This window comes from Pseudooceanicola aestuariicola (assembly GCF_045763785.1).
Taxonomy (GTDB): Bacteria; Pseudomonadota; Alphaproteobacteria; order Rhodobacterales; family Rhodobacteraceae; genus Pseudooceanicola.
On the sequence record NZ_JBJGSF010000005.1, the window covers coordinates 1 to 57,671 of the forward strand.

40 protein-coding genes and 4 tRNA genes (1 of these 44 running past the window's edge) are annotated in these 57,671 nt (G+C 62.6%); 17 read left to right on the plus strand and 27 right to left on the minus strand.

What is annotated here, in order from left to right:
- Window position 1 precedes the first annotated feature (1 nt).
- Both ACI3GR_RS15955 and ACI3GR_RS15960 read right to left on the minus strand, forming a co-directional pair.
- Window positions 2-75: transfer RNA gene (locus tag ACI3GR_RS15955), tRNA-Asp, on the minus strand.
- Between the two features lie 153 nt (window positions 76-228).
- A tRNA-Asp gene (locus tag ACI3GR_RS15960) sits at window positions 229-305 on the minus strand.
- Window positions 306-552: 247 nt separating this feature from the next.
- On the opposite strand from ACI3GR_RS15960, the gene ACI3GR_RS15965 reads away from it, so the two are divergent.
- Entirely contained in the window at window positions 553-1,800 is a 1,248-nt protein-coding gene (locus tag ACI3GR_RS15965; protein ID WP_407495981.1) for a lytic murein transglycosylase, read from the plus strand.
- Between the two features lie 12 nt (window positions 1,801-1,812).
- On the opposite strand, the gene ACI3GR_RS15970 is transcribed toward ACI3GR_RS15965, so the two are convergent.
- Window positions 1,813-1,888, minus strand: a tRNA-Val gene (locus ACI3GR_RS15970).
- A 46-nt stretch (window positions 1,889-1,934) separates the two neighbouring features.
- On the opposite strand from ACI3GR_RS15970, the gene ACI3GR_RS15975 reads away from it, so the two are divergent.
- A complete protein-coding gene (locus ACI3GR_RS15975; RefSeq protein ID WP_407495983.1) occupies window positions 1,935-2,717 on the plus strand; it encodes an HAD-IIB family hydrolase in 783 nt (260 codons plus the stop codon).
- Window positions 2,718-2,729: 12 nt separating this feature from the next.
- A complete protein-coding gene (locus ACI3GR_RS15980) occupies window positions 2,730-3,950 on the plus strand; it encodes a glycosyltransferase family protein (RefSeq protein ID WP_407495984.1) in 1,221 nt (406 codons plus the stop codon).
- Between the two features lie 145 nt (window positions 3,951-4,095).
- On the opposite strand, the gene ACI3GR_RS15985 is transcribed toward ACI3GR_RS15980, so the two are convergent.
- Complete coding sequence (locus ACI3GR_RS15985) at window positions 4,096-5,841, minus strand: sugar phosphorylase (protein ID WP_407495985.1); 1,746 nt, start codon at window positions 5,839-5,841, stop codon at window positions 4,096-4,098.
- Window positions 5,842-6,225: 384 nt separating this feature from the next.
- On the opposite strand from ACI3GR_RS15985, the gene ACI3GR_RS15990 reads away from it, so the two are divergent.
- The 5 genes from ACI3GR_RS15990 to ACI3GR_RS16010 are packed head-to-tail and all read left to right on the plus strand — an operon-like array spanning window position 6,226 to window position 19,790.
- Window positions 6,226-14,082 (plus strand): Ig-like domain-containing protein, encoded by a 7,857-nt coding sequence (locus ACI3GR_RS15990; protein WP_407495986.1) that lies wholly within the window; start codon window positions 6,226-6,228, stop codon window positions 14,080-14,082.
- Window positions 14,083-14,100: 18 nt separating this feature from the next.
- Window positions 14,101-14,988: a SapC family protein gene (locus tag ACI3GR_RS15995; RefSeq protein ID WP_407495988.1), complete on the plus strand. Its 888-nt coding sequence runs from the start codon at window positions 14,101-14,103 to the stop codon at window positions 14,986-14,988.
- Complete coding sequence (locus ACI3GR_RS16000; protein ID WP_407495989.1) at window positions 14,978-16,381, plus strand: TolC family protein; 1,404 nt, start codon at window positions 14,978-14,980, stop codon at window positions 16,379-16,381. Before ACI3GR_RS15995 ends, ACI3GR_RS16000 begins: the two co-directional genes overlap by 11 nt.
- Window positions 16,378-18,489 carry a type I secretion system permease/ATPase gene (locus ACI3GR_RS16005; protein ID WP_407495991.1) on the plus strand — a complete coding sequence of 704 codons (2,112 nt, stop codon included), beginning with the start codon at window positions 16,378-16,380 and terminating at the stop codon, window positions 18,487-18,489. Before ACI3GR_RS16000 ends, ACI3GR_RS16005 begins: the two co-directional genes overlap by 4 nt.
- Entirely contained in the window at window positions 18,486-19,790 is a 1,305-nt protein-coding gene (locus ACI3GR_RS16010) for an HlyD family type I secretion periplasmic adaptor subunit (RefSeq protein ID WP_407495993.1), read from the plus strand. Before ACI3GR_RS16005 ends, ACI3GR_RS16010 begins: the two co-directional genes overlap by 4 nt.
- 119 nt (window positions 19,791-19,909) lie before the next feature.
- On the opposite strand, the gene ACI3GR_RS16015 is transcribed toward ACI3GR_RS16010, so the two are convergent.
- Both ACI3GR_RS16015 and ACI3GR_RS16020 read right to left on the minus strand, forming a co-directional pair.
- A tRNA-Val gene (locus ACI3GR_RS16015) sits at window positions 19,910-19,984 on the minus strand.
- Window positions 19,985-19,997: 13 nt separating this feature from the next.
- Window positions 19,998-20,447 (minus strand): HU family DNA-binding protein, encoded by a 450-nt coding sequence (locus ACI3GR_RS16020; RefSeq protein ID WP_407495995.1) that lies wholly within the window; start codon window positions 20,445-20,447, stop codon window positions 19,998-20,000.
- Between the two features lie 226 nt (window positions 20,448-20,673).
- Between ACI3GR_RS16020 and ACI3GR_RS16025 the strand changes: the two genes are divergently transcribed.
- On the plus strand, window positions 20,674-20,856 hold the full coding sequence (locus tag ACI3GR_RS16025; RefSeq protein ID WP_407495996.1) for a hypothetical protein: 183 nt from the start codon (window positions 20,674-20,676) through the stop codon (window positions 20,854-20,856).
- 77 nt (window positions 20,857-20,933) lie between these two features.
- Here the strand turns inward: ACI3GR_RS16025 and lon are convergent, their stop codons facing one another.
- The 8 genes from lon to ACI3GR_RS16065 all read right to left on the minus strand — a co-directional run bounded on the left by lon (window position 20,934) and on the right by ACI3GR_RS16065 (window position 30,597).
- A complete protein-coding gene (gene lon / locus ACI3GR_RS16030; protein ID WP_407495998.1) occupies window positions 20,934-23,348 on the minus strand; it encodes an endopeptidase La in 2,415 nt (804 codons plus the stop codon).
- 343 nt (window positions 23,349-23,691) lie between these two features.
- Entirely contained in the window at window positions 23,692-24,693 is a 1,002-nt protein-coding gene (locus ACI3GR_RS16035; protein ID WP_407495999.1) for an ABC transporter substrate-binding protein, read from the minus strand.
- 41 nt (window positions 24,694-24,734) lie between these two features.
- Window positions 24,735-25,580, minus strand: coding sequence for an ABC transporter permease (locus ACI3GR_RS16040; protein ID WP_407496246.1), 846 nt, complete (start codon window positions 25,578-25,580; stop codon window positions 24,735-24,737).
- Window positions 25,581-25,755: 175 nt separating this feature from the next.
- Window positions 25,756-26,673, minus strand: a complete 918-nt coding sequence (locus ACI3GR_RS16045) for an ABC transporter permease (protein WP_407496001.1) — start codon at window positions 26,671-26,673, stop codon at window positions 25,756-25,758.
- The gene (locus tag ACI3GR_RS16050) at window positions 26,670-26,930 is read right to left on the minus strand and encodes a hypothetical protein (protein ID WP_407496002.1); all 261 of its coding nucleotides are present in this window, start codon (window positions 26,928-26,930) and stop codon (window positions 26,670-26,672) included. The genes ACI3GR_RS16045 and ACI3GR_RS16050 overlap by 4 nt, the downstream gene beginning before the upstream one ends.
- A gap of 93 nt (window positions 26,931-27,023) precedes the next feature.
- Entirely contained in the window at window positions 27,024-27,806 is a 783-nt protein-coding gene (locus ACI3GR_RS16055) for an ABC transporter ATP-binding protein (RefSeq protein WP_407496004.1), read from the minus strand.
- The gene (gene hydA, locus ACI3GR_RS16060; protein ID WP_407496005.1) at window positions 27,807-29,267 is read right to left on the minus strand and encodes a dihydropyrimidinase; all 1,461 of its coding nucleotides are present in this window, start codon (window positions 29,265-29,267) and stop codon (window positions 27,807-27,809) included.
- A gap of 79 nt (window positions 29,268-29,346) precedes the next feature.
- Window positions 29,347-30,597, minus strand: a complete 1,251-nt coding sequence (locus tag ACI3GR_RS16065) for a Zn-dependent hydrolase (protein ID WP_407496007.1) — start codon at window positions 30,595-30,597, stop codon at window positions 29,347-29,349.
- Window positions 30,598-30,793: 196 nt separating this feature from the next.
- Between ACI3GR_RS16065 and ACI3GR_RS16070 the strand changes: the two genes are divergently transcribed.
- The gene (locus tag ACI3GR_RS16070) at window positions 30,794-31,411 is read left to right on the plus strand and encodes a TetR family transcriptional regulator C-terminal domain-containing protein (RefSeq protein WP_407496009.1); all 618 of its coding nucleotides are present in this window, start codon (window positions 30,794-30,796) and stop codon (window positions 31,409-31,411) included.
- Between the two features lie 104 nt (window positions 31,412-31,515).
- Window positions 31,516-32,727 carry an MFS transporter gene (locus ACI3GR_RS16075; protein WP_407496010.1) on the plus strand — a complete coding sequence of 404 codons (1,212 nt, stop codon included), beginning with the start codon at window positions 31,516-31,518 and terminating at the stop codon, window positions 32,725-32,727.
- 173 nt (window positions 32,728-32,900) lie between these two features.
- Here the strand turns inward: ACI3GR_RS16075 and preA are convergent, their stop codons facing one another.
- From preA to ACI3GR_RS16095, 4 genes are all read right to left on the minus strand, one after another.
- Window positions 32,901-34,205, minus strand: coding sequence for an NAD-dependent dihydropyrimidine dehydrogenase subunit PreA (preA, locus tag ACI3GR_RS16080; RefSeq protein WP_407496012.1), 1,305 nt, complete (start codon window positions 34,203-34,205; stop codon window positions 32,901-32,903).
- Window positions 34,206-34,259: 54 nt separating this feature from the next.
- Entirely contained in the window at window positions 34,260-35,600 is a 1,341-nt protein-coding gene (locus ACI3GR_RS16085; protein WP_407496013.1) for an NAD(P)-dependent oxidoreductase, read from the minus strand.
- Between the two features lie 253 nt (window positions 35,601-35,853).
- Window positions 35,854-36,168, minus strand: coding sequence for an H-NS histone family protein (locus tag ACI3GR_RS16090; protein WP_407496015.1), 315 nt, complete (start codon window positions 36,166-36,168; stop codon window positions 35,854-35,856).
- A 170-nt stretch (window positions 36,169-36,338) separates the two neighbouring features.
- A complete protein-coding gene (locus tag ACI3GR_RS16095; RefSeq protein WP_407496017.1) occupies window positions 36,339-38,507 on the minus strand; it encodes an anthranilate synthase component I in 2,169 nt (722 codons plus the stop codon).
- A 289-nt stretch (window positions 38,508-38,796) separates the two neighbouring features.
- On the opposite strand from ACI3GR_RS16095, the gene ACI3GR_RS16100 reads away from it, so the two are divergent.
- The 6 genes from ACI3GR_RS16100 (at window position 38,797) to ileS (ending at window position 46,664) form a co-directional block, all read left to right on the plus strand.
- A complete protein-coding gene (locus ACI3GR_RS16100; protein ID WP_407496019.1) occupies window positions 38,797-39,813 on the plus strand; it encodes a ketopantoate reductase family protein in 1,017 nt (338 codons plus the stop codon).
- Between the two features lie 261 nt (window positions 39,814-40,074).
- The gene (locus ACI3GR_RS16105; RefSeq protein WP_407496021.1) at window positions 40,075-41,502 is read left to right on the plus strand and encodes a YcjX family GTP-binding protein; all 1,428 of its coding nucleotides are present in this window, start codon (window positions 40,075-40,077) and stop codon (window positions 41,500-41,502) included.
- Window positions 41,499-41,969, plus strand: a complete 471-nt coding sequence (locus tag ACI3GR_RS16110) for a GNAT family N-acetyltransferase (RefSeq protein ID WP_407496023.1) — start codon at window positions 41,499-41,501, stop codon at window positions 41,967-41,969. Before ACI3GR_RS16105 ends, ACI3GR_RS16110 begins: the two co-directional genes overlap by 4 nt.
- Window positions 41,966-42,985, plus strand: coding sequence for a YcjF family protein (locus ACI3GR_RS16115; RefSeq protein WP_407496025.1), 1,020 nt, complete (start codon window positions 41,966-41,968; stop codon window positions 42,983-42,985). The genes ACI3GR_RS16110 and ACI3GR_RS16115 overlap by 4 nt, the downstream gene beginning before the upstream one ends.
- Complete coding sequence (locus ACI3GR_RS16120) at window positions 42,982-43,275, plus strand: hypothetical protein (RefSeq protein ID WP_407496026.1); 294 nt, start codon at window positions 42,982-42,984, stop codon at window positions 43,273-43,275. The genes ACI3GR_RS16115 and ACI3GR_RS16120 overlap by 4 nt, the downstream gene beginning before the upstream one ends.
- Window positions 43,276-43,751: 476 nt before the next feature.
- Entirely contained in the window at window positions 43,752-46,664 is a 2,913-nt protein-coding gene (ileS, locus tag ACI3GR_RS16125) for an isoleucine--tRNA ligase (protein ID WP_407496028.1), read from the plus strand.
- Window positions 46,665-46,844: 180 nt separating this feature from the next.
- Here the strand turns inward: ileS and ACI3GR_RS16130 are convergent, their stop codons facing one another.
- The 9 genes from ACI3GR_RS16130 to ACI3GR_RS16170 all read right to left on the minus strand — a co-directional run.
- Window positions 46,845-48,068, minus strand: coding sequence for an MFS transporter (locus tag ACI3GR_RS16130; RefSeq protein WP_407496030.1), 1,224 nt, complete (start codon window positions 48,066-48,068; stop codon window positions 46,845-46,847).
- Between the two features lie 92 nt (window positions 48,069-48,160).
- Window positions 48,161-49,453, minus strand: a complete 1,293-nt coding sequence (locus tag ACI3GR_RS16135) for a cobyrinic acid a,c-diamide synthase CobB (RefSeq protein WP_407496032.1) — start codon at window positions 49,451-49,453, stop codon at window positions 48,161-48,163.
- A gap of 4 nt (window positions 49,454-49,457) precedes the next feature.
- Window positions 49,458-50,318, minus strand: coding sequence for a uroporphyrinogen-III C-methyltransferase (cobA, locus tag ACI3GR_RS16140; RefSeq protein ID WP_407496033.1), 861 nt, complete (start codon window positions 50,316-50,318; stop codon window positions 49,458-49,460).
- Window positions 50,319-50,459: 141 nt separating this feature from the next.
- On the minus strand, window positions 50,460-51,230 hold the full coding sequence (truA, locus tag ACI3GR_RS16145; RefSeq protein ID WP_407496035.1) for a tRNA pseudouridine(38-40) synthase TruA: 771 nt from the start codon (window positions 51,228-51,230) through the stop codon (window positions 50,460-50,462).
- Window positions 51,231-51,399: 169 nt separating this feature from the next.
- Window positions 51,400-52,170 (minus strand): squalene/phytoene synthase family protein, encoded by a 771-nt coding sequence (locus ACI3GR_RS16150; protein ID WP_407496036.1) that lies wholly within the window; start codon window positions 52,168-52,170, stop codon window positions 51,400-51,402.
- Entirely contained in the window at window positions 52,163-53,140 is a 978-nt protein-coding gene (locus tag ACI3GR_RS16155; protein ID WP_407496038.1) for an alpha/beta hydrolase, read from the minus strand. The genes ACI3GR_RS16150 and ACI3GR_RS16155 overlap by 8 nt, the downstream gene beginning before the upstream one ends.
- Window positions 53,140-54,777 carry a citramalate synthase gene (gene cimA / locus ACI3GR_RS16160; protein WP_407496039.1) on the minus strand — a complete coding sequence of 546 codons (1,638 nt, stop codon included), beginning with the start codon at window positions 54,775-54,777 and terminating at the stop codon, window positions 53,140-53,142. Before cimA ends, ACI3GR_RS16155 begins: the two co-directional genes overlap by 1 nt.
- A gap of 451 nt (window positions 54,778-55,228) precedes the next feature.
- On the minus strand, window positions 55,229-56,620 hold the full coding sequence (gene cysS / locus ACI3GR_RS16165) for a cysteine--tRNA ligase (protein WP_407496041.1): 1,392 nt from the start codon (window positions 56,618-56,620) through the stop codon (window positions 55,229-55,231).
- Window positions 56,621-57,072: 452 nt separating this feature from the next.
- On the minus strand, window positions 57,073-57,671 hold the 3' portion of the coding sequence (locus ACI3GR_RS16170) for a metallophosphoesterase family protein (RefSeq protein ID WP_407496042.1). The gene runs 157 nt beyond the window's last position; 599 of the gene's 756 nt are visible here — the last part of the coding sequence; the start codon falls outside the window, past its right edge; it ends in the stop codon at window positions 57,073-57,075.

Consider the following 57,671-nt stretch of genomic DNA (forward strand, 5'->3'; position numbering starts at 1 on the left):
GCGCGGTTGACGGGGCTCGAACCCGCGACCCCCGGCGTGACAGGCCGGTACTCTAACCAACTGAGCTACAACCGCGCGTGAGGGGCGGGATAGGCCATGCCCCCCGACCCGTCAAGGGAAAATGCGGCAGCTTTTGTGTGTGGTGTCGGAACGCTGTGCGACGCCCTGAAACCAGAGGCCCATAAACGACCAAAGGCGCCCCGATGGGACGCCTTGGTATGACGGCAGTGGCGCGGTTGACGGGGCTCGAACCCGCGACCCCCGGCGTGACAGGCCGGTACTCTAACCAACTGAGCTACAACCGCGCAGCTGCCGTGGCGGGTGTATTAGGCGGGGCCGGGTTGGGCGTCAAGCGGGAAACTGGCGTTAAAGGGGGAAAAGTTTCCCCCTTTTGGCCGGGCACCGAAATCCCAGAACCAACCGCCCCCCGCGTACCGCCCCCCACCGCAACTTGCGCCAGTTTAACAGCCATGCGCGGGCAACCACCGATCCCCCTGCTTAACGGTAGCCATCCGCGCCGCTGCGCCTCTATGGTGTCTTTAACAAGCTAAAATGCCCGAGGCCCCCTTGCCCCTTCGTCTTTTCGTGATCCTAGCGCTTCTTTTCGCCACCCCAGTTGCCGCCCAGACCCGCGCCGCGACCGAGGCACAGTTCCGCCAATGGCTGGACCAGACCGTCTGGCCGCGTGCCAAATCCGCACGGGTCAGCCGCGCAACCTTTGATCGGGCGTTTCAGGGCGTCACGCTGAACTGGTCCCTGCCCGATCTGGCCCCGCCCGGATCGTCGGGCGTGCCGCAGAAACAGCGCCAGTCCGAATTCTCAAGCCCCGCCAGATACTTCAGCGCCGGTTCGGTGAACGCGGCAACATCGACCGGGCGTCAAATGGCGCGCCAGCACGCACAGGCGTTGGCCCGCGCTGAACAGAAAACCGGCGTCCCCGGGCGCATCATTCTTGGCATCTGGGGCCGTGAAAGCGGCTATGGCCGCGCAGCGATCCCCGAAAACGCCTTCCGCACGCTTGGCACGCTTGGCTTCATGGGCCGCCGGGCAGACTATTTCCGCGACGAATTGATCGCCGCGCTTCAGATTGCACAGGCCGGGCACGCGCCCTCGGCCGCGATGAAAAGCAGCTTTGCTGGGGCCTTGGGTCAGCCGCAGTTCATGCCCACAAGCTTTCTGAAATACGCCACTGACGGCAATGGCGACGGCCACGCCGATATCTGGCGATCCGAGGCTGATACCATCGCCTCGATCGCCAACTATCTGGCACAGCACGGCTGGGTGCCGGGCCGCGACTGGGGGTTCGAGGTCACAGTGCCTGCGTCGGTCTCCTGCTCTTTGGAAGGTCCGGATCAGGGCCGCCGGATCAGCGACTGGACCGCCATGGGGATCAAACGCGTCTCTGGCCGCCCTTTCCCGGATCACGAAGCCCGCGCTAAAGGCTTTCTGCTGATGCCCGCAGGCCGCCACGGCCCCGCCTTCATCGTCACGCCCAATTTCTACGTGCTGAAGGATTATAACATGAGCGACCTTTACGCGCTTTTCGTCGGGCACATCGGCGACCGGATTCAATACGGATCGGGCGACTTCACAGGCCGTTGGGGCGACGTGGGCCGCATGTACCGATCCGATGTTGCAAAGCTGCAGCGCGCCTTGGAACGAATGGGCCATGATGTCGGCGGCGCCGATGGCTTGCCCGGTTTCCGAACCCGTCGGTCCATCGGTCGCTGGCAAGAGGCCACGGGCCAAGCCGCCACATGTTTTCCCACACCTGCACTGGTGCGGGCGATTTCCAATTAATCAGAAGGGGAATGGTGGGTGATGAGAGACTCGAACTCCCGACATCTTCGGTGTAAACGAAGCGCTCTACCAACTGAGCTAATCACCCGTGAAGCGCCGATTAGCAAAAGAACAGCCCCCCTCGCAAGCCCAATATGACCAATCCTGACATTATCGTCTTTACCGACCTCGACGGCACCCTACTGGACCACCGTGATTACAGCTGGCAGGCAGCCGATCCGGCGCTGCAAATGATGCGGGACAAGGGCTGGCCGGTCATCCTTGCGTCGTCCAAAACCGCCGCCGAAATCGCGCCCCTTCGGGCCGAGGTCGGGTTTGATCACTGCCCCGCCATCGTCGAAAACGGCGCAGGCATCCTGCCCGCCGGTGCGTCCCCCGACAACAGCGCCGACGCCTATACCCGCCTGCGTGCGGCGCTGGACAGCCTCCCCGACCAGTTACGCCAGAAATTCAAAGGCTTCGGCGACATGAGTGACGCAGAGGTCGCGCAGATCACCGGCCTTCCCCTGCCCCAAGCCACACTTGCCCGCCAGCGCGCCTTTTCCGATCCGGGCCTCTTTGACGGGACCGAGGCCGAAGAAGACGCCTTCGTCGCCGCGCTGAGTGACCTGGGCCTGCACGCGCGACGCGGCGGACGCTTCCTGACCCTGTCCTGGGGCGGCACAAAGGCCGACCGCATGGACGACATCCTGAAAACCTACGGCCACCCCACCAGCATCGCGCTTGGCGACGCGCCCAACGATGTGGAAATGCTGGAAAAAGCCGATCACGGCGTGATCATTACCAATCCCGATGGCAAGCCGCTGCCGCAACTGCCCGGAGAATCCGCAGGCTGCATCCGCCGCAGCACAAAACCGGGACCAGCAGGTTGGAACGCCGAAGTCATCGCGCTACTGTCAAACTTAACGACCATTTAAAGGACAGACCCCGTGGCGGATTTTCATCAAAACGGCAATATCGCCACACTCCACAACCTGCGCACCCGCACCACCGATCAGATCACGCAGGAACTGCTAAGCTATTCGGCAAACAGAAAAATTTCTCTGATCCTGCCCTCGCTCTATTCCGAGCTTGAGGGCGACGCGCTGCCCAACATCCTGAAAGAGCTGTCAGAGGTTCCCTACCTCCACCGCATCGTCATCGGCCTCGACCGCGCGGACGAGGCGCAATATCGCCACGCCCGCGAGTTTTTCTCGGTCCTGCCGCAGAACCACGTGGTGATCTGGAACGACAGCCCCCGCATGAAACAGATCGAAGCGCGGCTGGAAGCACTGGGCCTTGCGCCCACCGAACCCGGCAAGGGCAAAAACGTCTGGGGCTGCCTTGGCTTCCTGCTGGCCTGCGCCGACAGCGACGTGGTCGCGATCCACGATTGTGACATCGTGACCTACGAAAAGGACATGCTGGCACGGTTGGTCTATCCGGTGGTGAACCCGAATTTTCCCTATCAGGTGGCCAAGGGCTATTACGCCCGCGTCGGCAACGGCAAGATCAACGGCCGCGTCGCCCGCATGCTGGTGTCGCCCCTGCTGATCGCAATGAAAAAGGTCATCGGAGACCGCGACTACATCGATTTCCTGCGCGCCTTCCGCTATTCGCTGTCCGGCGAATTCGCCATGCGCACCGCCATCCTGCCCGACTTGCGTATCCCCTCCGACTGGGGGCTGGAAATCGGCGTGCTGTCAGAGGCTTGGCGCAACCTTGCCCCGAAATCCGTCTGTCAGGTCGAAATCGCGGATCACTACGATCACAAACATCAGGATCTGTCCGAAGACGACAAATCCAAAGGCCTCAGCCGCATGTCCATCGACATCTGCAAGGCGGTCTTCCGCAAATTGGCCGCCGATGGCACCGTCTTCAACGAAGAGGTTTTCCGCACGCTCAAAGCGACCTACTACCGTTCGGCCCTCGACCTGCTGGAAGCCTATTACAACGACGCCATGATGAACGGCCTGACGGTGGACCGACACACCGAAGAAAAAACCGCCGAGCTTTTCGCCAACAACATCATGGAAGCCGGCCGCACCTTTTTGGAAAACCCCTCTGAAACGCCCTTCATTCCAACGTGGAACCGCGTCCACGCGGCCGACAATTCCTTAATGACGGATATGCTCAAAGCCGTGGCTGCAGATCTGAAGGATTACGCCTGACGGGGCTCTGCCCCCTTGAGCCTGCGGCTCAATTCCCCCGGGAATATTTAAAAGACCAAAGAACACATGGGCCGCGCCTGTACCTTCTTTGGTCCAATAAATATTCCTGGGGTCTGGGGCAAAGCCCCAGTCCGAACCATCCACCTTACGCGCGGTTGGTAATCCAGCGACATTGATAAGGCGCAAAGGCAATATGCCGCTCCGCCGGATCAATCGCCTCGCCCGAGATCAGATCGACCCAGTCTTCGCCCTCAATCAGGTTGATGGCAAAGGGATCGATTTCCAGCGCGTCAGCCGAGACATTGTGCAGTGCAAAGATCGACTGGTCGCGATCAAGGCTCTGACGCCACAGACCGAATATCCGCTGGTCCAATTGCAGCGTGAACTGCGTCGCATTGGGGTGGAAGGCGCGCTGACGACGGCGGATGTCGATGCGGCGCTTCATCTCTTCCAGCACGATATGCTGGTTCGTGCCGGGGTCGGCCAGAAGTGACTGTAACTGGCTGTAATCCCAGCGATGCCGATTGATCGCCCGGTTATGGCCGGACTTCTCTACCCCGTCGTGATCGTTGGGCGTCGCCAGCAGGGAATGGATGTAGAAGGCCGGGATGCCTTCCAGCGCCATGACCAACGTCTGAGAGGTCAGGAAGCGCGCGATCTGGTGGTCGTCTTCACCATCGAACGTGCCTTTCATCGCCTCGAACCATGTGATGTTCAGCTCGTAGGGCGACTCTCCGCCTCCCGGCAGCGCGCGCATGGAGACACGGCCCCCAAAGCTGCGGATCGTCTCGATCACTTTGGCCGTATCCTCGGGCGTCAGGATGCCTTCGGCGGGGCGCATGCCGATACCGTCGTGGCTGGCGGTAAAGTTCAGGTAGGCGCAGCCCAATTGCGCCGGCGGCATCGCACCCTGCCAGCGGATCAGACGATCCGCGCGGCCCGACATCATCGCGTGCAGCACCAGCGGCGGGAGAGAGAAGTTGTAGACCGCGTGCGCCTCGTTCCGGTTGCCGAAATAGGACAGGTTTTCAGCATTGGGCACGTTGGTTTCGGTCAGCAGGATCAGCGGCTCCATCGCGAAATCCGCCAGCAGCCGCATCAGCCGTACGATGGCATGGGTCTGCGGCATATGGATCGATTTGGTGCCCACCTCTTTCCAGATGAAGGCCACCGCATCCAACCGCAGGATACGCACGCCATTGTCGATGTGCAGCCGCATAACCCGCAGAAATTCCAGCAGAACTTCGGGGTTCGAAAAATCCAGATCAATCTGGTCATGGCTGAAGGTACACCAGACATGGCGCGGCCCGCGGGATGTTTCGACCTCGCGCAGCAGGGGCTGGGTTCTGGGGCGGACGACCTCGCTCAGGTCATCGTCGGGCGAGGCTTCAAAGAAGAACCGGTCATAGGGCTCGTGCCCCTGAAGGTAGCCGTTGAACCAGTTCGACTGCGACGACACGTGGTTCAGCACCAGATCGGACATCAGCAGGAATTCCGACCCGATCCGTTGAATATCCTGCCAGTCGCCCAGCGTCGGGTTCACCGCGCGGTAGTCGGTAACCGCAAAACCGTCGTCCGAGGTATAGGGGAAGAACGGCAGGATATGCACGCCGTTGACCACGCCCGCCATTTCGCGGTGCAGAAAGTCTCGCAGCAAATCCAATGGCTTGTGCTGACCGTCAACGATAGAGTTGCCGTAGGTGATGACCAGCGCATCGCGTTCCGACCATTGCCGATTGCCGGGCACGCGACCACGTTTGCGGTGGCCCGTGCCTTCGGGCCAAAAGGCATCGACGATTTGCTGCGCCAGTGTTTCGGGGGACTGGTCAGGGTAAATTTGCCCGATCAGCGTGTGCAACCGGGCGTGGAACGTAGCGTCGAAATCTTGCATGCTGTCCCAAAAGCTTTCCCTTCACTTTCCAGATCACGCCCCGAGGCGCAAGAGGAAGCACGGACCAGCGCGGGCCAGACCCCGCCTTCCCGCGCCCCCTGCATGGAATTCATGCGTTGGGGCCACCGACGCGGCTTTGAAATCTGAGGGTGAAATACATCATTCGTTCGGCACATGCTGTCCGATGGTCCACCGGACCACCCAGTCCAGCCCCAAAAAGCAGCGTTTCCACCTGTACCGTCACGTGCTGTGCAATGTGGACCGAACACCCCATCCGAAGGGGTAAACAAGTTGACTCGGCGGCAAGAATCCGCCCACTTTAACCGGCAAATGCCTGCCGATATTTCGCGGCGGGCTGGCGACTGCCTTGGGGGATTTACTTAAATGTTTGATCAGCAGCCGAAAATTACCGCGCCTTTCACCAGCTATATCGATTCAGCGACCAGCTTCGCCGGGGTGGTCCAGTCCACCGAAATTAAAGCAGATGAACAATTAATCTGCCGTAACGATGTGGAGCCGATCACCCTGCCCCGCGATCCGATGGATCGGCGCGCAGCGCTCAAGGCCTTCGCGGCCCGCAACCGCGCGGTTCTCGCCGCTGGCGGCGTGGCGAGCATTCTGGTCCTTCTATCGGCACCCACCGCAATGGCACAGTCCGGACCGGTCAGCGCGTCTTCTATCGAAGGCGTCACCAACGTCGCGGTGAACGCGGACGGCACCGTCACCCTGACCATGGCGGACGGCCAGCAGATGGTTCTGCAGGCGCAAAACGTGACGATCACCCCCGACGGCACGGTTCTGGTATCCCAAGCCACCGCAGAGGCCGTGGCCGAAGCGGCAGGCCTTGGTGGCGCGACCGGCGGCGGTCTGGCTGGCGCAGGGATGGGCGGCGCAGCGGCGGGCCTGGGCGGTGTCTTGCTGGCAGGCGCAGCAGGCGGCGGTGGCGGCGGTAGCACGGGTGGCGGCGAAGCACCTGCCCCGGTCACGACCGGCGGTTCTGTTGTCGACGGCTATATCGTCGGTGCCCGCGTTTTCCGCGATGTGAACAACAACCTGAAATACGACGCTGGTGTCGATATCTCGGGCGTCGGCGGCGCAGACGTCTTTACCAATGAAACCGGCGGCTTCTCGGGCCTGCTGGACGGCACGGCCAAGATCGTCGCTGTCGGCGGTATCGACAGCTCGACCGGTAAGGCCTTCACCGGCGTCATGACCGCACCGGCCGGCTCCACCGTCATCACCCCGCTGACCACGCTGGTCCAGTCGCTGGTGGACAAAGGTCAAACGGCCGAAGACGCCTCGGCCACCATCGCGACGAAACTGGGCCTGACGCTTGGCGAAGGCGAAACGCTTTTGAACATCGACCCGGTGGCCAAGGCCGACGCGGGCGACACAGCAGCCCTGAAAGCCGCCGCAAAGATCGCCAACGTGATCAACCTTGCCGCTGCAGATGCGGACGACAAAGAGGCCGCCTCTGAAGCCGCCTCCAAGGCGCTGGCGGACGCGCTTGAGGCATCTGACGATGGCGACCCGGACCCGCTGACCAACCAAGACACCATCAAAGAGGCCTTCAGCGCCGCCGCCAAGGCCGACGATCCCGACGCGGACGACGAAGCCGTTGAAGCCAAGGCGACGCAAAAGGCCACCGCCACCAAGACCGCCAACGACAGTGTCGACGCGGCTGGGACCACCGATGACATTGCGGCCGTTCAGGAAGTCGTGCAGGGCGAGCTGGCCGAAACAGTCAGCTCTGGCGGCGACGTCAGCACGGTGGATGTCGAACAGGCGGTGAAAGACATTGTGCCCCTGCGCCCGACATTCGACGGCGACTACTCTGGCCTGCGGAACGCATTCAGTGTGGAAGACGGCTATGTCGTCAATGGCTCTGGCCGCGCCGGCTCGACGGTCGAGGTTACACTGGGCACCGTTACGAAAACCACGGTCGTCGATGCGGAAAACCGCTGGACGCTGACGTTCGAGGCCTCTGAAATCGTCACCGGCGATTTCACCATGAGCGCCCGTGCAAAAGATGCCGCGGCAACGGCTGACACGCCGTTCTCCACCGCGCGCACTGTGGCGGTCTCCTTCGATGTGGACGGCCCTGACGCCCCGACCGATGTCAGCATTGGCGAAGACACCGTCGTCAGTGGCGATGAACTGGGCAGTTTCCTTATCTCCGGCCAGACCGAACCGGGCGCGACGCTGAATGTCATTCTCAGCACCGCCGAAGGCGTGCAGGTCAGCGCGTTTGAGGCCGCCGTCGCCGGCGATGGGTCGTTTTCCGCCGCCATTCTGAACTCTTTGCAGGACGGCTCCTATGTGGCCCGTTTTGAACCGACGGACGCGAACGGCAACCCGGGCACCCCGTCAACTTTTGACTTCAGCGTCGATACAACCGGACCGATCGCTGCACTGAACCCGATCCCCGGTCTGAATAGCGCCAGCGGTGACACCTTCGATGTAACCGGCGCGACCGAAGCAGGTGCCGAGGTTACGGTCTACTTCTCGGGCCCCGACTACTCTGCAGCTCCACAGACAGTGACGGCAGATGGCAACGGCATCTTCTCGGCCACGTTCGATGTGCCTGATGCGGACGGCGCCTATTCCGCCTATGCGACTGCGGTCGATGCCTTTGGAAACTCAGGTCCCACCTCTGACCTTCGGGATGTCGCGGTTGATGTGACGGCTCCGGCAGCTCCGGCTCTGACCGTGGTCCCGGTCTTCAACGCTTCTACCGGCACTGGGGTCGAGGTTTCGGGCACGGCAGAGCCGTTCAGCAGCGTCCGCATCACCTTCGGCGAGCGCACCGTCAACTATGGCACTGACGAAACCGGCGCATTCAGTGCAACCTTCCCGATCCCCGCTGACGGCGATTACACCGTCACCGCGATAGCGACGGATGGCGCAGGCAACCCCTCTGCCCCGGCGACTTCAGACATCACCGTGGACACGACGACGCCGATCGCGACCCTGACCGTCGATGATGTCTACGGCATCTCGGATTTCCCCGTGACCTTGACCGGTACGGTCAGCGAAGCGGTCTCGGAACTGACGGTGGACTACGGCGGCGCCTCCCCGGCGGTTGCGACGGTCAATTCCGATCTCAGCTTCACGGTCGAGATCCCGGACCTGCCCAACGGCGACACGTCCCTGACGTTGAATTTCGAAGACGTCGCAGGCAACAGCGGCACCGCAACGCAGGTCATCAGTGTCGATAAATTCGGCCCCGTTGAAGCGACGAATGTCGCCGTGTCGGGCGACAATGTCGTGGATGATGACGACGGGACGACCTTCCAGGTCACCGGTACGACCGAACCCGGTGCGACGGTTGAATTTACGATCTTCAACACCTTGGGCGAGGTGCCCGGCGCCAGCGGTACCGCCACGGCCGATGCCAACGGTGACTTCGCCGGCGCTCTTCCGCTTCTGCCGAATGGCGACTACAGCGTGCGGATTACCGCCATTGACGACGCGGGGAACAAATCGTCCAATGTTTTCCAGACCTTCACCGTCTCCCTGACGGTCGAACCCGCGCCCGACGTCACCGCGCCCGACGCACCGACGCAGCTTACGATTTCCGCCGACAACATCGTGGACAACGACGACGTGACGGCCGGATCGGTGTTCGTACAAGGCAACGCCGAAGCCGGTTCCAGCGTCCTGCTGCGCGTACTGGACAACGACGGCCCCGTTGACGGACTGGAAGCGACCGTAGTCGCCGATGGCTCTGGCACCTTCTCGGCCCAGATCGACCTTCCGACCGAAGGCGATGCTGCACCGGCGAATGGCACCTACACGCTTCAGGCTATCGCGACGGATGCGGCAGGGAACAGTTCTACCGCTGGCACGCAAGAATTTACTGTGAATGTTACTGCCGATACCGGCGGTGAGGAAACGCCCGTTCTTACGGCGCTTTATGGTGCGCCCGTCGACGCGACCGAAACATTGACACGTGCTTTCGAATTCGCTTCGCAAGCTGGATCTGGGGTGGTCGTGAACGGTGCGCCCGGCAATGGCACTATCCCTGGCGTCATGTCGATTTTCCTTCCCGCAAGTGCTGGCGACCTGGCCTTCCTCACGATCTATTTCCGTGGGACAGACATCACAGCGACGGACTACAACGATTTGCAGACCGCTTCGGGTAACGTCGAAGAAATCTGGATCGCTCAGAACGCTGTAGAAACCAAACTCAGCGGCCTAGACATCGACATTCAGACGCTGCTCACCGCGCTGGGCGATGTCGCTGCTTCGGGCACGGGCGGTGCCGAATACGATTACGGCCCCCTCAATGCTTTGCTGGCGGACTATGCCTTTGATCTGACCGGCTCGTCTGGAAGCGACTTCCTTGAAGGCGGCGCAAACGACGACACCCTGCGGGGCGAAGGCGGCTATGATGAACTGCATGGTCTGGCTGGCGACGACGAACTGTACGGCGGCACCGGGTCAGGCGATGACATGTTCGGCGGCAGCGGTGACGACGTTCTGTACGGCGGCACCGGCTACAACTACTTTGTCGGCGGCGAGGGCAACGACCAGTTCGAAGGTGTGACCCCAACCGGCAACAACGGCAACGAAGCGGCTTATGTCGACAGCCCCAGCGGGATCAATGTCGATCTTGGCGCAGGGACGGCAGCCGACGGGTTCGGTACCACCGACACGCTGAATAACGTCGAACGCGTGCGTGGATCGCTGTTTGACGACACAATCGTCGGCAACGACTCTGACAACGTCTTCCGCCCGTTGGCAGGCAATGACGACGTCGATGGCGGCGGCGGGACGAACGAAATTCGTTACGACCGCGATTACCGGACCTATTCCCGCAGCGGCGAAGAGGTGACAGGCGGCGCTGGCGTCGAAGTAAACTTGGAAGCAGGGACTGCGACCGACGGCTTCGGCGATACCGACACACTGTCGAACATTCAGAACGTGCGCGGCACGAAGTTCTACGACCAGATCACCGGCGACGCGGGCGGCAACGTGCTGCGCGGCATGTCCGGTGACGACGACCTGTACGGCGGCGGCGGTGACGACACGCTTTATGGCGGCAGCGGCTACAGTTACCTGCAGGGCGGCTCTGGAGATGACCAGATCGTCGGCGGCAATGGCGAAAACGATGCGACCGAGGCTGTGTATGTCAGCTCGACCTCTGGCGTGACGGTCGATCTGGGCGCAGGCACAGCCGACGACGGCATGGGCGGGACAGACACGCTCACCAACGTCGACCGGGTTCGCGGGTCGCTGTTTGGCGACGATTTGACCGGCGACTCGGGCAATAACAACTTCCGCGGTCTGGAAGGCAACGACACGATCGACGGCGGCGAAGGGTTCGACACGGCCCGCTACGACCGTGACGCGCGGTTCACCGGTGGCGCCAACGGGGTCGAGGTCAACTTGGCCGACGACACCGCTCGCGACGGGTTCGGCGATACCGATACGCTCGTCAGCATCGAAGCGGCACGCGGAACCGAGTTCGACGATACCTTCATCGGCGACGAGGGCGATAACTGGTTCTTTGGCCTTGGCGGCAACGACACCTACACGGGCGGCGACGGTGCCGACACCTTTGTCGTCAGCGCGGGCACGTCTGTCTTTACCGACTTCGTATTTGGCGAGGATGAGATCGCCTTCCCCGACACGGTAACGCAAGAACAGAAAGACGCGGCCCCCGACAACGCGACCGAGATCACCTTCGAAGGCGCCACGGCGGTTCAGGCCGTCATTGGCGACATGACCCTGATCTTCCAAGGCTATACCCTGGCCGAGTTCCAGGCGGCAGTTGCGAATTCCGGATCTGGCGACGACAGCGTTGGTGGCGGATCGGGCGATGATCCCGTGGTGCCTGAAGGCACGGCAGTCCTTGCGCTGTCCTCTTCGATGGCGCCTCTCGACATACTCGACAAAATCTTTGTCGGTCCCACCCTCGATGCGGACACAAGCGGTACCGGCTCTGGCGGTACGACTTGGGCGGCCAGCACGACGGTCGACGGTGTGTTGTATGAAATCATCGCCACTGGCTCTAACCTAGTCGAAGATGCCGAAGGCAACGTAACAGGCACCGTCACGGCTCTTGAGTTGTACGTCGATGGCGGCGACCCGGTCGTCGAACTGACGGGACTGAACGAATTCGCCGACACGCTGTTCAATGCATTGGGACAGGCACTTCTGTTCGAACGCAGCGAAAACGGTTCCGAAGGCGACCCGCAGCCGTTCCGTGATTTCCTTGGCAGCTACCACTTCGATGTCACCGGCAGCGATCAGCCGGACGAGATCGAAACTGGCGGCGGCAATGACACGATCGAAGGTGGCGCAGGTCTGGATATCATTCGGTCTGGCGCCGGCGACGATTCGCTTTTCGGCGGCTCGGGAGACGACGAGTTCAACGCGGGAAGCGGCGATGACGCGGTCTTTGGCGGGCTGGGCCACGATTACTTTAACGGCGGTCCGGGCAACGACACCTTCGACGGCGGTGTCGAAGAAGGCAGCTATGACCAGGTCAGCTATGTCCAATCCCCCGGCGGCGTCACGGTCGATCTGGGCAATGACACCGCAAGCGACGATGGTTGGGGCGGCATGGACTACCTGCCCAACGTCCGCGCGGTGCGCGGGTCGATGAACGACGACAGCATCAAGCTTGGCGATGACGGCGGTTTCGTGCGCGGCCTGGCGGGCAATGACACGCTGGAGGGTGGCTCTGGCGAAAATGATCAGGTGCGGTACGACCGGGATGACCGTTACGGCGGCAACCTTGGCGTGATCGTCGATCTGGGCTCGAACGGCGTTGGCTATGCGCAGCGTGACGGGTTTGGCGACACTGACAGCCTGGCGGGCTTCGAACATGTCTGGGGCACGAAGTACGGTGACGACATCACCGGCAGCGACTTCAACAACCGCCTGATTGGCGGGTCGGGCGACGACACGCTGGACGGTGGTCTTGGTGATGACACACTAGAGGGCGGAGCTGGCGCAGATGACCTCATCTACTCTGGTGGGCACGATGTCTTCGTCGGCATGGACCTCATGGAAGATTATCTGGAACTCCCCGAAGGATTTAATGACGGGGTCGTCTACACAGCACTACTTGGAGCAACAGACCAAACCTATGACGGTGAAAACGCCGTTCGGGTTGATTTCGACGCAGACAACAGCCTAACGCTGGTTGGCGTAAGCAAATATCAATTGTTCAACGCCTTCACGCTGTCGCAGGAAACAACGGTGATCTTCGACACCGACGCGGTCGCGGTGGACTACGTCGCGGCAGTGTCGCTGAACGGGCTATTGCAACTGGCCGCAACTGGGGTCGATGTGAACCCTGATGGGACCTACATGTACTTTACCGCGATGGTCGACGGAACGTCCTTCTCGGTCGGTTTGGACGGTCAAAACCTGGCCTACGATACCGGACTGGGCCCCTCTGGCTACATCAGCCATGTGTGGGTCTTCGACGAGCAGGACAACGTCATCGGGACCATCGAGAACTTTCAGATGTCCTTCACTTCGCTGGCGTCTGCAATTACCGCAGCCGGGGATGACGAGTTAGAGCAGGCGCGCATTCTTGCGACCGATGACTTTGGCGATCCACGCTCTGTCAGCTACCTTGGGTCCGAGGGTAACGACGTCATAATAGGTTTTGCGGATGGTGACGCCGGTCTGGAAATGCCCGGTGGGTTGGGCTTGATCTACAGCGGTCCCGGCGATGACATCATTGGCTTGCTAGGTGGCGATGCCTATATCGACGCAGGTCCCGGGATGAACACCATCGCGATCGGCGGGACATTCACAACTGAAGAAGGCTCGGTAACGCTGGAAGATGGCTCAACCGGGATCGTCCTACAACTGGATGATACGTTTGAGGACAACGGGTCTGGCGACGATGCCAACGTCCTTGGCATCTCGGGCTTTGATTTCTCAGACACCGCAACCGGCGATTTCTTGGTCGTTCACAGCGACATGGAAATCGGTGTGGAAATCCTTGTGACCCAGCCTGCAGATATTTCCAACTTCACCCCGCAGGAGGTTCTGGACGCGTATAACTCTCTTGCGGCGAACGCAGCGGAGGGCGACATCAAGCTCTGGCTGACTGTTGAAGAGACAGGCTCCGCCAACGACGTCGCATACCTCTATTCGTTCGGTGAGAACGAGCGAGACTTTGACGTTGAAGCGGTCTTCGTAAACTACGCTGGCTCTGCCCTCGATTTCACCGCAGAAGATCACACTTGGGTTGTGCCGCCGTTGTTTGGCTAAGCCGGTTGCTTACGCCTCATGACTGACGAAGTTCTAAATGACACCAAAACGGGGTCCGGTTTCACAACCGGGCCCCGCAACGCGCCGCGAAGACCGCCGCAGCGCGTCATTCCAGTTGATCCGGAAACCACCCATGGCAAGGGCTGGCGCCGTCCGCCTGACTTGGGGTTTCTGAACGAAATCGGCGTCTGTCCAATCACCGTGCAGGAATGCACCCGGTTGGCGGCCCACGTCCCGATCCTGTTCCGCAAGACGCGCGACCGGGTCGAGCCGATGGCGGTATTCAGATTGTTCAAATCGCAAAGCCATTCGTTCCTAGGACCGGACAATCGCCTGATCCGCAGCGCGCGACCGCTGGCGTCTGTCGTCTATCCATTCGTCGCCATGCCGGGACCCAACGCAGATAGCCTGCGCCTTGGGTTCGATGCCGAAAGCGGACTGATGATCCCCGAATGGGAAAATGATGCGCAGGCCTTTTTCACGCCCACAGGCGGGCTGGACCCCTTGGTCGAAAAGATTGCCAAATCGATGGTCCAGACGCAGCAACTGCTGGCGCTGGCCCGTATCGCCGCCAAGGCGCTGGACTCTGCCGGGTGCCTGATCCCCGTCCGGGCCGAAGACCAGCCAATGCGCACCGCAGCCTTCTGGTCCATCCACCGCCCGACCCTTGACGCTCTGCCCGCCGAAAAGCTGGCCGATTTGCATCACAAGGGGGCTTTGGCACTGGCCTATTCGCAGCTAACCTCTCTTGAAGCCTTGCGGGTGGTAATGACCGGGGGTATCGGAAAGGCTGGTCAGCCTGCCACGCCGGCCACATCGCAATCCAGTGGGGAGGATGCTGAGATGGAGGGGTTCCTCGCCGTGCTTGCGCAGGATTTGGTGGAGGATGGTTTCGATGACCTCTAGCCCCCACCGTTCAATCAGCCGCGCCGCTTTCCGCCTGCCCCTGCTGTCTGCGCTGGCCCTTGCGGGCTGCACCGACATGCCCTCCTTTGGCGCGAAAACCGCGCCCGCGACACCCTTGGCGGCCGACACCACGGCGACCTCTGGCCCGGCGATCCGCACCCCGGTGCCCGCCCCCGCCTCGGCCCGTCTGTCCGGCAACATCTCCTCCACAAGCTTCGGGTCCGAAGTACGTGCGGCCATGCTCGCCTCTCCGGTCACGCTGTCCAACGCGGCGACCGTGCGCAGCGCGCGGGCGTTGGTGGATGCGGAACGCGGGGCGTATATGCCTCAGGTCGTCTTTGAAACGGATGTGACGACCTCGGGTACCACGCCGGAACTGGCCCTGACGCAGCTTGTCTATGACGGCGGCGCGACCAAGGCGCGGGTCAAGGCCGCCACCGTCCAAGCCTATCAGAACCGCGAAGATCAGGTCGCCGCGTTGGCGTCGGAAACCCTGCGCGCTGTCGAGGCCGCGATCACGCTGGAACGCGCGCGCCGCTTCGCCTCTGTCGCGCGGTCGAATGAAGCACAACTGTCGCGTCTGCGGTCCATCGTGCGCGACCGTGTGGATGCGGGCGCAGGCTCCACCGCGGACCTGTTGGCCGCCGAAAGCCGCCTGACCCGCGCGCAATCCGACACGCTAGAGGCAGACGCCGCGCTGAAACAGGCCATCGGGAATTATACCGAGGTCTTCGGCAAGCCGCCCGCCAGCACGCCGGACGTGCCCGACGCCCCTGCCCTGAAATCCACCGATATCCAGACGATCATCGCGGCCTCGCCCCGGATGACATCGCTGCGGCTGGCGCGGGAAAAGGTGGATCACGAAATCGCCGCGCTGACGGCCGATGGTTTTCCCCGCCTGTCGGTGCGCGCAGCCAGCGGTCTGGGCCAGCGGCCCGGCAATCAGCGCGATCTGCAGGCCGGTCTGAACGTCACCGTCCCGATTGCCACCGGCGGTCAGCGCAAGGCGCGCATCGCCTCGGCCCAGGAACGCGCTGTGGCACTTGAGGCCGATCAGGAACGCCTGCGCCGCGCCTTGGTGCGTGGTCTGAGCGAAGCACAGAACGAAATCTCCAGCCGTCGCACCCGTCTGGCCAATGCCCGCCGCGCCGTGAACACCGCGGATCAGGCGCTGGCCTCGGCGCAGGATCAGTTCTCGATCGGGCGGGCCACGGTCACCACCCTCTTGGACAGTCAGCGCGACGTGGCCGAAGCCCAACGCAACCTGGCTGAGATCGAGGCCGCGACCAAGCTGGACGGATATGCCCTTCTGGGGCTGACCGGGGACATCCTTGACGCCTTCGGCATTCCCAACCCGCGCACGTCGATCATCCTGCCGGACGTGGCCCGGTGAACGACCTTAGCGGCCAGACGACCAGCGCGGCTCAGGGCCTAGAAACGGCCCTGATGGACCTAAGCGACCGTCTGGGCCGCCCAATCAACCGCGTCGGGCTTTATGCGGTCTTCTCAGGCTCTAATCGGGCTTACGAGGTCACGGATGCAGTGCGCGCGGCGGAACACGCGGGCTTTACCGCCCAGTTCGGCGCGCTGAAGCTGGGTGATCTGTCAGAACCCCTGCTGCCGCTGATGGCGATCACCGAAAGCGGATCGGCCCTGAACATCATCGGCAAGGATGCCAAGGGGTACGAGGTTTTCGACCCCGCCACCCAATCCACCCGCACCCTGACGCAGGCCGAACTGGCCCCACTATGGTCCGGGCATGTGCTGCGCCTGTCCATCGAACACGGCACGCAAGAGCAGCCCGCCGCGCGCCGTCACTGGTTCTGGGGCACGCTGGCAGAACACAAATGGTCCTATATTCAGGTGCTTGTGGCCGCTGCCGTGTCCAACATCCTTGGCCTTGGCACATCGCTGTTCACCATGGTCGTCTATGATCGCGTCCTGCCGAACGAAGCCATCGAAAGCCTGATCGCCCTGACCATCGGCGTCGCCATCGCGCTTGGGTTCGACCTGATGATCCGCACCCTGCGCGCGCGCTTCATCAACTCTGCCGGGCAGACGGCGGACCGCAAGATGGCACAGCGGATCTTCGATCAGATCCTCGGGCTGCGGCAAAAGGCGGGCGTCAGCACTGGCGCGCTTTCGTCATCTCTGCGCGAATTCGAGACGCTGCGGGATTTCTTCACCTCGGCCACCGTGATCGCCATGGTCGATCTGCCGTTCATCTTCCTCTATATCTTCGTGATCTGGCTGATCGGCGGGCCTTTGGCCTTGGTTGCGGGCGCGGCCGTGCCGATTGTGATCCTGATCTCTCTGGCCGTGCAGCCGATCCTGAAACGCATGGCGGATGCGGCCAAGGAAGACGGCCAATCCAAACAATCCGTGCTGGTGGAATCCATCGGCGGGCTGTCTACGATCAAGGTCACAGGCGCCGCACCATGGCTGCGCGCCCGCTGGGACGAAGCCGTGGGGCTGCAGGCCGATCACGCCGGAAGATCCCGCGATGTCAGTCAGGTGGCGCTGAACGTCACCTCTTTTGTCCAGCAATCCGCGCAGGTGCTGATCGTGTTTTTCGGTGTCTTCCTGATCCGCGAAGGCGTCACGTCCATGGGGGCGCTGATCGCCTGTGTGATCCTGACGGGCCGGACCCTTGGCCCCTTGGCGCAGATCGCGCAGGTGCTGACCCGGATCAATCAGGCCGCCACCGCCTATCGCACCATCGACACGCTGATGAGCGCGGAAATCGACCGCCCAACCGACCGCCGCTGGCTGTCGCGCAATCAGGTCCGCGGCGACATCACCTTTGACAACGTGGTCTTTGGCTACGACGGCCCTGCCGGTCCGGTGCTGAACGGGGCCAGCTTTCAGATACAGGCGGGCGAAAAGGTCGCCGTTCTGGGCCCTGTCGGGTCCGGCAAAAGCACCTTGGCGCAGCTGGCGCTTGGGCTGTATTCGCCCGACGAAGGCCGCGTGCTGATCGACGGCGTGGACCTACGCGCCATCGACCCCGGCGACCTGCGCCGCAACATGGGTGCGCAACTGCAGGACACGTGGCTGTTTTCTGGCACGGTCAAGGAAAACATCGCCGCGGGGGCCATCGCCCTAAGCGACGAACACCTGCTGCAAAAGGCCCGGATCGCCGCCGTGGATGATTTCGTCCGACTGCACCCGCATGGCTATGATATGCGCATGGGCGAACGGGGTCAGGGCCTCTCGGGCGGGCAGCGGCAATGTATCTCTCTGGCGCGCGCGCTGATTGGCGATCCGCCCATTCTGGTGCTGGACGAACCCACCGCCAACATGGACGTGCAGACCGAAGACCGCGTGATCAAGGCGCTAAAACGCGAGGTCGCGGACCGCACGCTGATGGTGGTGACACACCGCACATCTCTTCTGGCTCTGGTGGACCGGGTGATCGTGGTGGAACAGGGCAAGGTCAGCTTTGACGGGCCCAAGGCAGACCTGTTGCGAAAGCTGAAAGAACAACAGGCCAAGGCATGAGCGGACCGGATTTCAAAGCCATATCGAGAGAGCTGAACGGCAAACCGCCGATCTCGGCCTCTTTGTTGCTGGTGGTGATCATGATCCTGCTGGGCACGCTGCTGGCCTGGGCCTCGGTCACCGAAATCGATGACGTGACCCGCGCGCAGGCCCGCGTGGTACCCTCAGAAGAACTGCAGGTCGTCCAAGCGGCGGAAACCGGCCAAGTCGTTGAAATCCTTGTCACCGAAGGCGAAACCGTCACCGCAGGCGATCCTTTGCTGCGGCTGGACCCCACCCTGCTGCGCGCGCAGTTCGACGAGGCGCGCGAACAGGCACAGGCCCTGCGCATCCGGATCACCCGGCTGGAGGCAGAGCTGGAGGGCGAGACGCCGGAATACGACGCCGATCTGGCCGAGGCCGCGCCGCGCATGGTGGCTGTCGAACGTGCCGTGCATCTGGGTAACGTCGCGCGTCTGAATGACGAATTGGCCCTGATCGAAAGCCAGCGCCGCATCCTGTCCAAGGAACGCGACCGCGCAGATCGAGAGGCCGAATTGGCCCAGACCAGCCGGGGTCTTGTCGGGGAAGAAGTCGCCCTGATCGCGCCACTGGTCGAGCGCAAGATCGAACCCGAAACAACCCTGATCGCCCTGCGCCGCGAAGCCGCGCGGCTGGACGGTCAACTGGCCATCGCACTGGCCGACAAAGGCCGCATCGACAGCCAAGAGGCGGATCTGGTGGAACAAGAAGCTGCCCTCCGCTCTCGATTCCGGGCCGACGCGTTGGAACAGCTGTCACAAGCGGTGACCGAACTGTCGGCGCTGGAACAACGCCTGCCCGCGCTTGAAGCCCGCGCCGGCCGGGCCGAACTGAAGGCCCCCGTCGGCGGCGTGGTAAACCAAGTTCTGGTCGCCACCTTGGGCGGAGTCGTGCAGCAAGGTCAGACACTTGTGGAAATCGTACCCGTCGGGTCAACCAAGCGGGTCGAAGCCTACGTTGCCCCGCAGGACATCGCCTTTCTGCGTCCCGACCAGCCCGTCAAGGTCCGCCTGACGGCCTATGACGCGTCGCGCTATGGGGCGCTGGATGGCCACATCACCCGCATCGGGGCCGACGCCGTCACCGCCCCTGACGGAGAGTCGCGGGTTTTCGTCGTCGCCATCGAATACGAAGGCGAACTGACCGACGCCGATGGCGAACCGCTGGACGTCATCCCCGGCATGGTGGCCGAGGTGGATATTCTGTCGGAAAAGAAGACGGTGCTAAGCTACCTGACCCGCCCCGTGGTCCGGGTAAAAGATCGCGCGTTCAGGGATTAATCTTCCGTTTCAGCACCTTACGGCTGAAGGATCGCACTGTGCGCTGCCCCCACATACCAACGGTATCAGGCATCACAGCGGATATTTCCAAGCGTGCAAATCACCGAAAACCGGGGGAATGGTGGGTGATAAGAGATTTGAACTCCTGACATCTTCGATGTGAACGAAGCGCTCTACCACTGAGCTAATCACCCTCAGGCACGCTCTTTAGCCCTGATTTTTGTCCTTCGCAACCCCGACCGTGCGGGGAATCGCTGGCGATGTCTCTTCTGCCGGGCCGCTTGTCGTGGGTCGGGCATCCTGTCGCACACGCACCTCGATCACGCGGCGGCCATCCTTGGGTTTGACCTGCTTGACCTTCAGCTTACCCAGCCCCGGAAGCGTCACGCCGCGTTCCTCGGCCAGCGCCTCTCCGATATCGCGCAGGGCCAGTTCCAGCACCTCGCGGACCTCGGACCGGCGCAGACCGCTTTTGTCGGCCACCTGCCCCAGCAAATCCCGCATCTTGAGGTCATTGCCCTGCGCCCCCCCATCATCTGCCGTCGTAGGCGCGATTACAGGGGACAGAGCGGCGGCGGTGCGTGCGGCGTTTTTGGCCGCGATCTTCGCGCCAGAGGCAGGTGCCCCCGGCTTGGGAATCGATGTCTTTTTCGTCATCACATGCTCTCTTTCCTCACTCGAACCATACACCTCGGGCGGTGCCACGTCCAATCTGACAGCAGCCCAAACCTGATATTCAGGACGAACCAGTCTGAAGCTTTGCTGCAGCAACAGACCCTAAATCATTGACCATAAGCGCTATTCCCTTAATGATCGGTTCCGGTTGCACAGCTGCCAGTCCCGGCAGGACAGAACGTCCTGCCCAGTAACCAGGAGAACCGTGATGAAGAAACTGACCCTCGCCCTATTTGCCGCCGCCCTGATGACGACCTCGGCCCAGGCCGGATCCTACGCCGATCCGGTGATCGAAGCGCCCGTTATCGTCGAAGACACCACCTCGTCCTCCAGCGGCGAATTGCTGGTGCTGTACCTCGCCTCTTTGGTCGTGATCGCGGCGATGCAATAAGCCCGCCGAGACACCCCCACATAATAAAACGCCCCGAACCATCAGGCCGGGGCGTTTTTTGTTCAGTCAGCGCGTAATCAGTGCGCGGTAGAGCTCGTCTCGGACCCGCCGGGCATCTGCGTGGCGCGGGCGATGGCGGCATCTGCTGCGGCCTCTTCGTCCCACTCCACGGCCTCTGGCGTGCCTGTCAGGGCCAGCTTCAGCACATCACGCACGTGGGTGACCGGGATAATCTCCAGCCCCTCTTTCACGTTGTCCGGGATATCCGCGAGGTCTTTTTCATTCTCCTCGGGGATCAGAACGGTTTTGATACCGCCCCGCAGCGCCGCCAGCAGCTTTTCTTTCAAGCCGCCGATGGCCGATGCGTTCCCGCGCAGCGTCACCTCACCCGTCATGGCAATATCCTTGCGCACGGGGATTTGGGTCAGCACAGACACGATCGCCGTCACCATGGCCAGACCAGCCGACGGACCATCCTTGGGCGTCGCCCCATCGGGCACGTGGACGTGGATGTCCATCGTGTCGAACCGCGGTGGCTTCACCCCGATTTCAGGCGCGATGGATCGGACGTAAGAGCTTGCCGCGTCGATGGATTCTTTCATCACATCGCCCAGCTTACCCGTCGTCTTCATCCGGCCCTTACCGGGCAGGCGCAGCGCCTCGATCTGAAGCAGGTCTCCCCCGACTGACGTATAGGCCAGCCCGGTGACGACACCGATCTGATCCTCTTTTTCGGCCAGCCCATAGCGGAATTTCTTCACGCCGAGGTAATCGTCAAGGTTGTCTGCGGTCACCGACACGGCCTCGACCTCGCCTTTGATGATCTTGGTCACGGCTTTACGGGCGATTTTGCCCAGCTCGCGCTCAAGGTTCCGCACCCCGGCTTCGCGGGTATAGCGGCGCACCATCTCGGTCATGGCCTCGTCGTCGATCTCGAACTCCCCCTTGCGCAGCCCATGGTTCTTGATCTGCTTGGGCAGCAGGTGACGCCGTGCGATTTCGACCTTTTCCTCTTCGGTGTACCCCGCCAGCGGAATGATCTCCATCCGGTCCAAAAGCGGCCCCGGCATGTTGTAAGAGTTCGCTGTGGTCAGGAACATCACGTTGGACAGATCGTATTCGACCTCAAGGTAGTGATCGACGAACGTGCCGTTCTGTTCCGGATCAAGCACCTCCAGCATGGCCGACGCCGGATCACCCCGGAAGTCCTGCCCCATCTTGTCGATTTCATCCAGCAGGATCAGCGGGTTGGTCGTCTTGGCCTTTTTCAGCGCCTGAATGATCTTACCCGGCATGGACCCGATATAGGTCCGGCGGTGACCACGGATTTCGCTCTCGTCACGCACCCCACCCAGAGAGATCCGGATGAACTCACGCCCCGTCGCCTTGGCCACGGATTTACCCAGAGAGGTCTTACCAACACCCGGAGGGCCAACAAGGCACATGATCGGGCCTTTCAGCTTCTTCGAACGCTGCTGTACCGCCAGATATTCGACGATCCGTTCCTTGACCTTTTCCAGCCCATAGTGATCCGCATCCAGCACCTCTTCGGCGCCGTGCAGGTTCTTTTTCACGCGGGATTTCACGCCCCACGGGATCGACAGCATCCAGTCCAGGTAGTTGCGCACCACCGTGGCTTCGGCCGACATCGGGCTCATGTTCTTCAGCTTCTTCAGCTCGCCCTCGGCCTTTTCCTTGGCCTCTTTGGACAGCTTGGTCTCAGCGATCCGCTGTTCCAGCTCGGCAATCTCGCCTTCGCCGTCCTCGCCATCGCCCAGCTCCTTCTGAATGGCCTTCATCTGCTCATTCAGATAGTACTCGCGCTGCGTCCGCTCCATCTGGGATTTCACGCGCGTCTTGATCTTCTTCTCGACCTGCAGCACGGACAATTCGCCCTGCATCAGGCCATAGACCTTCTCAAGCCGCTCGCTCACGCTCAGCGTCTCCAGAAGCTCCTGCTTCTGGTCCACTTCGATCCCCAGATGCCCGGCCACAAGGTCGGTCAGCTTGGCCGGTTCCATCGTCTGGGACACGGCGGCCAACGCTTCTTCGGGGATGTTCTTCTTGACCTTGGCGTAGCGCTCGAACTCTTCCGAAACCGACCGCAGCAGCGCCTCGATCGTTTCTTCGTCGCCCATGACCTCGTTCAGATACTCGGCCTTGGCTTCAAAAAAATTCGGGTTGTCGATGAATTCCAGAATCTGCACGCGGTTCGTGCCTTCAACCAGCACTTTGACCGTGCCGTCGGGCAGTTTCAGCAGTTGCAGTACATTCGCCAGCACGCCCGCATCAAAGATGCCGTCGGTCTGGGGATCATCTTCGGCGGGGTCGATCTGGCTCGACAGCAGGATCTGCTTGTCTTCGGCCATGACCTCTTCGAGCGCCTTGATGGATTTCTCACGTCCGACAAACAGCGGCACAACCATATGAGGGAACACGACAATGTCGCGCAGCGGCAGCACTGGATAGGACGGGTTGAGAGGCTCTTGCATGCTCATTCCTTATCTTGGGCAAAACCCCCGGCCCCATGATGGCAGCGCGCGGGCTTTCCGTTAACGTATGCTGAATCTGGGGTGCCTGTTCTCGGATTCAACCACTCCTAGTCAGTCTGCCCGCGCGTTTACGTGAAGCCAAGGCCGATATCGTGTGGTTTTAGCGAAAACAGTGCACAATTCTGTGGATGGTTAAGCAGCGCGCACTCCGAAAGGATAGGCCCGCCACCCAAACTCCCCCAAAGAAAAGGGGCGGACCGCATCACGCGCCCCGCCCCTTCATCTTTCCAAAAATACTCGCGCCGCAGGCAGGCCGCGCCAGCGGCCTTCCCCAGGCTCACGATTACTTCAGCGCTTCGTCCGTGATCTCGGACGTCCATGCACCTTCCGGCTGCTGGGTGATCACCGGGTCAGAGCCACCGGCCAGCAGGGTATCCACCGTTCGCTGGAAATCCGCCTCGTCCAGCGCACCGTTCGAACCCGCGGTCAGCTTGGCGATCTCACCCATCATACGCTTCTGGTGGGCTTCGGTCTGGGCACCGGTTTCGTCATATTCCAGAACGATCTCGGCGGCTTCTTCCGGGTTTTCCTCGGCGTATTTCCAGCCCTTCATGGAGGCACGAACGAACTTGACCATCTTCTCTTTGAAGGCCGGGTCTTCCAGGTTCTCTTCCAGAACATAGATACCGTCTTCCAGCGTGGCCACGCCCATGTCTTCGTACTTGAAGGTCACCAGCTCGTCTTCGCTGACACCCGCATCCAGAACCTGACCGTATTCGTTATAGGTCATGGTGCTGATGCAATCCGCCTGACGCTGGATCAGCGGATCGACGTTAAAGCCCTGCTTCAGAACCGTCACGCCATCCTCACCCCCATCGGTGGAAATGCCTTCTTGGGACATCCACGACAGGAACGGGTATTCGTTGCCGAAGAACCAGACGCCGATGGTCTTGCCCTTAAAGTCCTGCGGACCCTCGATGCCGGTGTCCTTCCAGCAGGTCAGCATCAGGCCGGAGGATTTGAACGGCTGCGCGATGTTCACCACCGGCAGACCCTTTTCGCGTGCGGCCAGCGCCGACGGCATCCAGTTCAGCATGGCATCCGCGCCACCACCGGCGAGAACCTGCGGCGGTGCGATGTCGGGGCCGCCGGGCAGAACTTCGACGTCCAGCCCTTCTTCCTCGTAGAACCCTTTTTCAAGCGCCACGTAATAGCCCGCGAACTGGGCCTGCGTGACCCATTGCAGCTGCAGCTTGACGGAATTGTCGGCATGGCTTGCGGCCATGGCCGGGGTGGACAGCGCCAGCGCAAGCGCGGTGGCGGCTCCGGTCAGAAATGTTTTCATTGTTTAGCTCCCTGTTTTTACCCTCAGTGCGAGGGGTGCTTTTACCCTCGTTGCGAGGGGTGCCAGAACGTGACCTTGCGTTCGATGAAGGCCACGACACCGTAAAAGGCAGACCCGGCGATGGCGGCTACGACGATTTCCGCCCAGACCATATCCAGCGCCAGCTGTCCCACGGATGTTGATATGCGAAAGCCCATCCCGACAATCGGAGAGCCGAAGAATTCGGCCACGATTGCCCCGATCAGGGCCAGCGTTGATGAAATTTTAAGCCCGTTGAAGATGAAAGGCATGGCGGCCGGCAGGCGAAGTTTCCAGAACCCCTGCCAATAGCTTGCCGCCCATGTCTTCATCTGGTCGCGCTGCATGGCGGTCGTTTCCTGCAAGCCCGCGGTGATGTTCACCAGCATCGGGAAAAAGACCATAACGACGACCACGGCGGCCTTGGATTGCCAGTCGAATCCGTACCACATCACCAGAATCGGCGCCGTGCCCACGATCGGCAGCGCAGCGACGAAGGACCCAACAGGCATCAACCCGCGTTTCAGGAAATCGCTGCGATCCACCAGAATGGCCGTTCCGAAAGCCGCCAGACAGCCGATGACATAGCCCGACAGCGCCCCTTTCACGACCGTCTGCACGAAGTCGGCCCAAAGGATCGGGATACTGTCCGCGAACCTTTCCGCAATCATCGTCGGCGGAGGCAGAATGACCAAGGGTATCCCCAGCCCGCGCACGATCAGTTCCCACATCACCAGCAGGGTCAGGCCAAAGATCGCCGGAACGCCTAACTGGGCGGCCCGTGTGTGCGACGCAGGCCCATTGGCGATGCGCACGTTCAGCCACCACGCAGCGGCCCAGAGGAGGAAGGCGAAGATCACCATGAACAGGCTCACCGCAATTCTCCTTCCGTCGCACGACAATGTGTAGGGCAGCGCCGACCCGAGGGGGGCGCAATAGCGCCGCCCATGGGGGCGGGTCGGCGCTGCCCGGCGTAAACGCCGGGCTGAACATCAAAGGTTTGTCGCAAAGAAACGAATAATTGATTGCAGAATGTATTCGAAGTCACCGCCCCACCCCCATCCGTTTCAACGTCACCCGCTCCATCCCAGCGATGATCGCCACCAAAGCCGCCGCCAGAATGGCCGTCGCGAACAAGGCCGACCAAATCTGGATCGTCTGGCCGTAATAGCTGCCCGTCAGCAGCCGCGCACCCAGCCCACGCACCGCGCCCGTCGGCAGTTCGCCAACGATGGCCCCCACCAAAGACGCCGCGATCCCGATCTTGAGAGAGGCAAAGAGATACGGCACGGACGCCGGCATCCGCAGTTTCCAGAACGTCTGGTTTCGCGACGCATTCCACGTGCGCATCTGGTCCAACTGCATGGCCGACGGCGACCGCAACCCTTTCACCATGCCCACGACAACCGGGAAGAACGACAGATACGCGCTGATGATCGATTTTGGCACAAGCCCCTGAAGACCCACGGAATTCAGCACCACGATAATCATCGGCGCGATGGCGAGGATCGGAATGGTCTGGGACGCGATCGCCCAGGGCATCACGCTCATATCCATCGCGCGGCTATGCACGATCCCCACGGCCAGCAACACGCCCGCCACCGACCCGATGGCAAAGCCCAGCAAGGTCGCCGACAGGGTGATCCACCCATGGAAGATCAGCGACCGTTTTGAGGTCACCTTCTTCTCGACCGTGGTCTCCCACAGCTCTACCGCCACCTGATGCGGCGCAGGCAGCCGCGGTTTGTCCTGCACATAGGTGTCGCCCCAGACATGGGTATTGGCCAGTGCCAGACGCACCGCGCCCATATCCCGCCGCACTGCCGCACCCTCTGGCGTCACCTCGACGCCCGCGCGTTCTGCTTGGGTCAGCGCGGTATGGATATTCATCGGCACGCAGGCCGCATACCAAAGCGCCACGATCACTGCGACGACGATCACGACAGGTCCAAGCGTCCTCATCCGCGCCCCCTATTGGCAAACCATTTCTTCGGGTCCTCAGGGTGACGCTTCATGCTGCCCCAATCGATCCAGGCCATGACGCCAAAAATCCCAAAGATCAAAGGCACCGACGCCTGCCACGGCACCGCCTTGCGCGTCAGGTCAGATGGCTCACCATCACCAGTTCCAAAGATCGCCAACGCCGCAACCATGGCCACGGCAATCAGTCCGAAGGCTGGCGCCCAACGTTTCAGCCAAAGGCGGAACAGATCGCTCATCCGCGCCCCCTGACTTCATCTTTCTTCAAATACTCTCGGCCCGCCGCAGACCGCCCGCGCGCGATGAGTATTTCTGGAAAGATGAAGCTGATATCAGTCATACGCATGCCCCGCCCGCAGCCCTTCACGCACCCGGTGCGCGATTTCCAGAAACTCCGGCGTGTCGCGAATATCCAAGGACCGATCCTTGGGCAGAGGGCTGTCGATCACATCCGTGATCCGTCCGGGCCGGGGCGACATGACCACGATCTTGGTCGACAGATAGACCGCCTCGGGGATCGAATGGGTGACGAAGCCAATCGTCTTACCCGTCCGCGCCCAAAGCTTCAGCAGTTCTTCGTTCAGGTGGTCGCGCACGATTTCGTCCAGCGCGCCAAAGGGTTCGTCCATCAGCAGGATGTCGGCGTCAAACGACAGCGCCCGCGCGATCGATGCCCGTTGCTGCATGCCGCCTGACAACTGCCATGGGAACTTGCCGCCAAAGCCCGCCAGATCGACCAGCTCCAACACCTTTTCCACGCGCTTGGCCTGCTCGGACTTGGGAAAGCCCATGATCTCTAGCGGCAGCTTGATATTCCCGGCGATGGTCCGCCACGGATACAGACCCGCCGCCTGAAAGACATAACCATAGGCCCGCGCCAGCCGCGCGTCCTCTGGCGTCATGCCGTTCACGGTCAGATCACCGCCAGTCGGCTGTTCCAACGCCGCGATGCACCGCAAAAACGTCGTCTTGCCACAGCCCGAGGGGCCGATGAAACTGACGAATTCGCCCTTGTTGATATCCAGATCCACGCCCTTCAAAGCATGGACCGGGCCGTCGTTTGTCTGGAACGTCAGGTCCAGACCCTTGGCGGAAATTACTGGTGTGGCAGTCACTTAGATCCCCGCCGGAATGTTCATCGGGTCACGCTGCACGGACCGCGGAGAGTTCAGTTCTTTCCACTTCGACAGCGCCTTGGCCGCCGAGGAGAACGGTTTGCGCGGCACGAAACGCCCACGCCCCGGCTGGGGTTGAGAGTTCTGCCCCCAAGCCCAGATCACCTCGCCCCGGCTCAGAGTATAACGCGGCTGCGCGGTGACCTCGTAGCCCTCGAAGACGTTGTAATCGAGGATCGAGTGGTGGTTCGACGCGCTGATCGTCTTGGTGATCGACGGGTCCCAGACCACCACATCCGCATCAGCCCCGGGCACCAGCGCGCCCTTCTGCGGATACATGTTCAGGATCTTCGCGATATTGGTCGAGGTGACGGCGACAAACTCTTCCGGCGTAAGACGCCCTGTCTCCACCCCACGAGTCCAGAGCACGCCCAGACGTTCTTCCAGACCGTTCGTTCCGTTGGGAATCTTGGTGAAATCGCCAACGCCCATTTTCTTCTGTTCCGACGAGAACGCCGCGTGGTCCGTCGCGACCACCTGCAGCGATCCGGCCTGCAACCCGGCCCAAAGCCCATCCTGATGTTCCTTTCCGCGGAAGGGCGGCGACATCACGCGGCGGGCGGAGTGCAGCCAGTCCTCGCTCAGATACTCATCGTCATCCAGCGTCAGGAACTGTGCCAAAGGCTCCCCATAGACGCGCATCCCCTTCTGACGCGCACGGCGGATCGCCTCATGCGCCTGCTCGCAGGAGACGTGCACGATATACAAAGGCGTACCAGCCGCATCCGCAATCGTGATCGCCCGGTTCGCGGCCTCCCCTTCGAACTCTGGCGGGCGAGAGCGCGCGTGCCACTCTGGCCCGGTCTTGCCCTCGGCCAGAAACTTCTTCTGCATCAGATCGACCAGATCGCCGTTTTCCGCATGCACCATCGGCAGCGCGCCCAGCTCCCGACAGCGCGAGAAGCTGGCGAACATCTCGTCATCCTCGACCATCAGCGCGCCCTTGTAGGCCATGAAATGCTTGAAGCTGTTCACACCCGCATCGACCGCGTCCTTCATCTCGTCAAAGACGTTTTCGTTCCAGCCGGTGATCGCCATGTGATAGCCGATGTCGGAACAGATCTGCGGCGCAGATTTGCGGTGCCATTCCTGAATGGCGTTCTTGATCGATCCATCCTCGCCCGGCAGGCAAAAATCGATCAACATCGTCGTGCCACCACAGGCCGCCGCCCAAGTGCCGGTCTCGAACGTCTCGGCCGCCGTGGTTCCCATGAACGGCATCTCAAGGTGCGTATGGGGGTCGATCCCGCCGGGAATGACGTAAGCCTCGGACGCGTCAATAACCTCGTCGCCTTTCAGGTTCTCGCCAATCTCTGCGATCTTGTCGCCTTCAATCAGCACATCCGCCTTGAACTGACGATCTGCCGTGACGACCGTGCCGCCTTTGATAACCTTGCTCATGAATTCTCTCCCGGCCTTGTCTTCTTCTGGTTTCAAATACCCTCGGGGGTCTGGGGGCAGCGCCCCCAGCCTCGGGTCTTCACTCCACGATCTCCGCCGTCTCGACCACGGCATGGAACAGCACATCCGCCCCCGCCGTCGCCCAATCCTTGGAAATCTCTTCGGCTTCGTTATGGCTTAGCCCGTCCACACAAGGACACATGACCATCGCCGTCGGCGCAACCTGATTGATCCAGCAGGCATCATGCCCCGCGCCGGAAATGATGTCCTGATGCGAATAGCCCAGCCGCTCTGCCGCGTCGCGAAGCGCGGTGACACAGCCCTTGTCAAACTCGACCGGATCAAAGCCGCCGACCTTTTCGAATTCGACGCTCAGGCCCATATCGTTACAGATCGCCTGCCCCTCTTTGCGAAGCCGCGCCTCCATATCCTCGATCACCGACAGTTCGGGCGACCGGAAATCCACCGTAAAGACGACCTTACCGGGGATCACGTTGCGCGAATTGGGATAGACGTCGATATGTCCCGCTGCACCAACAGCATGGGGCGCATGGCTCCACGCGATGTCGTCCACCAGTTGCAGAACCTTGGCCATGCCCAGCCCGGCGTTCTTCCGCATCGGCATCGGCGTGGACCCGGTGTGGCTGTCCTTGCCCGTGATCGTCACCTGCGTCCAGGACAGCCCCTGCCCGTGCGTGACGATGCCGATATCCTTGCCCTCGGCCTCCAGAATGGGGCCCTGTTCGATATGCAACTCAAAGAAGGCATGCATCTTGCGGCTGCCCACGGGCTCCTCGCCCTCCCAGCCGATCCGCTTCAATTCATCGCCGAATTTCAGCCCCTTGGCATCTTCGCGATCCTTGGCCCAATCTTCCGTATGCACACCAGCGAACACGCCAGACGACAGCATCGCGGGCGCATAGCGCGTGCCCTCTTCGTTGGTCCAGTTGGTCACGACGATCGGATGCTTGGTCTTGATGCCAAGGTCGTTCAACGATCGCACGACCTCCAGCCCGCCAAGCACGCCCAAAACTCCATCATACTTGCCGCCCGTCGGCTGCGTATCGAGGTGAGAGCCCACGTAAACCGGCAGTGCCTCGGGGTCCGTGCCGGGCCGCATGGCAAACATGTTGCCCATGGTGTCCAGACCCATCTCGCACCCCGCGGCTTCGCACCACGTCTTGAATAGCTCGCGACCCTCGGCGTCTTCATCAGTCAGCGTCTGGCGGTTGTTGCCACCCGCCACGCCGGGGCCGATCTTGGCCATTTCCATCAGGCTGTCCCACAGCCGGTCGCCATTGATTCGAAGATTTTCGCCGGGTGCCGCCATGATATGCCTCGCGTCTGCCTAGGTTTTGACCAATCGGTCAAACCAACGCTAACAGAGGCCCACCCCTAGTCAAGAAAATCACCAAAAAAGGGATGACAGATCCCCCCCTAACTGACCAAAAATTGGTCAGGGTGGACTTGCCCTCCATTCTGGGAAACATTGATGGCAAAAGCATTTTTCTGAACGAGGCTTACAGGTGAAAGACAATCCCGGCGGGCAGACACGGATTCAGCGAGACAAGATCGCGGCCATTTCCGACGCGGCACTGGATGTCTTTTCGACCCATGGCTTTCGCGGATCGACCGTGGATCAGATCGCGCGCGCGGCGAAACTGTCGAAACCCAACCTTCTGTATTACTTCCCCAGCAAAGAAGCGATCCACACCTATCTGCTGGAAAACCTTATGGATATCTGGCTGGACCCGCTGCGCCAGATGAAGGCCGACGGCGACCCACTGGAAGAAATCCTGACCTACGTCCGCCGCAAACTCGCGATGAGCCGCGACATGCCCCGCGAAAGCCGCCTCTTCGCGAACGAGGTCATTCAGGGCGCGAAACACATGGGTCCGGGGCTCGAGACGGTGCTGAAACCTCTGGTCGACGATCAGGCCCATGTCATTCAGGGCTGGATGGACGATGGCCGCCTGAAACCCGCCGACCCTCACCACCTGATTTTCTCGATCTGGTCGCTGACACAGCATTACGCCGATTTCGACGTGCAGGTCCGCACCGTTCTCGGCGAACGCGGGAAAGACCCCTTCCCCGAGGCCGAGGACTACCTCGTCACGCTCTTTACCCGGATGCTCGCCCCGTAAGGCTTTGCACTTTCGCACACCCGCCCCACCGCACGCGCCCCTTGCTGCGCCAGATGCCGCAGCGTAGATGCGCAAAAAGGGGAGGCGACAGGCGAAAGACCATCATGACCCAAGTCCAAACGCATCCCACCGCGGCCCCGTCAGCCGACACCCCCATCAACGCGCGCGCCGTGCTCTTTGCCTTGGCGCTTGGCGGGTTCGCGATTGGCCTGACAGAGTTCGCCTCCATGGCGCTGTTGCCGGATTTCGCGGCCGATCTGGGCGTGGATGAGGCCCGCGCCGCCGATGCGATCAGCGCCTATGCCCTCGGCGTCGTCGTCGGTGCGCCGATCCTCGCCGTGGCCGCCGCGCGCTGGCGCAAACGACGGCTGCTGATCTGGCTGATGCTGGGGTTTGCCGTGTTCAACCTGCTGTCGGCCATCGCGCCGACCTTCGGGCTTTTCACCGCGTCGCGATTCTTCTCGGGCCTGCCGCACGGCGGTTACCTTGGCGTCGCGGCCTTGGTCGCGGCTTCGGTCGTGCCGCGCAACAAACGCACCTCTGCCGTGGCGCGTGTCTTTCTGGGGCTGACCCTGGCCACCACGATCGGCGTGCCCGCCGCAAGCGTCATAGCGCAATACTTGGGCTGGCGGTCCAGTTTTGTCGCCGTCGGGGCCATGGCCCTGATCACCGCGCTGGCCGTCGCGCGCCTTGCCCCGCGCACCCCCGCCGATCCCAATGCCAACCCGCTGAAAGAACTGGGCGCGTTGAAAAACCGGCAGGTGCTGCTGACGCTTCTGACCGGCGCGATCGGCTTTGGCGGCTTTTTCGCGGTCTACACCTACATCGCCTCGACCGTGCAGACGACGCTTGGCGGGACGGAAACACAGGTGGCCATCATGCTGATGGTCGCGGGCGCAGGCATGACGATCTTCAACCTCGCCATGGCCGCACTGGCCGACCGCGCGATAAATGCCACGGCCTATCTGGCCTTTGGCGGCGGGGCCGTCGTGCTGCTGATCTACCCCACCGCCGTGACCGGGGGGCTATGGACCATGGGCATCGCGGTTCTGATGGTGGCGGTGCTGGGCGGCGTATCGACCGTGTTGCAGACACGGCTGATGAACGTCGCGGGCGATGCCCAGCAATTGGCCGCGGCGCTGCATCATGCGGCCTTCAATATGGCAAACGCGCTTGGCCCCTTCCTTGCGGCCCGGGTCGTGGCGGCGGGCTATGGCTTTCCGGCGTCTGGCTATGTGGGGGCTGGTCTGGCTGCCGCGGGCTTCGCGCTTTATGCGGTGACCCTATGGGATGCGCGGCGGTCAGGGCTGGAATGATGGGGGCTCTGCCCCAAACCCCCGAGGGTATTTGGAACCAGAAGAAGACCTTCATCTTTCCAGAAATACTCTGGGGTGAGGGTCGCAGACCCGAGGGGCAAAGCCCCTCAGATCTTCAATAAACTGGGGCAAAGTCCCTACGGCCGTTTTTATGTGGGGCAAAGCCCCTCCGATCACTCTGCCGCTTTAACGGCGCTCGGATTGTTCGGATGGGTGGTCCAGTTGGCGTAGTCACCCACCGTCTCGCCCGTGCGGGGATCGACCGCACCCTTGTCCATTTCAACCATGGTGATGCAATCATCGACCGGGCAGACGTTGACGCAGAGGTTACAGGCAACACATTCGTCGTCCATCACTTCGAACACCCGATCTTCGGACATGGAAATCGCCTGATGCGAGGTGTCTTCGCAGGCCGCGTAGCAGCGTCCGCACTTGATACAGGCATCCTGATCGATCCGCGCCTTGGTGACGTAGTTCAGGTTCAGGTACTGCCAGTCCGTCACGTTGGGTACGCCCGCGCCGATGAAATCTTCGGTCGAGGTATAGCCCTTTTCGTCCATCCACTGGCTCAGGCCAGAGATCATTTCCTGAACGATCTTAAAGCCATAGGTCATGGCGGCGGTACAGACCTGCACGTTGCCAGCCCCCATCACCATGAATTCAGCCGCATCGCGCCATGTGGTGACGCCACCGATGGCACTGATGGGCAGGCCGTGGGTTTCGGGATCGCGCGCAATCTCGGCCACCATGTTCAGCGCGATGGGTTTCACCGCGGGGCCGCAATAACCGCCATGCGTGCCTTTTCCGTCGATCGTCGGCTCTGGCGCCATCAGGTCAAGGTTGACCGAGGTGATCGAGTTGATCGTGTTGATCAGGCTCACCGCGTCACAATTGCCGGCCTTCGCCGCGCGGGCGGGCTGGCGGATATCGGTGATGTTGGGCGTCAGCTTCACGATCACGGGCTTGGAGTAGTACTTCTTGCACCACTCCGTCACCATTGTGATGTATTCGGGCACCTGCCCCACGGCCGATCCCATGCCGCGTTCGGCCATGCCGTGGGGGCAGCCAAAGTTCAGCTCGATCCCGTCGGCGCCGGTGTCTTCGACCAGTGGCAGGATGGCTTTCCACGCCTCTTCTTCGCAGGGCACCATGATCGACACGATGATCGCCCGATCAGGGTAGTCGGCTTTGACGCGCTTGATCTCTTCCAGGTTGGTGTAAAGGTCGCGGTCGGTGATCAACTCGATATTGTTCAGCCCCAGCAGGCGGCGGTCCGCCCCCCAGATCGCGCCGTAGCGCGGGCCGTTCACGTTGACCACCGGCGGCCCTTCGGAGCCGAGCGTTTTCCAAACCACACCGCCCCAGCCTGCGTCGAAGGCGCGGCGGACGTTGTATTCCTTGTCGGTCGGCGGGGCCGAGGCCAGCCAGAAGGGATTGGGGGACGTGATGCCCAGGAAAGTCGTTGTCAGGTTGGCCATTTTGCTACTCCTGTAATCTTGCGATGATCCGTTGGGTGGGGATGCAACCCACAATCATCCCATCAAAATCTCATGCATGTCTTCCGCCGCATCGCGCCCTTCGGCCACGGCGGTCACGGTCAGATCGTCGCCGCCCGTGGCACAATCGCCCCCGGCCCAGACGCCCATGATCGAGGTCCGCCCCGCGCCCGTCACGGCGATCTTGCCGCCATCCAGATCAAGGATGCTGGGCACTTCGCCCAAGGTCTGGCCGATGGCGCGGAACACCTGATCGGCAGCGATGCGGAACGTCTCGCCCGTGCCCACCAGCTTACCGCCCTGATCGGCAGTGTACTCCAGCTCGAGCTCGGTCGCGGCACCATTGCCGTGTACGGCGACGGGCATGACGTTGGTCAGGATGCGCACGCCGTTGCTGGTCGCCAGATCCTGTTCGAACTTGGACGCGCCCATGCGGTCGGTGCCGCGGCGATAGGCGATGGTCACCGTCTCGGCCCCCAGCAGCTTGGATTGCACCGCCGCATCCACGGCCGTCATCCCGCCGCCGATCACCACGACGTTGCGGCCCACGGGCAATTTGGTCAGGTCATCCGCCTGCCGCAGGTCCGCGATAAAGGAAATGGCGTCCGCCACGCCGTCACGATCCGTTCCTTCGGCCTGCAGCGCATTCACACCGCCCAGACCGACACCCAGAAAGACCGCGTCGAACTCTTCTTGCAGACCGGGAAGCGTCAGCCCCTGCCCCAGACCCTTGCCCGTCTCCAAAGAGATACCGCCGATGCGCATCAGCCAATCGACCTCGGCCTGGGCGAAGTTGTGGGTGCTTTTGTAAGCCGCGATCCCATATTCGTTCAGACCGCCCGGCTTGGCCTTGGCGTCATAGATCACCACGTCATGGCCTTTCATCGCCAGACGATGCGCGCAGGACAGGCCCGCAGGCCCCGCACCGACAACGGCGACACGTTTGCCGGTCGGCTCTGCCCGGTCGAAGGGGTGGACGTTCTTTTCCATCAGCGTATCGGTGGCATAGCGCTGCAGCTCACCGATTTTGACCGGCTTGCCTTCGGCCGCCTCGCGCACGCAGGCCTCTTCGCACAGCGTTTCCGTCGGGCAGACGCGGGCGCACATGCCGCCCAGAATGTTCTGATCGAAAATCGTCTTGGCCGCCGCTTCGGGCGTTTCCGTCGCGATCTGACGGATGAACAAGGGAATATCGATCGACGTCGGACAGGCCGTCACGCAGGGCGCGTCATGGCAGAAATAGCAGCGGTCCGCAGCCACCTGCGCCTCGTGCCGGTCCATCGGCGGGTGCAGATCGCTGAAATTCTCGGCCAATGTGGCCTGATCCAGCCGTCCGGCCGTGATGCCATTGGTGTGGGTCCTGGGGGATTGCGTCATGGGTCTCTCCGCTTTGCCTTGGGATGAGCCTGACACAGGGTTCAGTTTTTACCAAATGGTAAATTTTCGGAATCTGCGGATCCGGGGCCTTCCGCAAAGGCAGCGATGAAAAACCGTGCAAAGCGGTTTGGTGGGGGGCGAAGCGTGTTGGAACGCAAAAGGCCCCGGCGCTGTGCCGAGGCCTGTGATGCATTATCAATGTCCGCCTGGGGCAACCGAAGCAGCGACCATAAGATCAGCGGATCGCCCGTCCTTATTTAACGATCAGCAGATCGTCAGGGTTCGTGCCCTTGCCGGTCAGGTCCTTGAACCATTCCGGCTGACGGCCACGCCCGCTCCACGTCAGTTCGGGGTTTTCGGGGTGGCGATATTTCGGCGGATTGGACTTTTTGGTTTTGCCGCCGGTCAGGTCGGCAAGGGAAAAGCCCATTTCAGCAGCCTTGGCTTCCAATTCAGCCAGCGCGGCCTTCTTCTTGCGATCTTCAAAGGACTTGATTGCAACATCCACGTCCTTGCGAAGCTTCTTCAGCTCATCCAAAGACATATTGCCCAGGTCAATTGCAGTCATGTGACACTCTTTTCTGTTCTTGCTTGTTTGAACCGTCAAACCGTTTCAACAACAATTTATATTCGCTATTCATTAATAAAAATCTAATCAAGTTCAATTTTGTGTCAGAACTAAAAAGGCCGGGATCGCTTCCCTGCAATCCCGACCATTCTGCAATACATTTAAGCGCTTTACGCCTTGATCGTTTCCTTGCTGGCGACAAGGCTGCCCACAACGTTTTCGATCATGTGCAGCCCCGCATTCTGACCCAAGGACATAATGGATTCGGGGTGGAATTGGACGGCTGCAATCGGCAGGTCCTTATGTTCCAGCCCCATGACGATCCCATCGTCTGTCTGAGCCGAGATACGGAATTGATCGGGCACGGTCGCCGCAATCGCATGAAGCGAATGATACCGCCCAATTGCAACCGTTTCGGGCAATCCATCAAAAACGACACCCGGGTCAGTCACTTGAATACGCGAAGGTTTTCCGTGCATCGGGATTTCCAATTGCCCCAAGGTCGCGCCGAAATGTTCAGCAATCGCCTGCAACCCAAGACACACCCCGAATAGGGGCAGGCCCCGGTCCAGAGCTTTGGAAATCGTGCCGCTGCAATCGAAATCCCTGGGATTACCCGGCCCCGGCGACAGCACAACCAGATCAGGTTTGAAATCCTCGAATACCTTGTCGGCCACGGGGGAACGGGTCGTCAGCACCTCGGCCCCGGTCTGGCGGAAATAATTGGCCAGCGTGTGCACGAAACTGTCTTCGTGATCGACCAGCAGGATGCGCCGCCCCTGCCCGCGCTGAACACGCCAATCGTCACCGCCGCCGTCATTCACGCGAACGTCGCCGCGAATGGCCGCGCGCATGGCGCTGGCCTTCAGTTCGGTTTCGGCCTCTTCTTCGTCCGGGTCACTGTCGAACAGCAGCGTCGCACCGGCCCGCACCTCGGCCACGCCGTCTTTGATCCGGATGGTGCGCAGGGTCAGGCCGGTGTTCATGTCACCGTCAAAACCGATGGCCCCAACCGCGCCACCATACCAGTAGCGCGTTGATTTTTCGTGCTTTTCGATAAACCGCATCGCCCACAGTTTGGGCGCGCCCGTTACCGTCACGGCCCAGGCGTGGCTTAGGAAGGCGTCAAAGGCGTCCATGCCCTGACGCAGGCGACCTTCGATATGATCGACCGTGTGGATCAGGCGCGAATACATCTCGATCTGACGCCGCCCGATCACCCGGACAGACCCCGGCTCACAGACGCGGGATTTGTCGTTGCGATCCACGTCGGAACACATCGTCAGCTCGCTCTCGTCCTTTTTGGATTGCAGCAGCTTGAGGATTTGTTCGCTGTCCTCGATCGCATCGGCCCCACGTTTAATGGTGCCGGAAATCGGGCAGGTTTCGACCCGGCGACCAGTGACACGCACGAACATCTCGGGGCTGGCCCCGACAAGGTATTCGCGGTCGCCAAGGTTCATGATGAACCCGAACGGCGCCGGGTTTATCTTTTTCAGCCGTTTGAAAATGGCCGAAGGGCTGTCTTTGCAGGGCTCGTAAAAAACCTGCCCTGGAACCACTTCGAACAGATCGCCCCGGACAAAGCTTTTCTTGGCCTCGCGGACCAGTTCTGCGTATTCGCCGGGATTATGATCACCGCGCGGAATGTCCTGCGAACCGATCTGAAATGGCTCGGCCTCTCCGCCGCCATGAATACCTTCGGTCGACAGATCACCCAGAGTGAATTCGTATTGGTACCGCGATGCCGAGGCGGAATAATGGTCCGCCACCAGAAGATCGTCGGCCAGAAACAGAACCAGATCGCGCTGATCCTCGGGCCGCTCCAGATGGAAATCGATCGGTTCGAATTGGAACGCCAGATCGTAGCCAAACGCACCATACAGACCAAGATGGTGGTCTTCGTCGGATTTGAAATAGGCCACGATCGCGCGCAGAACCGAAAACACCGACGGCGCGCGGGACCGTTCTTCTTCGTTATAAACGCGGTCCGGCGTGCGAATGATCAGATCGAATTGGTCCTCACTCGCCGTAAACTCCGCCACTTCGGCCAAGTTGGCCACCGCGTCGCGCATCATCGCCAGAATGATCCGCCCCCGCGCATTCAGCGCGGCGATCCGCATGTTGCGGCCGCGGCTTTCCACTACGACGGGCGGTTCGGCAAAACCGAACTCCCACCGGGTGTAGCGACCGGGATATTCGTAATTCGAAGAAAACAACGCCCCGCGATGGCTGTCCAATTGTTCCGCCAGCGCATCGCTGTCGCGGGAATAGTCGGCCGGGATTTCGCGCCGGGTCACGGTCAGACCGCCTTGGGTCCGGTAAGTCAGATCAGTCATGAAACTCTCGTCTAGAAAGGGCGGACCAAACGGTCGCCGCAAAAGCAATCGGGATTAGCAGACAATTACGCCGCGCCATCGCCCTTCGATCTGATTGCCCTGCCACAGGATGCCGGTCATGGCATTGCCCTTCTTGTCCAAACGCCAAATCGGTACCAATTGCTTTTGGGGATGTAAATATGTGCGGACGTCAAAATACGGGTTGGCCGGTGATGCGACCACGCCCCTTGGCCCGCCGCGAAGCTAAGGGTAGCGTCAGCGCGACTATTCACACAAAAAGGCCCAGCCGATGTCCCTGCCCCCTCTGCCCGACCGTCCCTTGAACATCACCGTCTATGGCGCGGGCGCCATCGGTGGCTTGATCGGCGCGCTTTTGACGAAATCCGCAGGCACCGGCGATATCGGAGAGGTCACGCTGATCGCCCGGGGCGCCCATCTGGCTGCAATGAAAGCGGACGGCCTGCGCCTGCGCCGCCCCGACGGGGAAATCGAGGTGATCCCCGTCACAGCCACCGACGATCCCGCCAGCCTGCCGCCGCAGGACGTGGTCATCACCGCGTTGAAAGGCCACCAGATCCCGCCCCTGGCTGACACGCTGGCCGCGCTCATGGCCCCGCATGGCCGCATCCTGCCAGTCGTGAACGGCGTGCCGTGGTGGTACCCGATCCCCGATGGCAAGGGCGGCACCAAGGGAGCGGAAGAGGTCGATCCCGGCGGTGTCCTATGGTCTGCCATCGGGCCAGAGCGCGCGATCGGGTCCATCGCCTACCTCGGCGCGTCGTCGCCGGAGCCGGGGCTGATTTCCTATGACATCGAAGGCTATCTGGACCTTGGCCGCCTGCCGGGAGAGGACCGCACGGATGTGGAACGGATCGCGGCGCTGCTGGAAGGCGCGGGCTGGATGATCCGCCAGACGCAGCCGTTCCAGAACGCGCTGTGGGCCAAGATGATGTCGAATTGTTCGCTGAACGCCGTGGCGGCCATCACGCGGACCTCGAGCGGGGTAAACCTGAACTCTCAACCGATCTACGATTTCACCGGTGCGATCATGGAAGAGGTCCGCGCCATCGCCGCCGCGGAAGACGCGGAAATCGCCATGACCACCGAAAAGCGCCTGTCGCTGGCGATGCGGAACGGCGGTTTCAAGCCCTCGACCCTGCAGGATCTTGAAAAGGGTCGCCCGATGGAGATCGAGCCGATCTTTGCCGCCGCCGCCGCTGTGGGTCATGCCAAAGGGGTGCCCTGCCCGATGCTGGACTTGGCGACGGAAATCTTGCGGTTCGTGGAGACATCGCGGGAATTGTAGTCGTTGATTTTAGGCGCTGAGGGCAGCGCCGGCCCGGGGTGGCGCGATAGCGCCGCCCATGGGGGCGGGTCGGCGCTGCCCGGCGTTACCGCCGGGCGGGACCTATGATCGAACTCATCTTAAAGTCTCGCCCGACACAATCGGGGGCGCTGCCCCCGGACCCCCGAGGTATTTGCCAACCAGAAGAAGCAATGCCTTTTGCCTTTAATGCCGCGCGTGGGCACCCTATCTTGGCCCTATGGGCAGTAAGGGGCAGACCACGTGATACTTGGCGATATTGCCGACAGCATGGCGCGGCAGGTCGAGGCGGTGGGCGACACCGTCTCGGAAGCGTTTTTTGAGCCGGTCATCCGTCTGGGCGTCACCGGGCTGGCGCGCGCGGGCAAAACGGTGTTCATCACCTCTTTGGTTGCGAACCTGCTGGACCGGGGCCGTATGCCCGGCCTTCTGGCCCAGTCCGAAGGCCGCATTGTCAGCGCCTATCTGCAACCCCAGCCCGACGACACCATCCCCCGGTTTGAGTATGAAAACCACCTGTCGGCTCTGACCGCCGCCGCGCCGCATTGGCCCGACAGCACCCGCGCGGTCAGCGAATTGCGCCTGTCGCTGAAGGTCCGGCCCTCGGGCCTGCTGTCAGGGTTTCAGGGGCCGCGCGTGGTGCATCTTGATATCGTCGATTACCCGGGCGAATGGCTGCTGGACCTTGGCCTGCTGGATCGCAGCTATGCCGATTGGTCATCAGAAATGCTGGCCCGCCTTGCCGACCGGGAAGAGGCGCATGATTTCCTTTACGCGACCCGCGCCTTCGCCAACCGCGACACATGGGAAGAGCCTGACGCACAGGCCATAGCCCGCGCCTACACCAGCTATCTGGAGGCCGCGCGCGCAGCGGGCTATTCCGACCTGACCCCGGGCCGCTTTCTGTTGCCCGGCGAAATGGCAGGATCGCCTGCCCTGACCTTCGCGCCCCTGCCGCCCGAAGACAGCGCGCCCCGCAAAGGCCTGTGGCGCGAAATGGAGCGGCGGTTCGAGGCCTATAAATCTCAGGTCGCCAAGCCGTTTTTCCGCGACCACTTTGCCCGGATCGACCGTCAGGTGGTGCTGGTCGATGCCCTTGGCGCGATCCACAAAGGCCCCCGCGCGGTCGAAGACCTGCGCCAGACGATGACCGACATCCTTGGCGCCTTCCGCCCCGGGCGCAATTCTTTCCTGTCGCGCATTCTGATCGGGCAGCGGGTGGAAAAGATTCTTTTTGCCGCAACCAAGGCCGACCACCTGCACCACACGCAGCATGGCGCGCTGTCGGGCATTATGCAGGCGCTGGTGCGCGACGCCGTGGACCGCGCCCAATTCGCAGGGGCCCAGACCGACGCCATGGCCATCGCCGCCCTGCGCGCCACGGTCGAGGAAACGCTGACGCATGACGGCGCGCCGCTGGATTGCGTGCGCGGCACCCTGCTGAACCCCGACGGCACGCGGGGCCGGATGGCGGCCATGTATCCCGGCGAACTGCCAGAAGACCCGGCGCGCCTGCTGAACCCCGCCCGTCAGGGGCAGGACACATGGCTGGACGGCGAATACGATCTGATGGCCTTTGCCCCCGCCGCGCTGCGCCTGAAACCCGGCGAAGGTCCACCCCACATCCGGCTGGACCGCGCCGCGCAATTTCTGATCGGGGACCGGATATGAGTCTTGTGATCCGCGATGCCCGCCCCTTGGACGCCGGCGCCTGTGGGGCGATCCTTGGCCAAGCAATCCGCGACCACCGCTGGATGCCGCAGCTTCATTCGGGGGCCGAAGACATCGCCCATGCAGGCCGGATGATCGACCTTGGCTGGGTGCGCGTCGCCGAAGACGGGGTGATCCGGGGGTTTCTGGCGCGCGAAGACAATTATGTGCACGCGATTTACGTCGCCCGCGGATCGCGCGGCGCAGGCATCGGGCGGCAATTGATCGAAGACGCGCGACGGACCTGTGGGCAGATCGAATTGCACACCTTTCTGGCCAATGCTGGGGCGCGGCGGTTCTATGCAAAACTGGGGTTCAAGGAGCTTGAGACCTCGGACGGGGACAGCAACGACGAAGGCCTGCCCGATGTCCGCCTGATCTGGCCCGCACCAAACCTGTCCGCGCCGCATCTGGAGGACGCACGATGACCGAGCAGAAACGCCGTGGCCCGGTGATGATCGACCTGGACGACACGCCGAAGGCTGAGGCCGAGGTTCGCCCCGACACCGCGCCCCCCGTTCCCGACATGGTCGCGCCCAAGGGTCAGGCCATGCAGATCGCCGCCACTCTGGCCGCGCGCCGCCCCTCGCGACTGGCGCGGTGGTTCTGGGGCCTGCTGATGACGGTGCTGGGAACGGTGGTGTCGGTCGCGGCGTGGAACTTCGTCACCGGGCTGATTGCGCAGACGCCCTGGCTGGGATGGGCCGTGACCGCGCTGCTGGTGCTGTTCGCGCTGGTCTGTCTGGCGATCGTGGTCAAAGAAGTGGCCGCCTTCTCTCGACTGGCGCGCATGGACCGGATGCACCATCTCGCGGATGAGGCGCGGGTCGAAAAAGACCTGTCCAAAGCACGTGATTTCGTGACCCGGCTGGAAACGCTCTATCGTGCACGATCAGACCTAAGCTGGCACCGCGACCGCTTTGCCGAACGGCGAGAAGAGCAATTCGATGCCGACAGCCTGATGGCGCTGGCCGAGGCAGAGCTGATCGCCCCCCTAGACGCCGCCGCCTTGAAAGAGGTCGAAGCCGCCGCCCGACAGGTCGCTACGGTGACCGCGCTGGTGCCTTTGGCTTTTGCCGATGTGATCGCGGCCATGACCAGCAACATCCGCATGATCCGCCGCGTGGCCGAGGTTTACGGCGGGCGATCCGGCACCTTGGGATCGCTGCGCCTGACGCGGGCGGTCATGACGCATCTGGTGGCCACGGGCGCGGTGGCTGTGGGCGATGACATGATCGGATCGGTTCTGGGCGGCAACGTTCTGGCCCGCCTGTCCCGCCGCTTTGGCGAAGGCGTGGTGAATGGCGCGCTGACGGCCCGCGTCGGCGTCGCCGCGATGGAAGTGTGCCGCCCGATGCCCTTTGGCGAAGGCCGCCGCCCCAAGGTCACACGCGTGTTGCAAAGCGCTTTGACCGGACTGTTTGGCGAAGGCAAAGAGGCATGAGCTGGTGGCGGCGTCTGACCCGACGGCGCGGGCCGGGAGAGGCCACCGCGCCTGAGGTGCCAGACCACCCAGTTGATCGTGAAGACCCGGCTGTCGCGCTGGCCCTGAAGGTGCTGGCAGAGGAAGGCGACACGGTCGACGACGCCCTAATCGCCCGCGCGCTGGAGGTGGCAAAGGCCGACTACGACGCCGCCCCGGACGAGGAGAAGCCCGAGAAGATGCGCAAAGTGGCGCAGCTGTCGGTGCAGAAGGCTCTGGCGAAAGCGCAGCGGGAGAAGTTTCGGTCTTAGCTCCTATGAGCCATGAGTTCGAAGCAGAGAGACGCGCCCGACCCTGGGATGGCGCATCACTCCGCTTGTGGTCATCGATTTATCTCAAAAGCATCGAGCTAATCCTGAACGACGACCGACATCGCCAATGCGCCCTCCCGGGGGGAGGGTCGAGCGCGTCTCGGGCTAGACGCCCGAGACAAGGTGTGAACGGATAGCAGACCGCTTTGTCGCGAACCCTACCCGTCGCGGGGGCTCTGCCCCCGGTCCCCCGAGGTATTTGCCAACCAGAAGAAGTAGGGGCGCTTGGTCACAAAGCCTCTCCGGGCTTTACCCTGCCCTGCCCCACGCCTATAAGGCGCTCAAGATGTACCTGAATGCGATCATCATTCGAATTACATGCCCGGCGCTCTGAGATCTGAGCCGCCGGGACAAGGCGTATGGGATACCGCGCCGCCCCTTCCCAAAACCTGAAAACTACGAACGGATCACTGGATATGTGCGCCGATACGCCGACGAACGACGTTGATTACAAAGACACGCTGAACCTGCCTCAGACCGATTTCCCGATGCGGGCCGGTCTGCCCAACCGCGAACCCAACTGGTTGGAGCGGTGGGAAAAAATCGGGGTCTACGACCGCCTGCGGGAAAAGGAAGGGCGCGAGCCGTTCATCCTGCACGATGGCCCGCCCTATGCGAACGGGAACCTTCACATCGGCCACGGGCTGAATAAGATCCTCAAGGACATGATCGTCCGGTCGCATCAGATGATGGGCCGCGACGCGCGCTATGTCCCCGGCTGGGATTGCCACGGTCTGCCCATCGAATGGAAGATCGAAGAACAATACCGCAAGAAGGGCAAGAATAAGGACGAGGTTCCGGTGGTCGATTTCCGCCAGGAATGCCGCGCCTTTGCCGACAGCTGGATCGACGTGCAGCGCACCGAGTTCAAACGTCTGGGCATCACCGGCAACTGGGCCAACCCCTACCTGACGATGGATTACCATGCGGAGCGTGTCATCGCAGAGGAATTCATGAAGTTCCTGATGAACGGTTCGCTCTATCAAGGCTCCAAGCCCGTGATGTGGTCGCCCGTTGAGAAGACCGCGCTGGCCGAGGCCGAGGTGGAATACCACGACAAGGAAAGCTTCACGATCTGGGTAAAGTTCAAGGTCGTGGGCACGGGCGACGACCGACTGGACGGGGCAAACGTGGTGATCTGGACCACGACGCCCTGGACCATGCCGTCGAACAAAGCCGTCGTTTATGGCGCTGATTTTGCTTACGGTCTGTACGAAGTGACCGGCACTCCGGACGAATGCTGGGCCAATGTCGGCGACCGGTTCATTCTGGCCGATGCGCGCGCGGCTGACGTTTTTGCCCGCGCCCGGCTTGAGGATGGCATGTGGACCCGCGTGGGCGACGTGACCCAGGATGAGCTGGCGAAGATCAGCCTTGAGCATCCGCTGAAGGGCGCCGAGGGCGGCAACGGCGAATGGGACGACATCCGTGATTTCCGCGCGGCGGATTTTGTCACCGACACCGAAGGCACCGGCTTTGTCCATTGCGCCCCGTCCCACGGGATGGAGGAATACGAGCTATACCGTGACCTTGGCATGTTGGAACAGGTCATCACCTACAACGTGATGGACGACGGGTCGTTCCGGCCCGACCTGCCGTTCTTTGGCGGCAAGTACATCCTTAGTCGCAAGGGCGGCGAAGGCGATGCCAACAAAGCCGTCATCGACAAGCTGGTCGAGGTTGGCGGCCTGCTGGCGCGCGGCAAGATCAAGCACTCTTACCCGCATTCGTGGCGCTCAAAAGCTCCGGTCATCTATCGCAACACGCCGCAGTGGTTCGCCGCCATCGACAAGCCCGTCGGCGGCAATGACACTTATGGCAAAACGATCCGCGAACGCGCCTTGGCCAGCATCGACCAGCTGGTGAAATGGCATCCGCAGTCGGGCCGTAACCGCCTATATTCGATGATCGAATCCCGCCCTGACTGGGTTCTGTCCCGTCAGCGGGCATGGGGTGTGCCGCTGACCTGCTTCGTCAAGAAAGGCGCGCTGCCGACCGATCCTGACTACCTGCTGCGGAATGAAGCCGTGAACGCCCGCATCGCCGAGGCGTTCGAGGCCGAAGGCGCGGATTGCTGGTACATGGACGGCGCGAAGGAACGCTTCCTGGGCACAGACGCTGACCCCGAGGCCTATGAGCAGGTGTTCGACGTGCTCGACGTGTGGTTCGACTCGGGCTCCACCCACGCGTTTGTCCTGCGCGACCGCGAAGACGGCAGCCCCGACGGGATCGCTGACGTCTATCTGGAAGGCACCGACCAGCACCGCGGGTGGTTCCATTCCTCGATGCTGCAGGCCTGTGGCACGCTTGGCCGCGCGCCTTATCGCAACGTGGTGACGCATGGGTTCACGCTGGACGAAAAGGGCATGAAGATGTCCAAATCGCTTGGCAACACCATCGTGCCCGAAGAGGTCGTCAAGCAATACGGCGCGGATATCCTGCGTCTGTGGGTGGCTCAGGTCGACTATTCCGCCGACCAGCGGATCGGGCCAGAGATCCTGAAAGGCGTGGCCGACAGCTATCGCCGTCTGCGCAACACGCTGCGGTTCATCCTCGGCTCGCTGCCCGAAGACGTCCCCGCCCTGCCCGACGATCTGCCGGAACTGGAACGCCTGATCCTGCACCGCGTGGTCGAGGTCGATGAGGCCGTGCGCACAGGCTACCAGACCTTCGATTTCCAAAAGGCATGGCGCGCGGTCTTTGACTTCGCGACGACGGACCTGTCGGCCTTCTACTTCGACGTGCGCAAGGACACGCTCTATTGCGACGCCGAGGACAGCCCGCGCCGCGTGGCCTGCGAAGCCGTGCTGGGCGTGCTCTACGATCACATGGTGCACTGGCTGGCCCCTATCCTGACCTTCACCTCGGAAGAGGTCTGGCTGGAACGGAACCCCGGCGACGGATCCTCGGTCCACCTGACGGACATGCCTCAGGTCAACGCCGCATGGCGCGACGACGAACTGGCCGCCCGGTCCAAGCAGGTCCGCGCGGTGCGTCGGGTCGTGACGGGCGCGTTGGAACAGAAACGCCGTGACAAGGTCATCGGCTCGTCGCTGGAGGCCGCACCGATCGTGCACCTTAGCGCGGACCTGGCCGCTCTGATCACCAACCCCGAAACCTTCGCCGATCTCTGCATCACCTCCGGTGTGGAACTGACGGATGCGCCCGCGCCTGCGGATGCCTTCCGCCTGCCCGAGGTGGACGGCGTGGCTGTCGTCTTTGCCGAGGCTGACGGGGAAAAGTGCCAGCGCTGCTGGAAGATCCTACCGGACGTCGGCACGCATGAGCACAGCGGCGTCTGCGGGCGCTGTGATGCGGCGCTGGACTAAGGCGCGAGGAGATAGGCAATAAGAAAGGGCGGCCCGATGTGGCCGCCCTTTTTCTTAACACATCGAACATAGGTTCCGCCCGGCGGAAACGCCGGGCAGCGCCGACCCGCCCCCATGGGCGGCGCTATCGCGCCACCCCGGGTCGGTCGCTGCCCTCAGGAATAGATACGAAGATACAGCCTAAACCGCCTGCTCTTTCGGCCGCATCACCAGCCAGATCAGCGCGCCGCCCGCCAGCATAAGGAAGGGGGCCATGGCAAGGTTCACCGCCGTCCAGCCCGCCTGTGCAGACCCGCCCGAACAGTTCATCAACCCGCCCGACGCCATGGACGCCACGGTCACGCCGCCAAAGACGATCAGGTCGTTCAGACCCTGCATCCGGCCCCGCTCGTGCGGCTCATGCGCGCCGGCTAGCATCGTGGTCGCGCCGATGAAGCCAAAGTTCCAGCCGATCCCCAACAAGACCAGCGCGATAAAAAAGTTCTCAAGGTCCACACCGTTCAGCGCCACCGCGCCCGCGCCCGCAAGGATCACCAGACCCGCCGCCACGATCTTTTCGACCCCAAAGCGCGCGATCAGATGGCCGGTGAAGAACGACGGAATATACATCGCCAACACGTGCATACTGACCACATCCGCCGCATTGCCCTTGTCGAACCCGCAACCCACGACCGCCAGCGGGGTCGAGGTCATCACAAGGTTCATCAGCGCGTAAGATACCATCGCGCAAATCACTGCCACGGCGATCCGCGGGGTTTTCAACAGCTCCAACCGCGACCGCCCCTTGGGCGCATCTTCGGACGGCACAGGCGGCTTGGGGATGTCGATCAGCATGAACAGCAGCGATCCCACCACGTTCAGCACCAGCACCGCGATATAAGTGCCTAGGAAAGGCACCACCATCGCATCCGCCGTCACCTTGACCAGCTGCGGCCCGATCAAAGCCGCCGCCAGACCACCGGCCATGACATAGGAAATCGCTTTGGGGCGGAACTCGTCCGAGGCGGTATCAGCGGCGGCAAAACGGTAAAACCCCTGCGCCGACATATAGATACCGGTAAAGAACGACCCCAGCAGGAACAGCGGAAACGACGCGTAATACAGGCCAATCGCCCCGATCACACCGCCGACCGCACCGCCCAAAGCCCCCAGAAAGAACCCGGCGCGGCGGCCGTATTTCTGCATGATTGCCGATACAGGCGTCGCCGCAATCATCGATCCCAAGACGATCATCGAAATCGGCAGCGTCGCGAAACAGACATTCGACGCCAGCGACTGCCCCGCCAGCCCGCCAATGGTAAAGATCATCGGCATTTGCGATCCCAGAATGGCCTGCGCCAGAACCAGAACCATTACGTTGCGCTTGGCGCGGGAATCGTCGGGGATATATTCAGAACTGCTCATGCGAAATCCGTAGCCCGCACCACACCCCTGCGCAAGATCTCGTGATGTGCAGCGCTGCACAGTCGCAGCTTTGGCGCGGTCCGGGCGCGGCGTCAGGCCCGGTCGATCAGATGCGCGAACGACCCGGCCACATGTCCACGTCGCAACCCCATGTCGTCCAGACGGGTGCCTTCCGCGTCCCAGGCGGCAAACAGCGGATCACCTTCGGCTTTCATCGTGCGGGCATAGTGGAACTCATGCCCCGCCCATGTCCCCTGCATAGGCCCGCCAAGCGCCTGCAACTGCCGATAGCCCAGATGCAACTGCCGCATGAAGAACGACGTCTCCAACCCCAAAAGCCCCGCCATTTCGTGGCGATTGCCCTCGGCATCCACCAGACCTTCGCCCAGCACCATGTAGCCGCCGCATTCGCCGTAGACGGGCCCCATGCGCGCATGAGCTTTCAGCGAATAGATGAACTTGGCAGCCGCGCTGATCCGTCCGGCGTGTAACTCGGGATAACCACCGGGCAGATAGACGAAATCCGCCTGCGGAACGGGATCGTCCTCCAGCGGTGAAAACGGCAGGATCTCGGCCCCGACGGCGCGCCAATCGGCCAGAAGATGTGGGTAGGCAAAGGCAAAGGCCTGATCCTGCGCCACGGCAATCCGTTGGGCCGGCGGGTCGATACGCCGCGCGGACTGGGCTGGGGGCATCTCTTCCGTCAGCGCCAGAAAGGCCTCTGTATCAAAGGGCTGATCTCCGGGCACGCCCTCGGCCAGCGCATCTGCGGCAAGGTCCAGAAACGCGTCCAGATCGGCGCGTTCCCCCGCCTGCACCAGCCCCAGATGGCGCGACGGCATGGCAAGGTCGGCGCGGCGCGGCATCACGCCCACGACCGGCACCCCCAAGGGCGCCAGCGCGCGGCGGAGCATCCCTGCATGGCGCGCCGATCCGACGTTGTTCAGGATCACCCCCGCGACACGCACACCCGCGTCAAACCCCGCGAACCCGGCGACCAAAGGCGCCACCGATTGCGCCATCCGGCCCGCATCCACGACCAGCACCACAGGAAGGCGCAAGGCCTTCGCCACATCCGCCACCGCGCCCCGCCCGTCTGGCGGCGCGCCATCGAACAGGCCCATCGCCCCTTCGACGATCAGCCTGCCCTCTCCGGCCGCCAAGGATGAAAGCCGCGCAGGCGACATGGCCCAGGCGTCAAGGTTGACACAGACCTGCCCGCAGGCCGCTTCGTGAAATCTGGGATCAATGTAATCCGGGCCCGACTTGGCCCCGCGCACTGCTACACCCGCCCGCGACAACAACCGCAACAGTGCAAGGGTCACGGTGGTCTTACCCGCCCCCGAAGACGGCGCAGCAAGAATTACCCCTGTGCCAGACCTCATCCGATCAGGACGCTTCCGCCGGACGCCCCCGGCCAAGCGGGTCGAGGTTGCGCGGCGCTTCGCCAGCGGCCAGACCCTGCCAGTCCAGCACCTGCCGCATCAGAACAGACCGCCCGATGCACAGGATGGCCGGCGGCTCCATCCCGGCCGCTTCAATGTCCGCGACCATGTTGCCAAGGGTGCTCTCCAGCACCTGCTGGTCCGGCGTCGTGGCGTTCGACACAACGGCGACGGGTTCATCCGCCGGACGCCCCGCGTCCAGCAAGGCCCCCGCGATCTGGCCCACATGCTTCATGCCCATGTAGATCACCAGCACCTGCGCACCTTCGGCAATCGCCTTCCAGTTCAGAGACCCGGGCGTCGCGCCCGACTGGTCGTGTCCGGTGACAAAGGTCACCGACTGGTTCACGTCGCGGTGGGTCACCGGGATACCCGCATAGGCCAGCCCGCCGATCCCCGCCGAAATACCAGGAATGATGCGCACAGGCACACCATGCTGGATCAGCGTCTGCGCCTCTTCCCCGCCACGCCCGAACACGAACGGATCGCCGCCCTTCAGCCGCAACACGCGTTTGCCAGCTTGCGCCAGATCGACCAGCCTCAGGGAAATATCGCGCTGCTTGGCCGACGGCTTGCCGCCGCGCTTACCGGCATAGATATGCTCGGCCTGCGGGGCCCATTGCAGAATATCGGCCTGCACCAAGGCGTCATAGATCACCACATCCGCCTGCCGCAAAGCATTGACCGCATGCAACGTCAGCAGCCCCGGATCACCGGGGCCCGCGCCACACAGCCAGACCCAGCCGGGCTGCATCTCGGGCCAGCCCCCCATGGGGCCTGCAGGAAGGGAAAGGGATTCGCTCATAGGCCCTATATGCAACCTCCGCCCCCCCAAGAAAAGCCCGCGCCCGACACCTCAGCGGTCAAAACGGACGCCAGCCTCTTCTTTGGTCAGACAAATATCCCGGGGAGTGTGAGGGGCAGCGCCCCTCGCGGCCCACACCTCTCAACCGGCAAAAGGATCGTCAGGATAGCCCACGCCCACCAGATACAGCCCATGCCCCGGACAGACCGGCCCACAGGCCGCGCGGTCGCGGGCCTCCAGCGCCTCGCGCACCCGCTCGGGCGGCCAAGACCCCGCGCCGACCCGCTCCAGCGTGCCCACGATGGACCGCACCTGATTGTGCAGAAACGAGCGCGCGCGCAGATGAAACCGCAACTCGGGCCCCGAAAACCCCTCGACCGCCTCGACCCGGATTTCGTCCAGCGTCTTCACCGGGGATTTCGCCTGACAGATCACCGACCGAAACGTCGTGAAATCGTGCAAGCCAATCAAATGCTTGGCCCCGTCGCGCACAAGATCCACATCCAGCTGATGCGGCACCTGCCACACCAGTCCCGCATCATGCGTCGCAGGCGCGCGGCGCATCAGCAGTCGGAACAGATACCGCCGCTCCACCGCCGAAAACCGGGCGTGCCAATCCTCCTCGACCCGCGCACAGGCGCGGATGGCGACGGGCTGCGGCTTCAGATGGAAATTCAGCGCCTCGGACAGGCGGAACGGGTCCCAGTCCTTCGTCAGATCACAATGCGCCACCTGCCCCGTCGCATGCACACCCGCGTCGGTGCGGCCCGCGGCGGCGATCGTATGCGGCCCCGGCTCCAGCTTGGCCAAGGCGTCCTCGATCGCCCCCTGAACCGAGGGCTGGTCCGCCTGCCGCTGCCACCCCGCGAAGGGCGCGCCATGGTATTCGACTAAAAGAGCATATCTGGGCATGGCGCGGGTTTAGAGCGATGTGGAGAGCCGGTCCAGTCCCGACGCTAATGGTCATTACCAAGGGCAGCGCCCGACCCGAGGGTGGGCGCAAAAGCGCCCGCCCATGGGGGCGGGTCGGGCGCTGCCCGGTGTTTCACACCGGGCGGAACATCATTCGAAGCAAACCGCGCTAAAACAACCGCCCCGTCGCCGCCGTCAGCGCCAACCGCATGCGCATCGCAAAGGGCCCCGGCTCCAACCCGTCCGCCTCGACCAACTCCGGATCCCGCGTAGCCCGCGCCAGAACCGCACCAAACCCGGCCAACGGATAGAACGCCGCCCGCGCCGCGCCGGGCACATCGCGCAACCCGCGCCGCACATCCCGCCAGTCAGCCAAACCCGCAGCCGGCAGCTCAGACCAGTCCGCGCCCGCAGGCAACACAGGCCGACCCGCCGCGCGCAAGGCAGGCGCGGCCATCATCCACGACGCTATGCCAAGCGCCCGACCGGCCGCCGGGGCCAGCGCCTCTCCGCCGCCCAAGCGCCGTGCAGCCACCGCGATCAACCCGCCCGCCGTTGCCTCCAGATACGCCCAAAGGGCCGAGACATCCTCGAACGCCGCGCCCTCCACATCCCGGTCCCGCGCGTCGATCAGACGCTCCAGCACCGGCACGTCCTCGGCCCGGATCGCCAGCGCCAGCGGCGTCACCACCTCGTGCCGCCGGATCACTCCACCCTCGGCAATCTCGGCCAGCGCATCGCGCCACCATTGCAACCGCATCCGCGCGATCATCGGCTCGGCCGTGACCCAAGGGGCGCGCGCGACCTCCAGATTAAACGCATAAAGCGGAAACAGCACCTGCCGCGCCGAAACGGGCGCGGCCATAGCCGCCCGAAAGCGCACCGGATCGCCCCGGTCCACCAAGGCCGCGCAGGCCGTAAAATCCAATGCGTCACTCACGCGACAGAAACTCCATGATCGCGGTTAGGCTGCGGGGGTCATCCACCACGTCCAGATGCCCCACCTCTGGCGCCACCACATAGCGGCCCTGCCCGGTAAGACCAGCAAAGGCGGGCTCATACCCTTCCGCTACGAACGCCTCATCCTCGGCTCCGGCGATCAGCAGAAACTCGGGCAGCGCGGCCACATCGGCCTGCCAATCGCGGCGCGGCGCAAAGCCCTTGTTCAACCGCCAGCTATAGGCGGTGGTCGCGCGGTGCCCTTCTGGCCCGTCCAACACGGCTTGCGGCATAGCGAATTCGATCATCGTCAGGTGATCCAGCGCGGTGATCCGGGCCATGTTCAGCATCGACAGCCCCACGACCCGCCGCGTCAGAACCTGCGCCCAACCGCCCGAGTTTTCGCGCGTCATCGGCGCGTCATACTGCACAAAGGGCGCCATCAGCACCGCACGATCCATCAGCGCGCCATGATCGCCCCCGGCAAACCGGATAACCAAGCCCCCGCCCGAGGAATGACCCAGCAGCACAACCTCTTGATCCTGAAACCTTTTGTAGGCTGCTATCAGATCGGCCAGATCGTCTTCCATCTGGCCCACGTAATCCACGTCGCCCCGCCGCGCCGGGCTGGCTCCATGGCCCCGCAGGTCCGGCACCAGCACATCGGCCTGCCAGCTTAGACCGCGGGCCAGCAGATCGAACTGCCCCCCGTCCCAGCCAGAGCCATGCACCAGAACGACCAGTGGCCCGCCATCCGGCCCCTCCAGATGCCGGACCAAGGTCGTCGTCCCATCCCGCAACGCGGCCTCTTGGGTGGGCAAAGGCGCCACCTCCCGATCCATCGTGGTCGAGAAGTCCAGACCCTTCGTTCTGTCCAGCGCCTTGCCGGGCCGATCGCTGACGATCAGAACCAAGGCGATCCCGAAAGTGATGCAGACAGAGATCGCGACAAAAGTCAGAACCCGCAGCATCACTCGGCCGCGTCCCGACCCGCGCCCTGCGTTTCCCGCAGCAGCTTCCAATTGATCGCATCCAACAGCGCCTCGAACGAGGCATCGACGATGTTCGGGCTGACCCCCACGGTGGACCAGCGCCGCCCGGCCCCGTCTTCGCTGTCGATGATGACGCGGGTCACGGCCTCGGTCCCGCCTTGGGTGATCCGCACCTTGAAATCGACCAGTCGCATATCCGCGATCGCGTCCTGATATTGGCCCAAATCCTTGGCCAAAGCGGTCGCCAGCGCGTTCACCGGCCCCCGATCCGTGCCTTCGGCATCCATGGATTCACTGACCGACAGGCGCTTTTCGCCGCCAACCTTCACGACGACCACCGCCTCGGACAGGCTGACCATCTGGTTGTACTTGTTCTTCCGCCGCTCCACAGTCACGCGGTAGCGCTTGACCTCAAAGAACTCTGGCTTGCCGGTCAATACCTCGCGCGCCAGCATCTCGAACGACGCCTGCGCGCTGTCGTAGGTATAGCCGCGATCCTCGCGCGCCTTCACCTCTTCCAAAATACGCGCCAAAGCCGGATCGCCCGGCGCCACCTCCAGCCCCGCATCCGCCAGCCGCTGCCGCAGGTTCGACTGCCCCGCCTGATTGGACATGGGGATGATCCGCGCGTTCCCGACCACGCCGGGATCGATATGCTCATAGGTCGTCGGGTCTTTCAGGATCGCGCTCGCATGCAGCCCCGCCTTATGCGCAAAGGCCGAGGCCCCGACGTAAGGCGCCTGTTTCACCGGCACCCGGTTCAGAATGTCATCCAACTGCCGCGACACCTGCGTCAGCCCGGCCAGCGCCTCTTCGCTCACACCGGTCTCATACAGGCTGCGATACGGTTCCTTTAGCAGCAGCGTCGGGATCAACGTGATCAGGTTCGCATTGCCACAGCGTTCGCCCAGCCCGTTCAGCGTGCCCTGTATCTGCCGCACGCCCGCATCGACTGCCGCCAAGGACCCCGCCACCGCATTGGCCGTGTCATTATGCGTGTGAATACCCAACCGCTCACCGGGCAGCCCCGCCGCGATCACCTCGGTCACGATGCGATGGATTTCCACCGGCAGCGTGCCGCCATTGGTGTCGCACAGCACAATCCAGCGCGCGCCCGCCTCCAAAGCGGCCTTCAGACACTCCAGCGCATAAGCAGGGTTCGACTTGTAGCCGTCAAAGAAATGCTCTGCATCGAACAGCGCCTCGCGCCCCTCAGCCACCAGATGCGCGACCGAGGCGCGGATATTGTCGACGTTCTCGTCCAGCTCAATCCCAAGCGCGGTGGTCACATGGAAATCATGCGTCTTGCCCACCAGACAAACCGACGGCGTCCCCGCATTCACCACTGCCGCCAGCACATCATCATTCGCCGCCGACCGTCCGGCCCGCTTGGTCATGCCAAAGGCCGCCATCGTCGCCCGCGTCTTAGGCGCTTCGGCAAAGAACGCACTGTCGGTCGGGTTCGCCCCAGGCCAGCCGCCTTCGATATAATCAACGCCCAGCCGATCCAGCATCGCGCAGATCTGGTGCTTTTCCGGAGTAGAGAACTGAACCCCCTGCGTCTGCTGCCCGTCCCGCAGGGTGGTATCGTACAGATAAAGCCGCTCTTTAGTCACAACCGGCCCTCCCTTCTTTGGTCCCGCAAATATCCCGGGGAGCGCGAGGGGCAGCGCCCCTCGTCTATCCGCTGGAGGTCATCGCCCAGCCCGATGCGGCCGCGTAAGCGGCCCGGGCAGCGCCCCATTTCCCCGGCCGGGGAATGCAACGCCGCCGCCAGATAGGGGATCGCCGACCGAGCGAAGTCAACATTTCGCACCCAGCCCGGAATCAAGGCACGCAGTGCCGCCGGGCAGCGCCCGACCGCCCCCTGGGCGGGCGCTAAATTTACGTGTGCGCGACGATTGATCTGACGGCTACCACGAGCAGATAAAGTGGCGACCTCATTCGGTTGAGCGCCCCCCCGCGGTCGGGCCCGGCCCTCTGTATGCGCACCGTCTCGTAGGGTGGGTTTGTAACCCACCACCCCGCGTAAGACGGGGCTCACGCCGCCACGCGACACCGCCAGCATCACGTCAGCCCCTGCAACTTCGACGGATCGAACCCCGGCCCCGGGACCAATTCGACCCCGGCCTTGGACATCCGTACCTCGACCCCGGCGGCCACCAGATCGGCCTTCATCGCATCGACCCGAGAGAAATCCTTGCTCGCCATTGCCTCTTCCCGCGCGGCGGCCAATGCCTCCGCTTGAGCGGACAGATCAACCGTTCCGCTATCCACCCAATCGGGCACATCATCGCCCATCAGTCCAAGGAACCGCAGCGTCGCCTTCAGACCAGAGCCATCGCTGGCCGCCAGCTTGTGACACTCCGCAATCGCCTGAGAGGTGTTCAGGTCATCCGCCAGCGCCGCGATGACGCTGCCCCCGACCTCACCTTCGGGTGCGCCACCCGCCAGATCGTACCACTTCCGCAGCGTCGCCTCTGCCTCGGCCCGCTTCTTCTCGGTCCAGTCCATCGGCTTGCGGTAATGCGTGCCCAGAAACACGAACCGGATCACCTCTCCGGGCACACCCTGATCCAGCAGGTCGCGCACGGTGAAGAAGTTGCCCAAAGATTTGGACATCTTCTTGCCCTCGACCTGCAACATCTCGTTATGCAGCCAGACACGGGCAAACCCGCCCTCGGGATGGGCGCAGCAGGATTGCGCGATCTCGTTCTCGTGGTGCGGGAACTGCAGGTCGATGCCGCCGCCGTGGATGTCGAACTCGGCCCCCAGCAGTTCGTCCGCCATGGCAGAACATTCGATATGCCACCCCGGACGCCCCCGGCCCCAAGGACTGTCCCATCCGGGCAGGTCATCCGACGACGGCTTCCACAAAACGAAATCCATCGGGTCGCGTTTGTAAGGCGCCACCTCGACCCGCGCGCCGGCGATCATATCCTCGACCGACCGCCCGGACAGCGCGCCATATTCCGGATAGGACCCGACCGAAAACAGCACATGCCCCTCGGCCTCATAGGCATGGCCCTTGGCGATCAGACCTTCGATCATCGCCACCATCTGCCCGATATAGCCCGTGGCCCGCGGTTCATGATTTGGCCGCAGCGTGCCCAGCGCGTCCATATCCGCATGATACCAGCCGATGGTTTCCTCGGTCCGCTCGGCGATCAGATCTTCCAGAGTGCCCGTCGCCCCCGCCTCTTTGCGCGATAGCGCGGTGGCGTTGATCTTGTCGTCCACATCGGTGAAGTTGCGCACGTATGTGACGTGATCGTCGCCATACACATGCCGCAGCAAACGGTTCAGCATGTCAAAGACCACCACGGGCCGCGCGTTGCCCAGATGCGCGCGGTCATAGACCGTGGGGCCACAGACATACATGCGCACATTCGACGGATCGATAGGCTCAAAGACCTCCTTACGGCGGGTCTTGGAATTGGTCAGGCGTATTTCGACCATGGCGGTCCCTCGCGGTTGGTCCGCAGGCGGCTTAGCAAGATCGTTGGGAATTGGAAACGAAGAAGCGGCCCGCGAGATGTCTCAGCAGGCAATAATGCAGCAGATAATGATGCGTGCGGTGTTCATGGGGGAAGGCTTAGCGCGGAAATGCCGGTCTGGGAAGCCCTCATGGGCGCCGCGGCTATCTCACCGCACGCACCCTGTCTCGGGCGAGCAGCCCGAGACGCGCCCGACCCTCCCCCCCGGGAGGGCGCATGGCGATGTCGTGCACCGTGCAGACCTAGCAATGTGCTTTTGAGAAAAAACGAAAACCACAATCGTCCCTAAGCGCCCACCCAGGGTCGGGCGCGTCTCTTAACGCTTATTCCCCTGCGTATGGGTTGCGGCCTTTCTGCCCCAGATCGAACCTCTAATTCTCTCAAAGATGGAATTAGCCCCAATATGGGCGACCCTCACCCATCCAACCACCCCGTCCCAACGGCCTGCGCCCAATCCTCACGCCCATATCCGCGCGCCTGATCCGCCGCTGCATCCCAGTCATACCGCACCGCGCGATGCTCCACGCTCGGCCCATCCGCCCCGGGACGCACCACAGCATACCGCGCCGAAGGATCGCCCACCTGCACCACATGCGGCGCGGGCGCCTCGTCCGAATAGGCCGGGCAGCCCACCGATCCGGGGTTCACCATGACCCGCCCGTCCGACAATCGCAGCACACGCGGCACATGCGTGTGCGCATAAAGGATCAACCCGGCCGTCACGCCCTCAGCCATCCGCTCAATCATCTCAACCGGGGCCAAAGACACGCCGCCCGCCACCACCCGTTCGGTCCAATACAGGTTGTCGTCCGCAGGCGTTGCGTGACAGGCGTAAACCCCGTCTCCCTCCAACGTCACAGGCAGTCCCCGGATCCAGTCCAAAGCCTCATCCGCCAGCGCCTCATGGGTCACCCGGTCGGTGGCCCACATCTCCGCTGGCGTCATCTCGACCAGATACCGATCGTGGTTCCCCCGCACGCAGGGAATGTCCCGGTCGCGCAAGATCTCCCACA

Bases quoted from the DNA above. Each gene is read 5' to 3' on its own strand.
- ACI3GR_RS16065 (WP_407496007.1), bottom strand. From the start codon at position 30,597: ATGGCGGCACCCGGCGAAAATCTTCGAATCAATGGCGACCGGCTGTGG.
- ACI3GR_RS16085 (WP_407496013.1), bottom strand. From the start codon at position 35,600: ATGACGCAATCCCCCAGGACCCACACCAATGGCATCACGGCCGGACGG.
- cysS (WP_407496041.1), bottom strand. From the start codon at position 56,620: ATGGTCGAAATACGCCTGACCAATTCCAAGACCCGCCGTAAGGAGGTC.
- ACI3GR_RS16110 (WP_407496023.1), top strand. From the start codon at position 41,499: ATGAGTCTTGTGATCCGCGATGCCCGCCCCTTGGACGCCGGCGCCTGT.
- ACI3GR_RS15965 (WP_407495981.1), top strand. From the start codon at position 553: ATGCCCGAGGCCCCCTTGCCCCTTCGTCTTTTCGTGATCCTAGCGCTT.
- ACI3GR_RS16095 (WP_407496017.1), bottom strand. From the start codon at position 38,507: ATGACTGATCTGACTTACCGGACCCAAGGCGGTCTGACCGTGACCCGG.
- lon (WP_407495998.1), bottom strand. From the start codon at position 23,348: ATGCAAGAGCCTCTCAACCCGTCCTATCCAGTGCTGCCGCTGCGCGAC.
- cobA (WP_407496033.1), bottom strand. From the start codon at position 50,318: ATGAGCGAATCCCTTTCCCTTCCTGCAGGCCCCATGGGGGGCTGGCCC.
- ACI3GR_RS16075 (WP_407496010.1), top strand. From the start codon at position 31,516: ATGACCCAAGTCCAAACGCATCCCACCGCGGCCCCGTCAGCCGACACC.
- ACI3GR_RS16020 (WP_407495995.1), bottom strand. From the start codon at position 20,447: ATGACGAAAAAGACATCGATTCCCAAGCCGGGGGCACCTGCCTCTGGC.
- ACI3GR_RS16090 (WP_407496015.1), bottom strand. From the start codon at position 36,168: ATGACTGCAATTGACCTGGGCAATATGTCTTTGGATGAGCTGAAGAAG.
- ACI3GR_RS15990 (WP_407495986.1), top strand. From the start codon at position 6,226: ATGTTTGATCAGCAGCCGAAAATTACCGCGCCTTTCACCAGCTATATC.
- hydA (WP_407496005.1), bottom strand. From the start codon at position 29,267: ATGAGCAAGGTTATCAAAGGCGGCACGGTCGTCACGGCAGATCGTCAG.
- truA (WP_407496035.1), bottom strand. From the start codon at position 51,230: ATGCCCAGATATGCTCTTTTAGTCGAATACCATGGCGCGCCCTTCGCG.
- ACI3GR_RS16045 (WP_407496001.1), bottom strand. From the start codon at position 26,673: ATGAGGACGCTTGGACCTGTCGTGATCGTCGTCGCAGTGATCGTGGCG.
- ACI3GR_RS16115 (WP_407496025.1), top strand. From the start codon at position 41,966: ATGACCGAGCAGAAACGCCGTGGCCCGGTGATGATCGACCTGGACGAC.
- preA (WP_407496012.1), bottom strand. From the start codon at position 34,205: ATGGCCAACCTGACAACGACTTTCCTGGGCATCACGTCCCCCAATCCC.
- ACI3GR_RS16010 (WP_407495993.1), top strand. From the start codon at position 18,486: ATGAGCGGACCGGATTTCAAAGCCATATCGAGAGAGCTGAACGGCAAA.
- ACI3GR_RS16155 (WP_407496038.1), bottom strand. From the start codon at position 53,140: ATGCTGCGGGTTCTGACTTTTGTCGCGATCTCTGTCTGCATCACTTTC.
- ACI3GR_RS16130 (WP_407496030.1), bottom strand. From the start codon at position 48,068: ATGAGCAGTTCTGAATATATCCCCGACGATTCCCGCGCCAAGCGCAAC.
- ACI3GR_RS16100 (WP_407496019.1), top strand. From the start codon at position 38,797: ATGTCCCTGCCCCCTCTGCCCGACCGTCCCTTGAACATCACCGTCTAT.
- ileS (WP_407496028.1), top strand. From the start codon at position 43,752: ATGTGCGCCGATACGCCGACGAACGACGTTGATTACAAAGACACGCTG.
- ACI3GR_RS16135 (WP_407496032.1), bottom strand. From the start codon at position 49,453: ATGAGGTCTGGCACAGGGGTAATTCTTGCTGCGCCGTCTTCGGGGGCG.
- ACI3GR_RS16025 (WP_407495996.1), top strand. From the start codon at position 20,674: ATGAAGAAACTGACCCTCGCCCTATTTGCCGCCGCCCTGATGACGACC.
- ACI3GR_RS16050 (WP_407496002.1), bottom strand. From the start codon at position 26,930: ATGAGCGATCTGTTCCGCCTTTGGCTGAAACGTTGGGCGCCAGCCTTC.
- ACI3GR_RS16120 (WP_407496026.1), top strand. From the start codon at position 42,982: ATGAGCTGGTGGCGGCGTCTGACCCGACGGCGCGGGCCGGGAGAGGCC.
- ACI3GR_RS16000 (WP_407495989.1), top strand. From the start codon at position 14,978: ATGACCTCTAGCCCCCACCGTTCAATCAGCCGCGCCGCTTTCCGCCTG.
- ACI3GR_RS16035 (WP_407495999.1), bottom strand. From the start codon at position 24,693: ATGAAAACATTTCTGACCGGAGCCGCCACCGCGCTTGCGCTGGCGCTG.
- ACI3GR_RS15985 (WP_407495985.1), bottom strand. From the start codon at position 5,841: ATGCAAGATTTCGACGCTACGTTCCACGCCCGGTTGCACACGCTGATC.
- ACI3GR_RS15975 (WP_407495983.1), top strand. From the start codon at position 1,935: ATGACCAATCCTGACATTATCGTCTTTACCGACCTCGACGGCACCCTA.
- ACI3GR_RS15995 (WP_407495988.1), top strand. From the start codon at position 14,101: ATGACTGACGAAGTTCTAAATGACACCAAAACGGGGTCCGGTTTCACA.